General features: G+C 60.5%; 38 protein-coding genes and 1 pseudogene (1 of these 39 cut by a window edge). 22 read left to right on the forward strand and 17 right to left on the reverse strand.

What is annotated here, in order from left to right:
* A protein-coding gene (locus AC13RM_RS10580) for an ABC transporter ATP-binding protein (RefSeq protein WP_440480074.1) crosses the window boundary here: on the reverse strand, positions 1-212 show its 5' end (the start). It extends 1,642 nt beyond the left edge of the window; the window shows 212 of its 1,854 coding nt (coding positions 1-212); its start codon is at positions 210-212; its stop codon lies off the left edge, out of view.
* 393 nt (positions 213-605) lie between these two features.
* Here AC13RM_RS10580 and AC13RM_RS10585 point away from each other — a divergent pair, with 393 nt between their 5' ends.
* Positions 606-1,097, forward strand: a complete 492-nt coding sequence (locus AC13RM_RS10585) for a tRNA (cytidine(34)-2'-O)-methyltransferase (protein ID WP_440480075.1) — start codon at positions 606-608, stop codon at positions 1,095-1,097.
* Positions 1,098-1,191: 94 nt separating this feature from the next.
* Positions 1,192-2,343, forward strand: coding sequence for a hypothetical protein (locus tag AC13RM_RS10590; RefSeq protein ID WP_440480076.1), 1,152 nt, complete (start codon positions 1,192-1,194; stop codon positions 2,341-2,343).
* An 89-nt stretch (positions 2,344-2,432) separates the two neighbouring features.
* Here AC13RM_RS10590 and AC13RM_RS10595 read toward each other — a convergent pair whose 3' ends face one another.
* On the reverse strand, positions 2,433-2,693 hold the full coding sequence (locus AC13RM_RS10595; protein WP_285171540.1) for a hypothetical protein: 261 nt from the start codon (positions 2,691-2,693) through the stop codon (positions 2,433-2,435).
* Between the two features lie 171 nt (positions 2,694-2,864).
* Between AC13RM_RS10595 and hemF the strand changes: the two genes are divergently transcribed.
* The 3 genes from hemF (at position 2,865) to AC13RM_RS10610 (ending at position 4,556) form a co-directional block, all read left to right on the forward strand.
* Positions 2,865-3,776: an oxygen-dependent coproporphyrinogen oxidase gene (gene hemF / locus AC13RM_RS10600; protein WP_285171207.1), complete on the forward strand. Its 912-nt coding sequence runs from the start codon at positions 2,865-2,867 to the stop codon at positions 3,774-3,776.
* Positions 3,777-3,968: 192 nt separating this feature from the next.
* Complete coding sequence (locus AC13RM_RS10605; RefSeq protein ID WP_113230270.1) at positions 3,969-4,247, forward strand: hypothetical protein; 279 nt, start codon at positions 3,969-3,971, stop codon at positions 4,245-4,247.
* A 123-nt stretch (positions 4,248-4,370) separates the two neighbouring features.
* Entirely contained in the window at positions 4,371-4,556 is a 186-nt protein-coding gene (locus tag AC13RM_RS10610) for a DUF1059 domain-containing protein (protein WP_075851104.1), read from the forward strand.
* A gap of 39 nt (positions 4,557-4,595) precedes the next feature.
* On the opposite strand, the gene AC13RM_RS10615 is transcribed toward AC13RM_RS10610, so the two are convergent.
* Genes AC13RM_RS10615 through AC13RM_RS10625 form a run of 3 tightly spaced genes read right to left on the reverse strand, consistent with a single transcriptional unit; the run spans position 4,596 to position 7,104 of the window.
* Positions 4,596-5,852 carry a CCA tRNA nucleotidyltransferase gene (locus AC13RM_RS10615; protein WP_440480077.1) on the reverse strand — a complete coding sequence of 419 codons (1,257 nt, stop codon included), beginning with the start codon at positions 5,850-5,852 and terminating at the stop codon, positions 4,596-4,598.
* On the reverse strand, positions 5,849-6,484 hold the full coding sequence (locus AC13RM_RS10620; protein ID WP_113230268.1) for an NUDIX hydrolase: 636 nt from the start codon (positions 6,482-6,484) through the stop codon (positions 5,849-5,851). Before AC13RM_RS10620 ends, AC13RM_RS10615 begins: the two co-directional genes overlap by 4 nt.
* Positions 6,481-7,104: a DUF1285 domain-containing protein gene (locus tag AC13RM_RS10625; protein WP_112334301.1), complete on the reverse strand. Its 624-nt coding sequence runs from the start codon at positions 7,102-7,104 to the stop codon at positions 6,481-6,483. Before AC13RM_RS10625 ends, AC13RM_RS10620 begins: the two co-directional genes overlap by 4 nt.
* Positions 7,105-7,271: 167 nt before the next feature.
* Here AC13RM_RS10625 and AC13RM_RS10630 point away from each other — a divergent pair, with 167 nt between their 5' ends.
* Genes AC13RM_RS10630 through AC13RM_RS10650 form a run of 5 tightly spaced genes read left to right on the forward strand, consistent with a single transcriptional unit; the run spans position 7,272 to position 14,550 of the window.
* Complete coding sequence (locus tag AC13RM_RS10630; RefSeq protein WP_440480078.1) at positions 7,272-8,285, forward strand: AAA family ATPase; 1,014 nt, start codon at positions 7,272-7,274, stop codon at positions 8,283-8,285.
* 26 nt (positions 8,286-8,311) lie between these two features.
* Positions 8,312-9,232, forward strand: a complete 921-nt coding sequence (locus AC13RM_RS10635) for a DUF58 domain-containing protein (RefSeq protein WP_488554915.1) — start codon at positions 8,312-8,314, stop codon at positions 9,230-9,232.
* Positions 9,229-12,051: a DUF4159 domain-containing protein gene (locus tag AC13RM_RS10640; RefSeq protein ID WP_488554916.1), complete on the forward strand. Its 2,823-nt coding sequence runs from the start codon at positions 9,229-9,231 to the stop codon at positions 12,049-12,051. Before AC13RM_RS10635 ends, AC13RM_RS10640 begins: the two co-directional genes overlap by 4 nt.
* 1 nt (position 12,052) lies before the next feature.
* Complete coding sequence (locus AC13RM_RS10645; RefSeq protein WP_374815279.1) at positions 12,053-14,125, forward strand: hypothetical protein; 2,073 nt, start codon at positions 12,053-12,055, stop codon at positions 14,123-14,125.
* 2 nt (positions 14,126-14,127) lie between these two features.
* Positions 14,128-14,550: a GNAT family N-acetyltransferase gene (locus tag AC13RM_RS10650; RefSeq protein ID WP_285171198.1), complete on the forward strand. Its 423-nt coding sequence runs from the start codon at positions 14,128-14,130 to the stop codon at positions 14,548-14,550.
* A 33-nt stretch (positions 14,551-14,583) separates the two neighbouring features.
* Here the strand turns inward: AC13RM_RS10650 and AC13RM_RS10655 are convergent, their stop codons facing one another.
* Entirely contained in the window at positions 14,584-15,159 is a 576-nt protein-coding gene (locus AC13RM_RS10655) for a GNAT family N-acetyltransferase (protein ID WP_374815281.1), read from the reverse strand.
* 327 nt (positions 15,160-15,486) lie between these two features.
* Between AC13RM_RS10655 and AC13RM_RS10660 the strand changes: the two genes are divergently transcribed.
* Complete coding sequence (locus tag AC13RM_RS10660; RefSeq protein WP_374815283.1) at positions 15,487-16,476, forward strand: glutathione S-transferase family protein; 990 nt, start codon at positions 15,487-15,489, stop codon at positions 16,474-16,476.
* A 15-nt stretch (positions 16,477-16,491) separates the two neighbouring features.
* On the opposite strand, the gene AC13RM_RS10665 is transcribed toward AC13RM_RS10660, so the two are convergent.
* Positions 16,492-16,983, reverse strand: a complete 492-nt coding sequence (locus AC13RM_RS10665) for an NUDIX domain-containing protein (protein ID WP_374815285.1) — start codon at positions 16,981-16,983, stop codon at positions 16,492-16,494.
* A 50-nt stretch (positions 16,984-17,033) separates the two neighbouring features.
* Here AC13RM_RS10665 and AC13RM_RS10670 point away from each other — a divergent pair, with 50 nt between their 5' ends.
* The 5 genes from AC13RM_RS10670 (at position 17,034) to AC13RM_RS10690 (ending at position 22,149) form a co-directional block, all read left to right on the forward strand.
* Complete coding sequence (locus tag AC13RM_RS10670) at positions 17,034-17,975, forward strand: metallophosphoesterase family protein (protein WP_113230440.1); 942 nt, start codon at positions 17,034-17,036, stop codon at positions 17,973-17,975.
* 397 nt (positions 17,976-18,372) lie between these two features.
* Complete coding sequence (locus AC13RM_RS10675; protein ID WP_374815286.1) at positions 18,373-18,885, forward strand: RNA polymerase sigma factor; 513 nt, start codon at positions 18,373-18,375, stop codon at positions 18,883-18,885.
* Positions 18,886-18,888: 3 nt separating this feature from the next.
* Positions 18,889-19,728, forward strand: a complete 840-nt coding sequence (locus AC13RM_RS10680; RefSeq protein ID WP_285171193.1) for an anti-sigma factor — start codon at positions 18,889-18,891, stop codon at positions 19,726-19,728.
* 101 nt (positions 19,729-19,829) lie between these two features.
* On the forward strand, positions 19,830-20,033 hold the full coding sequence (locus AC13RM_RS10685) for a hypothetical protein (RefSeq protein ID WP_285171192.1): 204 nt from the start codon (positions 19,830-19,832) through the stop codon (positions 20,031-20,033).
* A 271-nt stretch (positions 20,034-20,304) separates the two neighbouring features.
* Positions 20,305-22,149 (forward strand): ABC transporter ATP-binding protein, encoded by a 1,845-nt coding sequence (locus AC13RM_RS10690; protein ID WP_374815289.1) that lies wholly within the window; start codon positions 20,305-20,307, stop codon positions 22,147-22,149.
* Between the two features lie 69 nt (positions 22,150-22,218).
* Here the strand turns inward: AC13RM_RS10690 and leuA are convergent, their stop codons facing one another.
* Together leuA and AC13RM_RS10700 are read right to left on the reverse strand one after the other, a co-directional pair.
* A complete protein-coding gene (leuA, locus tag AC13RM_RS10695) occupies positions 22,219-23,925 on the reverse strand; it encodes a 2-isopropylmalate synthase (RefSeq protein ID WP_374815291.1) in 1,707 nt (568 codons plus the stop codon).
* Between the two features lie 328 nt (positions 23,926-24,253).
* Entirely contained in the window at positions 24,254-25,438 is a 1,185-nt protein-coding gene (locus tag AC13RM_RS10700; RefSeq protein WP_374815292.1) for a benzoate/H(+) symporter BenE family transporter, read from the reverse strand.
* Between the two features lie 197 nt (positions 25,439-25,635).
* On the opposite strand from AC13RM_RS10700, the gene AC13RM_RS10705 reads away from it, so the two are divergent.
* Genes AC13RM_RS10705 through AC13RM_RS10715 form a run of 3 tightly spaced genes read left to right on the forward strand, consistent with a single transcriptional unit; the run spans position 25,636 to position 27,983 of the window.
* Positions 25,636-26,421 carry a DeoR/GlpR family DNA-binding transcription regulator gene (locus tag AC13RM_RS10705; RefSeq protein ID WP_374815293.1) on the forward strand — a complete coding sequence of 262 codons (786 nt, stop codon included), beginning with the start codon at positions 25,636-25,638 and terminating at the stop codon, positions 26,419-26,421.
* Between the two features lie 22 nt (positions 26,422-26,443).
* Positions 26,444-27,634, forward strand: coding sequence for an MFS transporter (locus AC13RM_RS10710; protein ID WP_374815295.1), 1,191 nt, complete (start codon positions 26,444-26,446; stop codon positions 27,632-27,634).
* A complete protein-coding gene (locus AC13RM_RS10715; RefSeq protein WP_374815297.1) occupies positions 27,600-27,983 on the forward strand; it encodes a VOC family protein in 384 nt (127 codons plus the stop codon). The genes AC13RM_RS10710 and AC13RM_RS10715 overlap by 35 nt, the downstream gene beginning before the upstream one ends.
* Before the next feature lie 198 nt (positions 27,984-28,181).
* Here AC13RM_RS10715 and AC13RM_RS10720 read toward each other — a convergent pair whose 3' ends face one another.
* Complete coding sequence (locus tag AC13RM_RS10720; protein ID WP_285171186.1) at positions 28,182-28,769, reverse strand: ATP-dependent Clp protease proteolytic subunit; 588 nt, start codon at positions 28,767-28,769, stop codon at positions 28,182-28,184.
* Positions 28,770-29,000: 231 nt separating this feature from the next.
* Here AC13RM_RS10720 and AC13RM_RS10725 point away from each other — a divergent pair, with 231 nt between their 5' ends.
* The gene (locus AC13RM_RS10725; protein ID WP_374815299.1) at positions 29,001-29,813 is read left to right on the forward strand and encodes a DUF2076 domain-containing protein; all 813 of its coding nucleotides are present in this window, start codon (positions 29,001-29,003) and stop codon (positions 29,811-29,813) included.
* A 59-nt stretch (positions 29,814-29,872) separates the two neighbouring features.
* Here the strand turns inward: AC13RM_RS10725 and queF are convergent, their stop codons facing one another.
* A complete protein-coding gene (gene queF, locus AC13RM_RS10730) occupies positions 29,873-30,337 on the reverse strand; it encodes a preQ(1) synthase (protein WP_374815301.1) in 465 nt (154 codons plus the stop codon).
* A gap of 1 nt (position 30,338) precedes the next feature.
* Positions 30,339-31,253, reverse strand: a complete 915-nt coding sequence (locus tag AC13RM_RS10735; protein WP_374815303.1) for a cation diffusion facilitator family transporter — start codon at positions 31,251-31,253, stop codon at positions 30,339-30,341.
* 404 nt (positions 31,254-31,657) lie between these two features.
* On the opposite strand from AC13RM_RS10735, the gene bluB reads away from it, so the two are divergent.
* On the forward strand, positions 31,658-32,398 hold the full coding sequence (gene bluB / locus AC13RM_RS10740; protein ID WP_374815305.1) for a 5,6-dimethylbenzimidazole synthase: 741 nt from the start codon (positions 31,658-31,660) through the stop codon (positions 32,396-32,398).
* Between the two features lie 39 nt (positions 32,399-32,437).
* Here the strand turns inward: bluB and AC13RM_RS10745 are convergent, their stop codons facing one another.
* From AC13RM_RS10745 to AC13RM_RS10765, 5 genes are all read right to left on the reverse strand, one after another.
* Positions 32,438-33,073: a glyoxalase superfamily protein gene (locus tag AC13RM_RS10745; protein WP_488554917.1), complete on the reverse strand. Its 636-nt coding sequence runs from the start codon at positions 33,071-33,073 to the stop codon at positions 32,438-32,440.
* Between the two features lie 118 nt (positions 33,074-33,191).
* On the reverse strand, positions 33,192-33,902 hold the full coding sequence (locus AC13RM_RS10750) for a TIGR02117 family protein (protein WP_488554918.1): 711 nt from the start codon (positions 33,900-33,902) through the stop codon (positions 33,192-33,194).
* 132 nt (positions 33,903-34,034) lie between these two features.
* Positions 34,035-36,224: an anthranilate synthase gene (locus AC13RM_RS10755; protein WP_488554919.1), complete on the reverse strand. Its 2,190-nt coding sequence runs from the start codon at positions 36,222-36,224 to the stop codon at positions 34,035-34,037.
* Between the two features lie 255 nt (positions 36,225-36,479).
* Positions 36,480-38,003: an ABC-F family ATP-binding cassette domain-containing protein gene (locus AC13RM_RS10760; RefSeq protein ID WP_488554920.1), complete on the reverse strand. Its 1,524-nt coding sequence runs from the start codon at positions 38,001-38,003 to the stop codon at positions 36,480-36,482.
* Positions 38,004-38,437: 434 nt separating this feature from the next.
* Positions 38,438-40,669 carry a TonB-dependent hemoglobin/transferrin/lactoferrin family receptor gene (locus tag AC13RM_RS10765; protein ID WP_374815313.1) on the reverse strand — a complete coding sequence of 744 codons (2,232 nt, stop codon included), beginning with the start codon at positions 40,667-40,669 and terminating at the stop codon, positions 38,438-38,440.
* A gap of 273 nt (positions 40,670-40,942) precedes the next feature.
* Between AC13RM_RS10765 and AC13RM_RS10770 the strand changes: the two are divergent.
* Positions 40,943-41,161 (forward strand): annotated as a pseudogene (locus tag AC13RM_RS10770) (hypothetical protein); the annotation flags it as partial.

Genomic DNA, 41,161 nt, shown 5'->3' on the forward strand with positions numbered 1-41,161 from the left:
TCCGCATGTGTCAGCCAGTCGACGATATCGCCGAGGAACTGGAACAGCGCCACCTCGCCGATCGCGATCGACATGGTGAGGATGCTCATGGCGATCAGCCACGGCAGGGCCGGCTTGGAATAATGCCAGCAGAAGGCGAAGAGGCCGCGTGGCGGCGTATCCGGCACCTCGCTCGGAAATGGATTTAGTCGGCGTTCGAACCAGCTAAACATGGACATGCTCCAAAGACTCGACCCTTCGACGACCCACTGCGCTGAAAGATCGCAGATTCATATGGTGGTCGGGTGGTAAAACGACGAGGCCATGGTGGCCGCGCAATGACTTAAAGAAGGGGGGTACTTGCGAATACGCGCCTTGTAGCGCTCGTCAAATCCGTGGGTTCACGGCACGGAGGCGCATCATCACAAACAAGATATCCATCTGAGCCTCCTTCTTTCGCAAGTTGTAGAGCGCCCGTCTTTTAGCGCGACTTTTCCTGTTTGAAAAGCGAAATATGCCTGAAAAATGGGCTGAAACCTTCAATTCTCTTTATGGGAGACATCACGGAAATGAAGAGCGCTCGAAAAACCTGAGACAAATCCGGACGATTTCGCTAGAGGCACCATATGACAAAACTGCGCATCGCCCTTTACCAACCCGACATTCCCGGCAACACCGGCACGATCCTGCGGCTTGCGGCCTGCCTCGGCCTCGGCGTCGACATCATCGAACCGGCCGGCTTCGACATATCCGACCGCAATCTGAAGCGCGCCGGCATGGATTACCTTGCCGCGGTCACCCTGATTAGGCACGTCAACTGGGAACGCTTCGAGGTATGGAGACAGGAAAGCGGACGGCGGTTGGTGCTGGCCTCGACGAAAGCGGCGCAGCGCTATACGGACTTTACTTACCACGACGACGATATTCTCCTCTTCGGCCGCGAAAGCGCCGGCGTGCCGGAGCATGTGCATGAAAAGGCCGATGGCCGCATCCTGATCCCCATGGTCGAGGGCCAGCGCTCCATCAATGTCGCGATGTCGGCGGCCATGATTTCGGGTGAAGCCTTGCGGCAAACGCAATGGCCGCCGCTTACCGCACTAGGGCCGCACCTGGCCTGAATGTCGCACCCGAATAGGCGTTGGCACGCCGGATAAAGTGTGAGAAGCTTCGCTCTGGAATGCTCTAACTCAGGCAGCCTTGGCGAGGTGACCCATGTTCCAGACGGCATTCACGCTTTCCCTTACGCAGTTTGCACGTACATTGAGCCTCCCCGAACGGCTCCAGCACTCCCCTTTGCGCAACCTCGCGCTTGAGGGCCTCCGCCAGCGCAACCTCGCTCTCGATGCGCTGTTCTACGACGTCAAGGTCATCACACCCGAGGAAGCCTTCTATATCAGTGACTCGCTCGCCGCCGAAGGCGCGATCATGCTCATTCCGCCAAGCGGTCTTGGAGCACTCACACTCTGCGAAACCATCGATGAATTCGTCCTGCGCGGCGGCCGCAATGCCCGGGCGCTCGCAGTCGCCGGCATCGGCGGTTCCGCGCTCGGGGCAGCCGCCTTTGCCCGCAACGTGGCCGATGCGATCGACGCACCAGTCGCAGTCGTCGTCTCCGGCTATGGCATAGCCGACGCCATCACCGAAGCCTTCGGCGGATCGTTTTTCTTCGGTCATTTGAGGGGGCTGCGGCCACTGCTTGAAAGCTTGGACGACCTTGCCGGTCGCCCTAGGTTCGGAGCACAGGCTGAGACGGCAGCGGCTCGCAGCAGCCTCGACACGAGAACCGTGCAGGCGCTTCTTGCCGATCCCCGCCTCTCCTTCCCTCTGCTGACGGGCCACTCCAAGGGAAACCTCGTGCTGTCTGCCGCACTGCATAACCTCTCGAAGCAGGATAAAGGACGAGTTGCTGAGCTGGCGCGGCATACTAAGATCGTGACGATCGGTGCGCGCATCGCGATGCCTCCGGTATTCAACGATGTCATCGATGTCATGGGCGAGTGGGACTGGTTCGGCGAGATCAATTCCCGCCGGTTCATCCACGCCGATCGGCGCGTCGCGCATGCATGGCATCACACGAACACCGACTTAGGCGGCCACCTGCCGGTGACCATCACGCTGATGGAAATTCTTGCGGCATCACCCATCGCCGAAGATCAGAAAGCTGGAGAACACCAAGCTGCAAAGCTCGGTGCCGCGGCCGAACGGGCGGCGATACCGGTGACAAAGTCTCCCTCACCTTCGACCGGCGGCAATGCGACTGCGATCGAGAAGGTCAAGAAAGCTTTCTCCGCGATGCCCATGCCAAGCACTCAGCCGCCCGCGTTCGGCCCGTCGGATGAGCCGCCACCGACCATGCAGCATTGAGCGCGTGACCAATCGCCAGCCCGCCTCCGAGAAACGGGAACACACTTCGAGAGCCAGCACCCGTCGACGCGGGTGCCATGTCGTTCAGTTCAGTCCGCCGATGGCAGGCGCCGCATGGTGAATTCGATGCGGTCGCCGTCGACCTGACGCCAGCTTTCGACTTCGGTCCAATAGGCCGCTTTCGGGAATTCGTTGAACCATTCACGCGCCTTTTCGCGCGCTTCCGGGCGACTGAGACAAAAGGTCTCGCGAACGAATTCGCTCTTTCCGCCGGTCGGATGGTCCTGCCGGTAACGGAATATTCTGTTTCTCAACCCATCCAGGGGCGGCGGTCCGGGTATCCTCATGATAAAACCTCGCCTTTGAGAGAGGGAACATAATACCGCATTGTGAAATTTGCGAGTCGATTCTCCTGCGACGTTGCTGCACTGGCTGCGCCGCAATCTTGCTGATATTCCAAATCACGATACATACGGTGCGAATCGCGGGCCGCCGGCTGCTCGCACCGTCGGAGAGCGTGAATGGAACGACCCAATCTTCCCAAGGGATTACCCGAGGATATTGAAGAAAAGAAAGAGGCAGCGCGACACTGGTTCGAAGGCCTGCGCGATACGATCTGCGCGGAGTTCGAGCAGCTGGAAAACGAGCTGACCGGCCCCCTTTCCGACCAGCAACCTGGCCGCTTCGTCGCCAAGGACTGGCAGAGGGACAAGGGCCAGGGCGGCGGCGGCCGCATGTCGATGATGGAGGGCCGCGTCTTCGAGAAGGTCGGCGTCCACACCTCGACGGTCTATGGCGAATTCTCTCCCGACTTTCGCAGCCAGATTCCTGGCGCCGAGGAAGATCCGCGCTTTTGGGCTTCAGGACTGTCGCTGATTGCCCATCCCGTCAACCCGAACGTGCCGACCGTGCATATGAACACCCGCATGGTAGTGACGACGAGCCAGTGGTTCGGCGGCGGCGCCGACCTGACGCCGGTGCTCGATCGACGCCGCACCCAGGAAGATCCCGACAGCGCCCTCTTCCACCGCGCCATGCAGATCGTCTGCGACCGCCACGCCGTCGCCGACTACCAGCGCTACAAGAGCTGGTGCGACGAATATTTCTTCCTGAAGCATCGCAACGAGCCGCGCGGCATTGGCGGCATCTTCTTCGATTGGCTGCATTCGCCGGAAGAATCCGGCGGCTGGAATGCCGATTTCGCCTTCACCCGCGACGTCGGCCGCGCCTTCGCAATGGTCTATCCGCGGATCGTCCGCTCCAATTTCAACGAAACATGGTCGGAAGAAGATCGCGACGAACAATTAATTCGCCGCGGACGTTATGTGGAGTTCAATTTGCTGTACGATAGGGGTACAATATTTGGACTGAAGACGGGCGGCAACGTGGAGTCGATCCTATCGTCTCTGCCGCCGGTGGTGCGCTGGCCTTAAGATACGTCGCGCAAAAGCAGGCGGCGATTTTGCGACAACGACGCAGGGTGAGCTTCGAACTTCAAGCGCAACGAATCTAAAGGATCCCGATGCGCTTGAGACGTTCAACATTAAATGATCGGACAGTGTCCTGAAATCGGCGGGAGGAGTGCCTAAGTGATCTAATGCTCGTTTCAATCGGAGGAGGTTGTAATGGCAGCAGAGAAACAAGTCGCACAAGCTTCGAAAGAACAGAAACTTTCGCGCACAGTCGATAGTCCGGAGTTTATCATCCGACTGGCCGAGGATATGCGGACCCGGAGCGGGTCCGACCTACCCCTCTCCTGTTTCATAGAGCAGGTAAGGATGCAATTGGCAGGCAAATCTCCGAGCGATATCGCCCGTTTCGCGGCCGATCGTTCGGCCAGGCAGCCGCCAATCACCCGATATCAATCGTCGGATTGCTTCAAATCCTGGGCAATGCCGGATTGATGTCCGGAAGAGCCGCCGGCAAGCGGGAGACTTGCCGGACGGCAGAAACCTTTTCTCGTTCGTTGCGTTTAGGCCTTCAGGTCGTTTTTGGGCGAGAAGCCGTTGAAAGATGAGGAGGAAGATATGCGACTGTTCGAATGTGGTACGCTCGTGCCCGGTTGCGCCTGGCACACCCGCGCCAAGGATGACGCCGAGGTGGTCCGTCGCGCCGTCGAGCACATGCGCGAAGCGCATGGCGAAACCATCATCCGCGAAAACATGGTCGACAATATCAAGGCCCGGATTCGCGACGAAGCCAACGCGGCCTGATTGGCGGACCGGGCAGTCAGCGCCAATTAGGCCTCATTATCAGGCATTGGCCAAATCCTTGAGTCGGGCGAGTAGGCTCGCCCGGTTCATCGTAAAATTCCCGTCGAGCCATTCCTGCTCAAGTTTACCAAGAAGCTCGCCCACGCGCGGTCCCGCATCGACCCCCGCAGCAAGCGCATCCGCGCCATTGAGCGGAAAAGTGGGCTTCTTCCAGTTTGCCGCCCGTTTCAGCAATTTCCCGAGCCGAGCTACGCGCGCCATCTCCTCGAAATCGCCCTCCGCCTTACTGCGGGCAACGGCTAGCGCCAGCTTCAGGCGAACCGCGATGCCGGTCGGATCATGGCGATAAAGCAGGCGATCGAAGGCCGCGTCCGAAATATCGTCCTTGACGATTGGCGCATTCGCCCAGGCTTGCAGATAAGCCCCTTCCGCTTTCGAGAGGCGCAGGCGCTCGGCAAGTTTGGCGAGCCTTGCCGCATCGGGCGGCACAATGGCCGCAAGACGAAGCAGAGGTTCCGGCGGCCAACCGAGAGCCTGTTCGGCGGCAATCAGCCCGGGAATAGCATCGATCCCCCATTTCTCGGTTTCCGGCAGCACCTCGGTCAAAATACCAATCTGGCGCATCCAGAGTAGCGCCCTGCCCGGATCCGGTGCCGCCAGCAGCTTCTTAATTTCGGACCAGACACGCTCGGCCGAGAGTGTTGAAATCTTTGATTTTGCAGCAGCACAGGCGCGCAAACCATCCGCATCAGGACGGCCGCTGCCGTAATAGGCAAAGAAACGGAAGAAGCGCAGGATGCGCAAATGATCCTCGGCAATCCGCGTCGCCGCATCGCCGATGAAGCGAATGTTGCGGCGTTCCAGATCGGCAAGCCCGCCGACGAGATCTACGACCTCGCCATCAGCGGATGCATAGAGCGCATTGATCGTCAGGTCTCGTCGCTCGGCATCGGCCTGCCAATCCCGGCTGAAGGCCACTACGGCGCGCCGCCCATCCGTTTCAACATCACGCCGCAAGGTGGTGATTTCGAACGGTTTTCCATCGATGACTAAGGTAACCGTGCCATGCGCAATGCCGGTCGGCACCGCCTTGATCCCGGCCGCCTCTGCTCTTTCCACGACCGTTTCCGGCCGGAGGGTCGTCGCTATGTCGATATCGGCAACGGGCAGCCCCATCAGACTGTTGCGGACGGCACCACCGACCACGCGCCCCTCGCCGCCATCGGCATTGAGCAGCGCCAGCACTCGCTGCAATGCCTCATCGCGAAACCAGGCCTCATCGGCAACGGACGTCATGTATAGAGCCTTTCATAAAGCGTTCGGACGATACCCGCGGTAATGCCCCAGATCATGCGCTGCCCATAGGGCATGCGGTAGAAATGGCGTTCGCTTCCCTGCCAGAGCATCGTATCGGTCACATGATGGTCAGGGTCCATCAAGAAGGAGAGCGGCACCTCGAAGGCATCTTCCACCTCCGTCGGATTGAGAGCCAGATGAAAGCCCGGCTTCACCACGGCGAGAATGGGTGTGATGCGAAAGCCGGTAGCCGCCAGATAATGCGGCAGCCGCGCCACCGGTTCGATGAAGATGTCGGCGAGCCCGATTTCCTCGCCAGCTTCACGCACCGCCGCCATTTCCGGCGACGCGTCTTCCGGATCGATGGCCCCGCCCGGAAAGGCGATCTGGCCGGAATGCTTGCGGAGCGTCGATGTCCGGAGGGTAAAAATGACCCTGGCATCGTCGCCGCTGTCGACAACAGGCACGAGCACGGCGGCATCCTTGAGCTTCAGGTCCGCAACCTGCGATATGGTCTCGGGATTGAGGAGATGATCGCCATGATCGCGCCAGGCAAGCTCCACCGGCCCACCACTCTGATGGAGGGCGCGACGGCGGAATTCATCCGCGGAATAGAGGGGAAATTCATTCATCGAGTAAGCGCATCCAGTTCGGCAACCGGCATGACGGGAAAGATAGAGCTGCCAGAACGCACGCAGAAGATCTCCCGCCCGGCAATCACGACGGGCTCACCAAGCTCGATGAGATCGTACATGACCGCACGCGTCACCAGAGCCTCGAGCCGCCCGCGGACATGCAGATAAGGCTTCAGCTCGTCGTTCTCGCCGCGTATGACGAAGCGGATCGGATGGTCCCTGCCCGCCTCGACGACATCGCCGACATTCGTGCGGAAGGTCAGCACCCGTCTGCCCTCACGCTCCGTCACGCTCATCTCGACGGCCACGAACGGCGCGTCGACGACGCGAATGCCCACCTTTTCCACAGGCGTGACGAGATAGGTCTTTCCATCCTCGTCCTTGCGCAGCACTGTGGAAAACAGCCGCACTAAAGGCGCGCGGCCGATCGGTGTGCCAAGATAGAACCAGGTGCCATCGGCGCGGATCTCCATGTCGATATCGCCGCAGAATGGCGGATTCCAGCGATCGACTGGCGGCAGGCCCTTCTTAGAGCCGCCGCTATCGCCGGCCGCGCGCGAAATCAGCGCCGCGAGGCTTGCGGCGTCGCCCGTTGTCCTGATTTCCTCGGTTGCCATTCTTCTGTCCCGGTTGGTCGTTAGTCAGGAATATGACAGTTCTCACGAGATAGTCATTTGAAACGTGCTTGTCAGCGGTCTTGCTGGCGATAAGTTGTATTGATTATGAGGCAAATGTGTAACGACTGCGAATCGCGCGCACCGTTTTTCTGCCATTGGAGACGCAAATGGGCATGATCAAATCGACCGAAACGAGCCTCGACGAGCAGGCCATCATCGCCTCAGCCGAAAAGGCACTGGGCGATATCGCCACCATTCGCCAGGAGGTATCGAAGGTCATTTTCGGCCAGGAAAGCGTCGTGGAAAACACGCTGCTGGCCGTGCTTGCCGGCGGTCATGCCCTGCTGGTCGGCGTGCCGGGTCTTGCCAAGACGAAGCTCGTGACCACGCTCGGCGCAGTCCTCGGCCTTGCCTCCAATCGCGTTCAGTTCACACCGGACCTCATGCCCTCGGATATTCTCGGTTCCGAAGTCATGGACCAGGATGAGACCGGCCGCCGCTCCTTCCGTTTCGTCAAGGGTCCGGTCTTCGCGCAATTGCTGATGGCCGACGAAATCAACCGCGCCTCGCCGCGCACGCAGTCCGCCCTTCTGCAGTCCATGCAGGAATATCACGTCACCATCGCCGGCCAGCGTTACGACCTACCTGCCCCCTTCCACGTTCTCGCCACGCAGAACCCGCTGGAGCAGGAAGGCACCTACCCGCTGCCGGAAGCCCAGCTGGACCGTTTCCTGCTGCAGGTCGATGTCGATTATCCCGAACTTGCCGACGAGCGCCGCATCCTGCTCGAAACCACGGGCTTGAGCGAGGCAACGCCGCAGGCGGTCATCGACGCCGAACGCTTGCTGGAAATCCAGCAACTCATCCGCCAGATGCCCGTCAGCGACGGCGTCGTGGATACAATCCTGTCGCTCGTGCGTTCGGCCCGCCCGGGCCAGGGCAATGCCTCCACAGACAAGCATGTCGCCTGGGGTCCAGGCCCGCGTGCCGGCCAGGCGATGATGCTCTGCGCCCGTGCCCGCGCCCTTTACGAGGGCCGGCTTGCGCCGTCGATCGACGACATTCATGCGCTCGCCGAGCCCGTGCTGGAACACCGTATGGCGCTGACTTTTGCAGCTCGCGCCGAAGGCATGTCCGTGCGCGATGTCATTTCAGGGCTGGTCAAGCAGTCGAAGTCGTGACCCGGATGTCGAGGAGAGTATAGCGCGTGGCATCCATCGGACAGACCGTCAGACCGACCTTAGGCAATGATGCCCTCTCCCGAGCCCGCAGCCGCGCCGCCCTCGTGCCGGATTGCCTTGTCGAAGCCAAGCGCATCGCCAACACGGTCATCGCCGGATGGCACGGCCGGCGCAAGCGCGGCATCGGCGAGAATTTCTGGCAGTTCCGCCCCTATACCGAAGGCGAAAGCCTTTCGCGCATCGACTGGCGGCGCTCGGCGCGCGACGATCATACCTATATCCGAGATCATGAATGGGAAGCCGCGCATACGATCTGGCTCTGGGCCGATCTGTCGCCATCGATGATGTATAAGTCGACCTATGGCCATGTGTCCAAGGAAGGCCGTGCACTTGTCATCATGCTGGCGCTGGCGGAAATCCTGTCCCGCTCCGGCGAGCGCATCGGCTGCCCGGGCATCATGGAGCCGGTTTCGACCCGCAACGCCGCCGAGCGTCTGGCTGCAGCCCTGATGCATACCCCGCTCGAAGGCGGCTTGCCGCAGACGGCGATGATTCGCGGCTGGAGCGATATCGTGCTGATCGGCGATTTTCTCGACGATGCAGATAGCGTCATGGGCAGGATCGGACCCTTGGCCCGCCGCGGCTTGCGCGGTCACGTGATCGAGATTGCCGACCCCGCCGAAGAACTATTTCCCTATAGCGGGCGCACCGAATTCAGCGATCCCGAAACGGGCTCGAAGCTGATCGCCGGCCGCGCGGAAAACTTGCGTGAAGACTATCAGCGCGCCTATCTGGCGCGACGCGAAAATCTCGGCCAGTCGCTGCGCCATCTCGGCTGGACCTTCGTCAGCCACCGCACCGACCGGCTGGCTTCCGAAGCCTTGGTCGCCGTGCATATGTATCTCTCAGGCATGCCCGCAAGGGTCGCGTCTGGAGGCCAGCCATGAGCGGTCTCTCCTTTGCATTCGCATCACCGGCCATCCTGGCTGCGCTCATTCTGCTTCCTGCGATCTGGTGGCTGCTGCGCCTGACCCCGCCGCAGCCGCGAACCGAAGTGTTCCCGCCGCTCCGCATTCTGGCGAGCATCCTCAAGCGCGAGGAAACCCCGGCCCGCAGCCCGTGGTGGCTGACGCTGCTGCGCATGCTGCTGGCCGCCCTCGTCATCCTCGCCATCGCCAATCCGATGTTCAATCCGCGCACCAACACGCTCTCTAGCAGCGGCCCGCTGGTGCTGATGATCGACAATAGCTGGGCGAGCATTTCGGATTGGGAACGCCGTGTGCGCACGGCGGACGCGCTGATCGACGATGCCGACGCCAAGAGCATTCCGGTCTCAATCGCCTTCACCGCCGAACAGGGCAATGACGCGACGCCGGGTGCCGCGACATCGGCCCGCGACAAGCTGCATGCAATAAACCCCCGACCACTGGTGCCGGATCGGCAACGCGCCGCCGAAGCAGTGAAAGCGGCGCTCAACGGCAGCAAGCCCGGCACTGTCGCCTTCCTCTCCGACGGTATAGAGAGCAAGGACAAGGACGATATCGTCAGCCGCCTCGCCGCCCTGCAGCCGAGTGAGCTAAGGCTCATCGAGGGCGATGGCCGCGATGTCGTCGCGCTCACGGGCGCAGCCAATACCGCCAGCAACATGACCGTTACGGCAACACGACTGAACGGCAGCGGCCCGATGCGCCTCGGACTGACGGCGCAGGACAATCAGGGACGGCCGATCGCCGCCGGTTCGCTCGATTTCACGGGCGGGCAAACGGTTGCGACCGGCTCCATTGCCGCGCCCTTCGAAATGCGCAATGATTTCGCCCGCATCAGCATCGACCGCCAGGCAAGCGCCGGCAGCGTCTATTTGCTGGACGACGGGTTTCGGCGCCGCCGGGTGGCGCTCCTCTCCGGACAAGCCGCCGACGAGTTCCAGCCGATTCTGTCGCCACTCTACTATATCCAGCGCGCTCTTCAGCCCTATGCCGATCTGACGCAGCCCAACAGCGCCGATCTCGCAAAGTCAATCCCCCAATTGCTCGCGGGCAATCCCTCCGTCATCATCATGGCCGATGTCGGCCGCCTGCCGCAGGAAACCTATGCGCCGCTGCAGAAGTGGATCGAGAGTGGCGGCACGCTCGTCCGCTTCGCCGGACCGCGCCTCGCCGCAGCTCCCGCCGACGATCCGTTGGTCCCGGTTACATTGCGGCAGGGCGAACGTACATTCGGTGGCGCTCTTTCCTGGGCCGAACCGCAGCCGCTTGCCGATTTTCCGTCGTTCGGTCCCTTCGCCGGCATGCCGAAGCCGAATGATGTCCTGATCAAGCGGCAGGTTCTGGCCGAGCCGACGCCGGATCTGGCCGAGCGCACCTGGGCGAGCCTTGCCGATGGCACGCCGCTCGTCACGGAAAAGCAGATGCAGGCCGGCCGCATCGTACTCTTCCATGTCAGCGCCGAGCCGCAATGGTCCGATCTGCCGATATCTGGCAATTTCGTCGAGATGCTGCGCCGTATCGTCCAGCTGTCGCGCGCCGGCGGCGTCGCGTCGAGCCAAGGGGCTGCCAAGGCAAGCGAAGCAATGCCACCCTACCGGCTTCTGACCGCCAAGGGCGTGTTGACCAGCGAGATCGGCAGCGCACGCCCGTTGGAACCAAACAACAAAGGAGCCGCAGTCGCAAGTTTCGACAACCCGCCCGGCCTCTATGGTTCCGAAGAGGGCTTCAGCGCGCTCAATACCCTTCCGAGCGGCGCAGCGCTCAAGCCGCTGGATACCTCGGCAGCGGGGGCGGTCGCACGAGAAGGCCTGATCGGCGGCGAGGCCTGGTCCGCGAAGCCGATCCTCTTCACCTTCGCCTTCCTGCTGCTGCTGGCCGACAGCATCATCGTCCTATTCATGAACGGCGCCTTCCCGCGCCTAGGCAGATCGGCCAAGACGATTGCGGGCGGCGCGGCAATGCTGCTGTTGGCCGCCTCGCTCGCCATGTTCCTTCATCCAGCAAATGCTCTGGCCGACGATTCCAAACCGGGCGACGACGCCATCTTCTCGCGGCTGGACAAGACGCATCTCGCCTTTGTCGTCACCGGCGAAACGGATGTCGATCACATTTCGGAGCGGGGGCTTGCAGGCCTCTCCGACTATCTCACCTATCGAACAACGCTCGAACCCGGCCCGCCGGTCGGTGTGGATCTTGCAAAGGATGAACTCGCCTTCTATCCGCTGATCTACTGGCCGATTTCTGCAACGGCGCCGATGCCGTCCAACGACGCCATCAATCGCATCGACGCCTATATGCGCAACGGCGGAACGGTGCTCTTCGACACGCGTGACGCCATCGACACGATGGGCGACACTTCGTCGCCAAGCCCGAACGGCCAGCGGCTGCAGCAAATTCTTGCCAATCTCGACATCCCGCCCCTGGAGCCGGTGCCCGCGGGCCATGTGCTGACCAAGTCCTTCTACCTCCTGTCGAGCTTCCCCGGCCGCTATGCCGACAGCCCGCTCTGGGTGGAAGCGCGTCAGGATGCGCGTCGCGATGCGAATGCGGTCGCCACCTCCGACGGAGTGACGCCGATCATGATCACGGGCAATGATTTTGCCGGCGCCTGGGCCGTCGGCGACAATGGCTCGCCGCTGCTGCCGACCGTCCCTCCGGACGAAACCCAGCGCGAATATGCCTACCGCACGGGCGTCAACATCATGATGTACATGCTGACCGGAAATTATAAGTCCGATCACGTCCACGTTCCTGATATCCTGCAGCGCTTGGGGCAATAAAATGAATATCGGTTTTGCCCCCTTCCTCCCCTGGCCTGTGCTTGCCGCTTTGGCGGTGCTGACGCTCGCCATCGCGGCGCTGGCGATCTACAGGCGCTTGCGGGGCGGCTGGATACGCGCCCTGGCAGGTATTGCTCTGCTCGCGGCGCTCGCCAACCCGGTGCTGATGCAGGAAGATCGCGATCAGCTGACGACGATCGTTCCTGTCGTCGTCGACCGCAGCTTGAGCCAGCAGACGCCGGAACGTACCAAAATGACGGACGAAGCTCTGGCGATGCTCAAGGATCGGCTGGCGCAATTCCCACGCATCGAGCCGCGCATTGTGGAATTCCGCGATCCGGCGGAATCGGAATCACCGTCGACACGGCTTTTCTCTGCGCTATCCTCGTCGATCGCCGACGTGCCACCGGCCCGGATCGGCGGTGCCATTTTCCTGACCGACGGCCAGATCCACGACATTCCCGGCATCAATCAGCAGCTCGGCTTCGACGCGCCCGTCCACGGGCTGATCACAGGCAAGCCGGACGAATTCGATCGCCGCATAGAGATCGTGCGCGCCCCGCGCTTCGGCATCGTCAATGATGAGCAGCAGCTGGTCTTTCGGGTCGTCGACGACGGCAAGAGCCCGGGCGGGACCGCAGCAGTCACGGTCAAGATGAATGGCGACGAGATTGCCACGCTGCAGGCAACGCCCGGCCAGGACACACCCTTCAGCTTCAAGGTGCCGCGCGCCGGCAACAATGTCCTCGAATTCGCGGTCGCCGAAGTGCCTGGCGAAGTCACCGGCATCAACAATCAGACGGTCCAGCTGATCGAAGGCATCCGCCAGAACATGCGCGTTCTCCTCGTTTCGGGTGAACCGCATGCCGGCGAGCGCGCCTGGCGCAACCTGTTGAAATCGGACGCCTCGGTCGATCTCGTGCACTTCACCATCCTGCGTCCGCCGGACAAGCAGGACGGCACACCGATCAACGAATTGTCGCTGATCGCCTTCCCGACGCGCGAGCTTTTCGTCGACAAGATCAGCTCTTTCGACCTGATCATTTTCGATCGCTATCAGGACCGTCAAAACGTCCTGCCGACGATCTATTATGATTACATGGCGCAATATGTCGAAAACGGCGGCGCCTTACTGGTCGCGGCCGGGCCCGAACATGCCGGCGGCAGTTCGATCGCGCTGACGCCGCTTGCCTCGGTGCTGCCGGCTGAGCCGACAGGTCAGATGATCGAAAAAGCCTTCTATCCGCGCCTGTCGGACCAGGGCAAGAAACACCCCGTCACGCGCGGGCTGGATGGCTCCGAAACCGAGCCGCCGCATTGGGGCCGCTGGTTCCGCAGCGTCGATGTCGAAAGGCCCCAGGGCCAGACCGTGATGGTCGGTGCTGATAATAGCCCCTTGCTGGTGCTGAACCGCGTCGGCCAGGGGCGTGTCGCCATGCTGCTCTCCGATGAGGGCTGGCTCTGGGCGCGCGGTTTCGAGGGTGGCGGCCCGCATGTGTCGCTTTACCGCCGCATTGCCCATTGGCTGCTCAAGGAGCCGGCGCTGGAAGAAGAAGCTCTGACGGCCAATGCCGCCGGGCGCACGCTGCAGGTAACGCGCCAGACGATCGGCAACGATCCCGGCCCCGCCACGATCAAAACGCCATCAGGCAAGACGGACACCCTGCCGCTGAAGCAGACGCAGCCGGGCCTTTATCAGGCGGAGAAGCATATGGGCGAGATCGGGCTCTACCAGATCGCCAGCGGCAATCTGTCGACGCTGGTCCATATCGGCGCCATCGATGCTCCGGAATTCAAGGCGATGATCTCGACTACCGAAACACTGAAACCGCTCGCACAGAAGACCAAGGGTCTCGTCACCCGCGTCGACGGTGCGAACGGCGGCGTGACGGTGCCGCAGGTCCTGCCGGTGCGCGGCGCAGTGCGCGTTGCCGACGACCAGCGCCTGACCATCCGCATGACCGACGAAACCGTCTTGAAGGGTATCAACACTCTGCCGCTCTTTGCCGGCTTTGCCGGCCTCGCCGCCCTTCTTTTTGCTTTCTCCGCCACATGGTGGCGCGAAGGACGGTGACTATGAAGATCGATGTGACCGATACACCATCGGAAAGCGAGCTCGCGGCTATCAGCGAGGGATTGACGGCGTTCAACACCGCTGATGTCGGCCCGTCCGGCCGGCAATCCCTCTCCGTTCTGATCCGCGATGATGCGGGCAAGACCATCGGTGGCATATCCGGCTACACCGCCTGGGGATGGCTGTTCACCCAATGGCTTTTCGTGCCGGAAAGCCTGCGCGGCCAGGGCATGGCCGGAAAGCTCTTGGAGGCGGCGGAAGCTGAAGCCAGCGCGCGTGGCTGTTTCGGCGCATGGATCGATACCTTTAATCCGCAGGCGCTGAAAGCCTATCAGCGGCAGGGCTACGCCATCTTCGGCGAACTGCCGGATTTCCCCGTTGGCCGCAGCCGGTTCTTTCTGCAGAAGAGACTGTCGCCCCGCTGATATTAGGCATGGCAATTTTTCGTTGATAGCGCCTTAGACAGCGATCGCGGTGAGCTGCATGACATCATCCAGATCTTCATCGTCTTCGGCTTCCATAGCCGCAGCGGAATCATCACGCCAGATGATCGAACCCTGCAGCCGCGCATGCGTATCCCCGGCAACCGGCACGACCAGCACCCGGTTGGGATCGACCGGCCCCGGGAAGGTCAGTGCATTGTAGGCGACCTTTTCGAAACCGAGTGGGCAATAATAGGGCGGATCGCCGATCAGGATGACGGCTTCCGATCCCTTGCGCTGCGCGGCCGCCACCGCGATCCGCACGAGCTCGCGGCCGATTCCCTTGTTCTTGTGCGAAGGGCGCACGGCAAGCGGGCCAAGCAGATGTCCCTTGACCGATCCTGCCAGCACCGGCGTCATCCGCACGGAGGCGATCGTCTCGCCATCATCGGTGCAGATGAAGGACAGCGACCGGTCGTGCGGCCCCTGTTCGCGAATGCGAGCAGCAGCGCGGGTAAACCGCCCCGGACCGAAAGCTTCTTCGTTGATGAGTTCGATAGCAGCGTCGTGCGACGCATCCTCAGTGAGGTAGACCAGATCGTGCTTGTACATTAGCCCAAAAAACCAGTAGACGGACGATATTGTTCCCGAAAGCGCTCATCGAGCGTTCAAGATCATCGGCGTCGTCGCAGGCTTCTGGTTACTTTCATGACAAGGGGTCCTTAAAGTGTGAAAAGCCGGATAGCAGGAAATATCCGGCGCGTCCAATGCAAAATGTATCCTGCCGTTCATTCATGCAAGATCTCGATCTCGACACCACCCGATCAGCCCGCGAGGGGCACCTATGACACAGTGTTCATCATTTGCCGTCTCGAAATCCGGAGCGCATACCGTATCTCTAGAGTTATAGTTTCGGCAGTTTTCCGGAAGGATGAAGCAATGGGTATGTTGGTTAACGGCGTCTGGCATGACGTCTGGTATGATACCAAAGAGACGAAGGGTCATTTTAAGCGCGCTGCATCGCAGTTTCGAAACTGGGTGACCGCGGATGGCAGCGCCGGCCCGACAGGCACCGGCGGCTTCAAGGCAGAGGCCGGACGCTATCATCTTTACGTGTCACTCGCCTGCCCCTGGGCGCATCGAACCCTGATCTTCCGCAAGCTGAAGAAGCTGGAGGAGCTGATCTCCGTCTCGATCGTCGACCCGCTGATGGTTGAAAACGGCTGGGAATTCAAAGGACAGGATGGCGGCACTATCGACCATCTCTTCGGCGCGACAAAACTCTGGGAGGTCTATGTCAAGGCCGATCCGCATTATTCCGGCCGAGTTACCGTTCCCGTTCTCTGGGACAAGCAGACCGGCACGATCGTCAACAACGAATCGGCCGAAATCATCCGCATGTTCAACACGGCCTTCGACGGCCTGACCGGCTCCACGGCGGCTTTCTATCCTGCTGACTTGCGGGCCGATATCGATGCATTGAACGAGCGTGTCTACGATACGGTGAACAACGGCGTCTACAAGGCCGGCTTTGCGACGACTCAGGAAGCCTATCAGGAAAACGCACTCCGCCTCTTCGAGACCCTCGACATGCTCGATGAGCGACTGGCGACGCAGCGCTATCTATTCGGAGATCGCTTGACGGAGGCTGACTGGCGGCTGTTTACGACGCTTATCCGCTTCGATGCCGTCTATGTCGGCCATTTCAAATGCAATATCCGCCGCATCGCCGATTATCCCAACCTCTCGGCCTACCTCCGGGATCTCTATCAGATCGGCGGCGTTGCCGAGACGGTGAACATCGGGCACATCAAGAACCACTATTATCGCAGTCACAAGACGATCAATCCGACAGGAATAGTGCCGATCGGGCCGGAACTCGATTTCGATCGCCCGCATGGGCGCGAGCAGCTGACAAAAGCCGCCTGACCCAGGCGTCGGAGGCTACCAATAGCTGGAGGGAGCCTCCGCTCCTTCCAATTCCTTTAGCCGGCGATAGGTTGCCTTCGTCGTGCCTGGCGGCAGCGCATCGACCGGAAAGAAGCCGCTTTCGACGATTTCGCGATCCGGCTTGCGCGGCGAGGTCTGGGTGACCTCGGCGCGATAGAAGACGACGTGGTCGCGTTTGCTGGTGTGATTGTTGAAATAGACGTGGAAGAGCTGCGGCTTGCCCGAGATCACCAGATTGCCCTCCTCGCGCAGCTCCTTCTCAAGCGCCTGCTCCACAGTCTCATGGCGTTCGACGCCGCCGCCGGGCAGATGCCACCCGGCGATATAGGAATGCCGAACCAGAAAAATCCGCCCTTCGCCATCGAAGCAGGCGGCGCGCACGCCGATCGTCATGCTGCGGGTCAGCACGAAATAGACATGCAACGCGCGGCCGAACAGACGCACAGCCAAACCCTGCCTTTCATCGCGTCGATTGTCTTCACTCATGCCTGAACCCCGGCATGGTGATCTGCAATCGGATCGAGGATGTATTTGTTTTGACAATAGAGTGGGCTATGTCTCATCCCATGTTCAAGCTCGCGCATATTTCCGATGTTCACCTTGGTCCACTGCCACGTCTTTCGATCAGAGAACTCGCCTCCAAACGCATTACCGGATTTGTGAACTGGCACCGGAACCGGCGCAAGCATCTTTTTGGCGATACGCTCGATGTCCTTCTTGACGACATCAAGGCGAAACAGGCCGATCATCTGGCCGTAACCGGCGATCTCGTCAATCTGGCAAGCGGCATGGAGATCGAGACAGCGGCTGCATGGCTGAAGACGGTTGGCGATCCCCTCCACACATCAGTCGTTCCCGGCAATCACGATGCCTACGTGCCCGGCGCCTACGAAAAGGCCATGCGCTCCTGGTATCCCTATGTCCGCGGCGATGAGGCTCCCGCCGAATGGCAGGAGGACAAACGCATTTTCCCCTATCTGCGCGTCCGAGGTCAGGTCGCCATTGTGGGATGCTCCACAGCCGTCGCCACCCCACCCTTTGCCGCAAGCGGTTTTTACTCCTCACGCCAGGCCCGCGAGACGGTGAACATCCTGCGCGCAGCCGGAGATGCCGGACTCTTTCGTGTCGTTATGATCCATCACCCGCCGATTCGCGGCGCGACCAGCTTCTACAAGCGGATGATCGGCATTCGCCGTTTTGCCGCCGTCATCTCGACCGGGGGCGCTGAACTTGTCCTGCATGGCCACACACATCTCAACACCTTGCACTGGCTGCGCGGGCACATGGGCCCGGTTCCGGTCGTTGGGATCGCCTCAGCATCGCAAGGGGTGGGCGGATTGAAGCCGCGCGCTGCCTATAATCTCTTCACCATCGCCGGCCGGCCGGGCGCCTGGGAACTGAAAGCAGAGCGTTACAGCCTCAGCGACAATGGCAGCGGCGTCGATCCCGAAGGCTACGATATTCTGGCGACATGGTGAAGCTTTCAGCATTGTCGCGCGCATCGTTTCGGTAGCGTTTTCTAAGATACGGAGCTACAATCAAAGCATTGGAATCCGGAAATATGGGACGGATTTTGAGGTCGTGACAAGGAATACCGCATGCCAGCTTTCGGAGCCTGTATCCACCGGGGTTGCTGCTTCCTGGAAGGCTCTGGCCAGCGCCGGGACAGTATCGGCCGATACATTGTGGGATCACCGCGGTAAGAACGACAGTCAAACGCGCGGGTGCTTTTGAAGACTTGCGAAACGGCAGGAAAATGGTTCATACCAGTACAGGACGATTATTCCGCTCGCATCACCTTTCTTACAGGGAAGGCCTTCGATTGCGGAAGCAAATTGCCGATCTGACAACCTCCAACGCCTTCCTGGAACGATCATGCCAACGCCGGTAGCAGCCATCGATATCAGACGCGATCTGGTCGGCCTTCTTCCGAAGCTTCGCCGCTTTGCAGTGACGCTGACCGGCGATCTCGCCGAGGCAGACGAACTTGTCCAAAACGTCTGTCAGCGCGGCATAGCCAAGTTCCATCTCTGGAACAGCGGCGGCAAGCTGGAAAGCTGGCTCTATACCATGGCCCGGCACCAATGGGTCGATGAGGCACGGCGCCACAAGCTGCGCACCGCCGGCAAGGGCAATGCCCTTGAACAGGGTGATCCGGCATCGCAAACCCATTTAAATCCGGTGGAAGCCGGTGAAGCGCACCGCCTCGTCACATCTTTGCCAGAAGGTCTTGCCAGTGTCTTCCTGCTGGTCGATGTCGAAGGACACAGCTACAAGCAGGCGGCCGATGTTCTCGGCATCCCGTTGTCGGCGGTGACATCAAGGCTCTCCAGCGCACGCCTTTACCTCGCCTCCCAGGGTCATAGCCGCTCGCCCCGAAGGTTTTAAGCATTGCAAGACATGAAGAAAACGCCGCTCGAAATCCGCTTGTCCGCCTTCATGGATGGCGAGACGAGCCGCGAAGAAAAAGAAGAGCTGGAAAAGCTCATCGCCTCAGATCCGAACGCGCGACGTATTTTCGATGAGCTGAGGCATGGCTCCGACGTCGGCCGCAAGGCTTTCGATGAGGTTCTGAAGGAGCCGGTGCCTCTGGCGCTCGTTCGCTCCATCAAGAGCACTCAGCCTCCGAAGACCCGAGAGCCATCTCCACGCATTACCAGGCATTCGCTGAAACTGGCACCGACGGGCAGGCAATCATTGGCCGCGGCCCTTATCCTGTTCGCCGTCGGCGGCGGCATCGGTTATCTTTTCGGTATGCAGCCCGCTGACGTCCCGGCGAGCGCTCCGCCGACCCCGTCACAGCTTATGACGCGCAACTGGCTGGATGATATTGCCGCCTACCACCGCATCTATGCGCGCCAGCCGCAGCATATGGTTGAGTTGCAGGCAAGCCAGTTGGACGAGATCGCCAAGTGGCTGGCGAGCACCGCCGGCGTCAAATTCAACTTTCCGGATCTCGCTGCTGATGGTCTCGTCTTCCAGGGCGCGCGTATGTCCGTCGCCGCCGGTAAACCTGTCGGCCAGCTGATCTACAAGAACCTCGATGGCGATGTCGTCGCCATCTGCTTTACCAAGACGGACGGCATCGCCGACGACGATTTTAACGAAACCATCAAGGACGATATCAGCATCGTATCCTGGCATCGCAACGGCACCACCTATGCGGTCGTCGGCCCCTCCTCGAATGCGATGCTCGATCAGATCGCCAATCGGGTATCCTCGGAGATCTGACTGATATCCCATCCGTTTTGCCGCTTGCAGCTACCAGCCGGTCGATGGATAATAAGGCGCGGTAATCGTGTGGGGTCCGATAGTCTTGCTGGAGTTTCAACATGTCCGACGTTCTGCTGACCATTCCTGAAATCGACAGGCGTATTGCGGCAATCAGGGAAAATCTTCGCGAACTGATTGAGCAGGCAACAGCCTTTTCCGGCGCCGCCGACGAAGAGCGGGCGTCCGAGCGGATAGCCGAACAGGAAGAAGAGCTCGAGCGTCTGACGAAGCGACGCGATGAACTTGCCAAAGGCCAGGCCTGAGCAAAATTCACCATTGAAACATATATATCCTCGGACGACCTCGACGCGAGCCGTGTAAAGGACGCTATTCGCTCATCTATGTCGAACGATCCCGATACAATTGCTGCTGACATCGGCACCGATACACGCTATGTAGGTTGCAGCGACCAATGAGGAGAGCACTCTGATGAAAAATCGCGGCACAGGAAGCCACCGCTGAAAAGCAGTGCCGTGAAGGGCTGCTTTATCGGCCCGACCATCAGATTGATATCTTCGCCCGTGGAGGGCACTCATGTTTCGTCGCTTCGAAGAGCTTGTCGATCCATTTCAGCATCATGACCAGCCGCAACCGGCATCCAAGGCCTGGCGCTATCTTCTAAACAACCTTCGCCCGTTTCGCACAGTCATGGCAATCAGCCTTGGCCTGACTGCCATCGGCGCCGTCATCGAGATCTGGCTCATCGGCTATTCCAGTCGGCTGGTGGATAATCTCGCCGCTGCCCGACGAGATGATTTCTGGACATCCGAAGGAGCTGGACTGCTGGCCGCCGCCGCCCTCGTCCTGATCGGCCGGCCTCTTGCCGGCTATCTTCGCGAAAGTCTGGATGATATCGCGTTCCGACCCAATGCCGAGACACTGTTCCGCTGGCGCGCCCATCGTCACGTCCTTCGGCAATCCGTCGGCTGGTTTCGCCAGGATTTTTCCGGGCGTATCGCCAGCCAGGTGCGCGACATAGGCACGGCCGCAACGGGCGCGGCCTATCAGGTCCTGCACACGCTCTCCTTTGTCACGATCTATGTGGCCGGCTCGCTCTGGCTGATGGCCTCGATCGACCCGCGCCTCATGTGGCCCCTCTTGGTCTGGCTTCTCTGCTATCTCGCACTGATGGCCTATGTCATCCCTCGCCTGCAGAAGGCCTCCGCGCAATACCAGGGAGCCTATGCCGAGCTGACGGGCATGTTGGTGGACAGCTATGCCAATATCGACCTCATCAAGCTTTTTGCCGATGCAAAGGCGGAAGACAAGGAGGCTCGCCGTCGTTTCTCTCAAGCCCGCGAAACATTTGTCCGGGTGCAGAGGCTCGAGGTGCTGGTCAATTCGAGCATGCTGTTTCTCGGCAGCTTCCTCATTGTCGCGCTCGTCGGTTATGCGGTCGTGCTGTGGCAGTCCGGCGGCGCACCGCTAGGACTGATCGCGGCATCGCTCGCCTTGAGCTTCCGTATAACCGGCATGGCCGAATGGATGCTGGATGCGGTGTCGTCGCTTTTTGCCCATCTCGGCGCCATGCGGCAATCACTGCTGACCGTCTCGCAGCCCCTTGCGATTACCGATGCGCCGGACGCCGAGCCGCTTGCCGTCACCAAGGGTGAGATTGTCTTCCGGCAAATCACGCATCACTACGGCAAGGAAGATGGCGGGCTCGACGGCGTTTCGCTTCGAATTGCGGCGGGCCAGAAGGTCGGCCTTGTCGGTCGCTCCGGCACCGGCAAATCGACGCTGGTCAATCTGCTGCTTCGTTTCTTCGATCCGGAGGGTGGCATCATCGAAATCGACGGGCAGGATATTCGGCAGGTGACGCAGGATAGTCTGCGCCGGCAGATTGCCGTGGTCGGCCAGGAGGCATCGCTCCTTCACCGCTCCATCCGCGATAACATCGCCCATGGCAATCCCCGCTTTTCGGAGGATGCGATTCTCGCTGCGGCCGACAAGGCTGCCGCCAGCGATTTCATCGCGGGCCTGCGGGATCAGGAAGGAAGAACCGGCTTCGACGCTCACGCCGGCGAACGCGGCGTCCAGCTCTCCGGCGGTCAGCGGCAGCGCGTCGCAATTGCCCGTGCTATCCTGAAGGACGCCCCGATCCTGGTGCTCGATGAAGCAACCTCCGCCCTCGATTCCGAAGTCGAAGCCGAAATCCAGGATACGCTCTACGGCATCATGGAAGACAAGACGGTAATTGCCATTGCCCATCGCCTGTCGACCATCGCGCGCATGGACCGCATTGTTGTGCTCGACCATGGCCGCATCGTCGAGGACGGCACGCATACGGAGCTGATCGCCCGGAACGGCATCTACGCAACCCTGTGGTCGCACCAATCCGGCGGCTTCATTGAAGACGACGAGCCGTCAGCCGACTAATGTACAATAAAAGCAGTCCCCTCGAAAACGAGGGGACTTCCAAATCAGAGCTGCAACCACGCCAGAGCCTTATGCCGCCTTGATGGCGAGCACGCGGTTCGCCGCCGAGACGATCGCCTCGAGGGACGCGGCGACGATATTGGTGTTGATGCCGGCACCGAAAAGCTTGCCGCCCGGATAGGAGACCTCGACATAGGAGATCGCCGCAGCATTGGAGCCGTGCTGTAACGAGTGCTCGGAGTAATCCTCGACGGACATCGGGATGCCGAGATAGATCGAGAGCGCATTGATGAAGCCGTCGATCGGGCCGTTACCCCTGCCCTCGATGCGCTTCACTTCGCCCTTGTCGGTGATCTCGGCCGCGACGATGCGCTGCCCCTTATGCTCGGGATCGGCGAAAGTGTGGTGGTCGACGAAGCGGATCCGCGCGTCCGGCTGCGTCACATAGCGCTCGATGAAATGCTCATAGATGCGCTTCGACGGCAATTCCTTGCCTTCCTCGTCGGTGATGCGCTGGATCTCCTCGCGATATTCCACCTGGAGATTGCGCGGCAGGTTCAAGCCGTAGTCCTGCTGCATAATATAAGCGATGCCGCCTTTGCCGGACTGCGAGTTGATGCGGATGATCGCCTCATAAGTGCGGCCGACATCCTGCGGATCGATCGGCAGATAGGGCACTTCCCAGACCGGGTCGTTGGCAACCTTCGCGGCCTTCATGCCCTTGTTGATCGCATCCTGATGCGAACCGGAGAAGGCCGTATAGACTAGTTCGCCGACATAAGGGTGACGCTCGCCGATTGCCATCTGGTTGGAATATTCGAAGACTTCCTTCATGCGCTCGATATTCGAGCAATCCAGCTCCGGATCGACGCCCTGCGTGAACATGTTCAATGCCATGGTGACAACGTCGACATTGCCGGTGCGCTCGCCATTGCCGAACAAGGTGCCCTCGACGCGGTCGGCGCCGGCCATCAGCGCCAGCTCGGCAGCAGCAATGCCCGTGCCACGGTCATTATGCGGGTGAAGAGAGATGATCAGGTTTTCGCGGTTATCGAGATTGCGGCACATCCATTCGATCTGGTCGGCATAGATGTTCGGCGTCGCCATTTCGACTGTCGACGGCAGGTTGATGATCAGCTTGTTATCAGCCGTCGGCTTCACGACATCGATGACAGCGTTGCAGATTTCCAGCGCCACATCGAGCTCCGTGCCAGTGAAGCTCTCCGGCGAATATTCGAAGCGATAGCCGCCACCGGCCTTGGCCGCCATGTCTGTGATCATCTTGGCCGCATCGACGGCGATCTGCTTGATGCCCTGCACGTCCTTGGCAAACACCACGCGGCGCTGCAATTCGCTGGTAGAATTGTAGAAGTGCACGATCGGCTTATTGGCGCCTTCCAGCGCCTCGAAAGTGCGCGTGATCAATTCCGGGCGGCACTGGACGAGAACCTGCAGCGACACATCGGCAGGCACGTTGCCCTGTTCGATACACCAGCGGGCAAAGTCGAAGTCGGTCTGCGAAGCCGAGGGGAAGCCGATCTCGATTTCCTTGAAGCCCATGTCCAGCAGCAGCTGAAACATGCGCGCCTTGCGGTCATGACCCATGGGATCGACGAGGGCCTGATTGCCGTCGCGCAGGTCGACCGAGCACCAGATCGGCGCCTTGGTGATGGTCTTGGACGGCCACGTCCGGTCCGGAATATTGATCTGGGGATAGGCGCGGTATTTCACCGCTGCTTCGGGCATGCCTTTGGGGGAATGGCTGTTCGCGTCCATGGTCTCGTCTCTTCCTTTCCCGTCATTTTATCCCGCGTCTTAGCCGATCGGATGCGGCTTGGCGATGACAAATGCGGACCCTTTGCGGGTAAGCTGTCGATTTTAGGGTAAGTCGCGAGGAGCGATGGCCAGCGGGCTTTTCGGCCGCCGGGCGCTCCTCAAAGGACCCGGCAACCGCGCGTAAGGCCGAGGAGGAGAAGCGAAGTAAGGGCGCGCGTATTGTCACGCAGGGCAACGCGCCCACGTGCAATCTGTTCGGAAATCTTTGCGCTATTCAGCTTCATGGCCGCGCTTATAGCCGCCGGATCAAAAAGAAGCAACCCCTCGCCTACTTCTTCAGCATCTGCACGCCGCGCGACAGGGCCAGCATCAGCCCGCCGGCGATCAGCCCCCAGAAGGCTCCGGAGATGCCGCCGAAGGAAACACCCGATGCGGTCACCAGAAACGTGATGGCGGCGGCTTCGCGCGATTCCGGCTGCTGGAAGGCGTTCAAGGTGGAATTGGAGAGCGCGCCGACCAGCGCCAGGCCGGCCACCGCCTCGATGAGAATAGGCGGCGCGAGCGCCACGAAAGCCGTAACCGCGCTCGCCAGCAATCCGAAGACGATATAGCCAAGTCCGGCAACGATAGCCGCCCAATAACGCCGCTTGGGATCGGCATGCGCATCCTGTCCGGCGCACATGGCGGCGGTAATAGCCGCCAGATTGACGGCGTGGCCGCCGAAGGGAACAGCAAGCAGCGAGAACACGCCGGTCACGGCAAACAGCGGACCCGGCTTCGGATCGTAATCATGCACCTTCAACACCGCGATGCCGGGAATGTTCTGCGACGCCATCGTGACGACGAACAGCGGCAACGCGATAGACACGATGCCGGCAAGCGTGAAGACCGGCTTCACGAATTCGGCCGTCGGCAGCAGCGAATGTTCGAGCGAGGAAAAGGCGCCATCCGGTATCTTCACGCCGAAGGCCAGCACCAGGGCAAAGGCCGCAAGCGCAGCCGGCACCGCCCATAGCCGCTTGAACGACCCGACGACGATCCAGGCAAGGATGATCGGCAGGCCGAAGGCAGGATTGAAGGCGATCGCCTTCACCGGCGCAAAGCAGAGGCCGAGCAGAACGCCGGCCAGCATGGCATTGGCAAGCGGCGCCGGGATCGAGGCAACGGCACGACCGAAAGGTCGGAACAGCCCGGCAACGACAATCAATATGCCACAAATGAAAAATGCACCAACAGCCGCCGGGAAGCCGCCCTCGATCGCTCCGGCGCTCGCCAGCAATGCGGCTCCTGGCGTCGACCAGGCAATGCTGATCGGAAGCCTTGTCGCCACGCTGAGCACGATCGCGCAGAGACCCATCGCCACGGAAAGCGCCGTCAGACCGGAGGCAGCCTGCGCATCCGTGGCGCCCACCACCTGCAGGCCGTGGAAGACCACGGCGAAGGAACTGGCAAAGCCGACGAAAGCCGTAAGGCACCCCATGAACAGGCTTTGAACGGAAAAATCTTTGACCATGGCGATGGAGACTCGAAGAGCGCAGAAGGATCGATTGAACCCGCATGGAGCATCACAAGCATCGGGCGTGCAAGTGCTGTTTTCGCGCGAAACGACAGTCTCGCTGCATAATCACTCGCGGATTATATCCTCCTCAAGGACAATCGTGTATAAACGCGCACATTGACTCTCTTGTTTATGCACGTTAATGCAAATTTATGAGCAATCCACTCCCCTTGTCCCGCCGGGACGTTATCGAAGCGCGGCTTGCAGAGGGCCGGCAGATCGTTGCCGCATCTCTGGCTTCCGAATTCAACGTGTCCGAAGATGCCGTGCGCCGCGACCTGCGGGCGCTTGCCGCTGAGGGCAAATGCCGCCGCGTCTATGGCGGCGCGCTTCCCCTGTTGACACTTTCCCAGCCCATGGCCGCCCGCGTCGGACAGGAATCCGGCCGTAAGAAAGCCTTGGCCAAAGCCGCCATTGCGATGGTCGAGCCGGGCGAATTCCTGTTTTTCGACAGCGGCAGCACCAATCTCGCGATGGTCGATCTTCTGCCGAAGGACCTGGACGTGACCATCGCGACGAATTCCATCGATATCGCCAGCGCCATCATGAAGCGCGGCGATATCCCGCTCGTCCTGATCGGCGGCGCAGTAGATCCCGTCGTCGGCGGCAGCGTCGATGCGTCGGCCGTTGCAGCCATCGAAGCCATGAACATCGATCGCTGCTTCCTGGGCGTCTGCGCCGTTTCGGCGAGAAACGGCATCAGCGTGTACGAACATGCGGACGCGATCTTCAAACGAACGCTGCTCAAGAGAAGCGCGGCACGTATCGCGTTGATCACCTCGGAGAAGTTTCACGAACGCGCGCCGCACCGCATCGGTGGCGCCGACGATATCGACTGGCTCGTTGTCGAGGATGACTTGCCTGCCGCAGACGAAAAAGCGGCCGCCGACGCCGGCTTCTCGCTCGTCAAAGCAAGCGACGTCGCCGCATCCTCCTGATCTCGAAGGACAAGAAATGACCATGCAATCCACAGATCGGCCGGAAACCCGGCTGGCGACACGACTTGCTTTTCTGGTCGGGGGCTTCGCCCTCGCCTGCTGGGCGCCCCTCGTCCCCTTCGCCAAAGCTCGCCTTGGGGTCGATGACGGCGTGCTGGGCATGCTGCTGCTGTGTCTCGGCCTCGGCTCGGTAGCGGCAATGCTTGCGACCGGCATATTGAGCGCGCGATATGGCAGCAAGCCAATCATCATCGCGGGCGGTTTCGGTCTTGCACTTCTCTTGCCGACCTTGGCCGTAGCCAGCACGCCGTTTACCCTCGGCCTTGCACTGGCGACATTCGGTGCCTGTCTCGGCTCCCTCGACGTCGCCATGAACATTCACGCCGTCGAAGTAGAGAAAGGCGCGGATCGACCCTTGATGTCAGGCTTCCATGCCCTGTTCAGCATAGGCGGCTTCATCGGCTCCCTGCTCGTCACTTTGCTCCTGTCCGTCAAGGCCGGTCCCGTCGCCGCCACGCTTCTAAGCTCGGCTGTGATGGTCATCGCCATGATCGTCGCATGGCCGCGGCTGCTTCGAACTGTCCAATCGGAGGACGCTCCCCTCTTCGTCATGCCACGTGGTTTCGTGCTGCTGCTGGCAGCTCTTGCGGCAATCACCTTTCTCGTCGAAGGCGCAATCCTCGACTGGAGCGCCCTGCTGCTGACAACGCAGGCCCGGGTCGACGCAAGCCATGGCGGCCTCGGCTACATGCTGTTTGCAATCGCGATGACGATCGGCCGCCTGGCCGGCGACGCCATCACCGCAAAGATCGGGGACAGAGCGATCATGCTGTGGGGCGGCCTGATCGCAGTCGCGGGCTTTGTCGTCCTCCTCATCAGTCCGATTTCGATCCTTGCGATGGGCGGTTTCCTGCTAATCGGCCTTGGCGCCTCCAACATCGTCCCAGTGCTGTTTCGCAAGGGTGGTTCGCAGAAGGTCATGCCCGCAGGCTTGGCCGTCGCAGCCATCACCATGACCGGATATGCGGGCGTGCTTGTCGGCCCCGCAGGCGTCGGCTTGGTCGCCGATCATGTAGGCCTGCCCGGCGCCTTCTGGATGCTCGCTCTATTGCTCTGCGTCGCACCTCTCTGCGCCAGCATCGTTACCCGCAATCACGAACAGGAACAGGGAGAGGCAAATGCAGATCGCTCATACCGCTCTATGGACGCCTAATCTCGATGCGGCCGCGGCTTTCTGGGAGACCTATTTCGGCGCGACCGTCGGCGAACCCTATCGAAGCCAGCGTCGGCCTGGCTTCATCTCCCGCTTCGTTTCCTTGCCTGGAAGCAACGACCAGATCGAATTGATGACCGGCCCCTGGCTTCCCCGCGAGCCGCAGAGTGAACGCATCGGCTGGGACCACATTGCCATATCGCTCGGCAGCAAAGCTGCCGTTGATGCGCTGGCCGAACGATGCAAGGCGGATAACTGCTTGAAATCAACGCCGCGCACCACAGGCGACGGCTTCTATGAGGCTGTCATCACCATGCCCGAGGGAACACCGGTGGAGATCACCATATAGGGGGCGCACTCCGCTTGTAACTTGCGCTTTCGAGTTCGCCGCTCCCGGAAACGTTGCAACTCCCGAGTGGCGAAGGCTGGCGGCGGAGATTTCTGCCGCCAGCTTTGGGCTTTCGATCAAAACTGCTTCATCGCAAAACGCCCCCGCCAGCCTTCCGGCAAGCGAGGGCGCTCAATTCAATCGGGAAAACCCGTCAGATCAGATTTCTGCCTGCGAGGTCACGATGCGCGAGACCAGACCGTAAGCCTTGGCTTCCTCGGCAGAGAGCCAGTAATCGCGATCCGTATCCTTGGCGATCTTTTCGATCGGCTGGCCGGTGGCTTCCGAGAAAATCTTGTTCAGGCGCTCGTTCATCTTGATGATCTCGCGTGCCTGGATCTCGATATCGGAGGCCATGCCGCGTGTGCCGCCGGACGGTTGGTGCAGCAGGAAGCGCGTGTTCGGCAGGCAAATGCGGCGCTCCTTGGGAGCGGAGACATAGATCAGTGCTCCGGCGGAGGCGACCCAGCCCGTACCGATCATCCAGACCTTCGGCTTGATGAACTTGATCATGTCGTGGATGGAATCGCCGGACTCGACGTGACCGCCGGGCGAATTCACATAAATGCGGATATCGTCGTCACTGGCGGCGGCAAGCGCCACGAGCTGGGAGCAGACCTTCTGCGCCAGTTCCTGCGTGATGCCGCCATAGATGAAGATCGAACGCGACTTGAAAAGATTCGCCTCCGCGTCCTTGCCCAAGGGCTGCTCGGTCTTCTTGTCTTCCTGTTCGTCTTCGTCGTTCATTCAACTCTCCAGCATGATGCGTCGTTCACCGCACATAGTGCGACTCAATGCGTAAAACAATGCCGGAAAAAGACAAGGCGGGAATAGCGGCTGACAACATGGTGTTATGTTTGGGGATTACCGAAATGTAACTTGAATGGCTTTGAAAAGCCGAGATTCGATCCTACGTCAGGTCAGCGCGGTTAGAAATCGCGCCCCGAATTTGCAGCACGGATAGCCAAGGAGGCCATCATGTCGCCAGAAGAACGTCAATTGCTTGCCTCTCTCTTCGATCGCGTGCGCGGTGCCGCCAGCACGCCGCGCGACGCCGATGCGGAGGCCTTCATCAACCAGTCGGTCCGCGACCAGCCCTATGCGCCCTATTTTCTGGCGCAGGCCGTCATCATGCAGGAACAGGGCTTGAAGGCTGCAGCCGATCGCATCCAGCAGCTCGAAGCCCGCGTGCACGAGCTCGAGCAGCAGGGCGCCGACAACCATCCGCAGGGCCAGAGCGGCGGTTTCCTCGGCGGGATCGGCTCGCTCTTCGGCGGCGGCCAGCAGCAGCGCGCCGCAGCTCCCCAGGGTAGCAACCCGCAGCAGCAGGGTCGGCTCTATGACGATTATGCCCGCAATGCGCCTCAGCCCGGCCCGTGGGCTGGCCAGCCGCAACCTCAGCCGTCTGGGCCTTGGAGCCAGCAGGCGGCAGCGCCTTCAGCCGGCGGCAGCTTCCTGCGAGGTGCGCTTGGCACGGCGGCTGGTGTGGCCGGCGGCGTGATGCTGGCGGAATCGCTCTCCAGCCTCTTCAGCCCGCATCTGGGCGGAACTGGCGGCGGCCTTTTTGGTGGAAATGCCGGTAGTGGCCTCTTCGGGGGCACGGCGGCCAATGCCGCCGAACAGCCGGTGCAGGAAACGATCATCAACAACAACTATTTCGGCAATGACGATAATAGCGATCAGAATGATCAGAGCGCGGCCGATTACGCCCAGGACGCCGCCCAAGACGCTCAGGACGATGATTTTGACGACTCGTCCTATGACAATGGCGACGACAACTCGTTCGCCTGAAGCGCAGCCTCATGGAATCCAGCGGAAAAGCCGTCATCTCCGGATGGCGGCTTTTTCATTCAGCCTCGGCCGCGATAGGACTGAACGCCCTGGTCCGGTAGCCAGACACCCTCCGGCGGCTTGCCGGTCTGCCAGAAGACGTCGATCGGAATGCCGCCGCGCGGATACCAGTAGGCGCCGATGCGCAGCCACTTCGGCTGCAGCAGATCCACCAGGCGTTTGGCGATATAGACCGAGCAATCCTCATGGAATGCACCGTGATTGCGGAAGGAGTGCAGGAAGAGCTTCAGCGACTTCGATTCGACAAGCCATTCGTTCGGAATGTAGTCGATGACGATATGGGCAAAATCCGGCTGTCCCGTCATCGGGCAGAGCGAGGTGAATTCGGGCGCGGTGAAGCGCACGACATAATCGGTGCCGGCATGGCCGGACGGCACCTTCTCCAGAACGGCCTCCTCCGGATTGCTGGCCGTTTCCGTCTGGTTGCCGAGCATCGACAGGCCGGACACGTCGGTCTTTGGCATCTCAGGTCTCCTTGATCACTTTGACGCGGATACCATGGGCCTTCTCGCCCTCCGGCTCCACATGAATGGTTATTTCGGCGCCCGCATGGATCGCCCGTATGGCATCTTCAAGGCGGTCGCAGATTCTGTGTGCCTCTCGCACCGGCATGGCGGCGGGTACGACCATATGAAAATCGACGAAGGTCACCGCCCCTGCCCTGCGCGTTTTCAGATCGTGCACGCCGAGCGAGCCCTCGGCATTCCCCGCGATCGCATTCTTGATAGTCTCCTCCTCTTCCGGCAGGACGGCCTTGTCCATAAGCCCATCGATCGAAGTGGAAATGACCTTCCAGCCCTGGTAGAGAATGTTGATGGCAACGAGAATGGCAAGTACGGGGTCGAAGATCGGCTGGCCGGTACCGAGCGCCAGCAACAAGCCGATGAGCACGCCGATCGAGGTATAGACATCCGACATGATATGCTGGCCGTCCGCCGTCAGTGCCGGTGAGCGGTGCGTCCTTCCGGCGCGGATCAGCGTCAGGGCCCATACACCGTTGATGACGCCAGCGATGAAGTTGATGGCGAGGCCGAGCAAAGGCGCCTGCATCGGCTGCGGATTGCCGAGGTGCCCGACCGCTTCCTGCACGATCATCAGCGCCGCAACGACGATCATCACCCCTTCGGTAACGGCGGAGAGATATTCCGCCTTGTGATGCCCGAAGGGGTGATCGTGATCGGCCGGCTTCTGCGCGTAACGGATGACGAAAAAGGCGATGAAAGCGGCAACGACATTGACCAGCGATTCAAGTCCATCGGACAAAAGCGCCACGGAGCCCGTCAGCCACCAGGCCAGCATCTTCAGTCCCATGACGCCAAGCGACAGCGGAATGCCCCAAAGGGCAAGCCGCCTGATCGTATCGTTTCCTTGACTGTTCATGCCCGTCTCCAAATACCCCCACGCCTGCTTATGCGAATGAATTGCAAAAAAGGCGCCGTTGAAATGCAAAACCGCCCGCGCGAATTTTCGCGCAGGCGGTTCATTGACGCTCCATATGACGCACGATGCGAAGTTTGTCAAAGGAGAGGGCCGCTTTCGCACGACAATTCATCCTTAACCAGGGGATCGAAACAAACGCAGTTTCCGCAGTCCATGCGCCAAACATGAGGAAGATGTTTCCCAAACCGCCGTTCCACGACAATCGAAAGCCGATAATGCGCTCGCCTGTGGAAAATCGTCCTGGTAGTTTGGCTTGCCATCCGGCACTAAGCTGTGCTTCAGCCTAGTGTGCAAGGGTCGGCGATACCGGCCGATACGCCGCCTAATGAAAATCATGGTTGAACATGCCCGCTCCTGAAAAGACTGCCGATGCCATACCGTCCATCGCCGACGCTCCCGCGGGTGTGTCGGATCATCTGGTTACAGCCGGGGCATTTTCGCAGCTGGAACGCAGCGCCGTCTATCGCGCCATCGAGACCCGGCGCGACGTACGCGATCAGTTCCGGCCCGATCCACTTCCCGACGATCTTGTCCGGCGCTTGCTCGAGGCTGCGCATTCGGCGCCGTCGGTCGGTTTCATGCAGCCGTGGAATTTCATTCTGATCCGTCAGGGCGAGACGCGCGAACGTGTGTGGCAGGCCTTCCATCAGGCCAATGAGGAGGCCTGCGCAATGTTCGAAGGCGATCGCCGCGCGCAGTATCAGCGGCTGAAGCTGGAAGGCATCCGCAAGGCGCCCCTCAGCATGTGCATCACCTGCGACACCAGGCGTGGCGGCCCGGTCGTGCTCGGCCGCACCCACAATCCGGATACCGATGTCTATTCGACGGTCTGCGCCGTGCAGAATCTCTGGCTTGCGGCCAGGGCCGAGGGCGTCGGCGTCGGCTGGGTCAGCATCTTCCACGAGGATGCTATCAAGGCGATCCTCGGTATACCCGAGCATGTGAAGATCGTCGCATGGCTCTGTGTCGGCTATGTCGACGAGCTCTACGACATGCCGGAACTCGCCGTGAAGGGATGGCGGGATCGCCTGCCGCTCGACAAGCTGGTCTTCGAGGAAGGCTGGCAGGATTGCGAGGATATGTGACGGTGGCTGCTCTGCGGCAATCCTCGACGAACCAAAGTGTTACGACCTGAACGTCACAAACGAGATCACGTTTCCGTCCGGATCGCGCACGTGAAAATCCGTGCCGCCCCATGCCTGCTTGGTGAGCGGCTGTGCAAACTCCACGCCCCTCGCCTTGAACTCCTCGAACAATCCCTGGACATTCGAAACCTCGATCGAAGCGAGGATCAACGACTTCTCCTTTGCAGCCGCCGCCGCAAAGTAAGGCTCATAGACAAGCCGCAAGTGAACCCAGATGCCATCGCGCGACACCGCGCCATAGAACGGCGGTGCTCCATGCAGGAACTCCTCAGAGAAACCCAGCCTCTCCCTGAAGAAGGCCGCACTCGCGGTGACATCCCGCACGAAAAGGATCGGAACGATGCTCTTGAAAACCGGCGGTTCCGCTGTAGCGGCCGGCATCTTCGGCGCATCCACCGCGACGGACTTCAATTCCGCCCAGCTATTATGGCCCGCTTCGACCGCAACGATCTCCTGCGCCAACGATAGGGGGAAGTTCATCGCCAGGATCTCGCGATCCGTCAGCTCCTTGAAACGATCGAGCATTCGGACTCTTCCGCCAATGGAATAGTCGCGCTCACGGTGCCAGCGCATCAAGAGCTTGGCTTGCTTGCGGTAGGTATCGAGGGTTGGCATGGGCAGACTCCTGCTGAGTGATATCAGCGGGCAGGCCTAGCCCTTTCGGCACGATGCCGATGTGCCCCACAGGAACGACGTAAAGATTAGGATACAACCTGAAGCAAGTCAAACCGCCTCAAGGCAGGACATGGCGTGCTACAAAGCGTTCATCGTCATTATGCAGCCTCATGGATATTCGCAGCATCCAGGGCAGCGATGTCCAAAGTCCGGAGGTCAATCCCGCTTGCCTCAGCCCGGCAGCCGTCCAGGTGTTGCAGCCCATCAGCGCATTGAAATAGCCCCGCGCTTCGAAGAACGCATCGTTTGACCCATAGTTGCTGCCAGGCAGGGGTATCGGATTGCTATCGGAGCGATCAAAGCTGGCGAGAACGAATTGCTTGAGCCGCTCAAGACCTTCGGCATCAATGTCGATGACCGTCACGGCAGGCGCGTCCAGCGGGATATCGCCTGCGAGCTCCGCATGAATGACGGAACGGTCGAGCGCAAAGCTCTTCAACACTGGACCCGCCTTCAAATCTGCCCAGGTCCGCGTCTCAGTATAGAAGCTCCGTCCGCCCCAGCCGAAAATGAGATAGCGCAGGTTGGGATTGTCGAGATCGAGCCCGGCCGGCTGCAGGAAGGCGAAACGGGTGAGGAGATCGCCATCGACAGGAATGGCAATGTCCGTGTGGATGGGGTTGCTGAGCATGAGGATTTGCTGGGAGCGTTCGGTGCGGACAGCCGGCCCGTCATGCCAGAGCGGCCGTGGCACGATGATGCCGAGACCGACGAAGAGCGCGACGGCAAGAACGACATAGAGAATGCCCTTGAATATCCTTGGAATCACCGACTGAAAGCTCCCGCCCGCCAACAATCAGTCTCTTCAGCGGTTTGTTGGCTCTTTCAAGGCATAAAAATAGCCCCATGCACCTTTTCCGAGTGCATGGGGTTAGAAACATCCGAGCTCTAAACGCTCGTCTCAGGCGGCCTTCGTCTTTGCCCGGCGTGCGAGATGCGCCACGACATTCTCGATCATCCGCATGCCGGCATCGCCGCCGAGCGTCATAATCGATTCCGGATGGAACTGCACGGCCGCGATCGGCTCCTTCACATGCTCTATGCCCATGATCGTGCCATCTTCGCTCTCGGCCGTGATCATGAAGTCGCGCGGCAGGCTCGACGGATCGGCAAAGATCGAGTGATAGCGGCCAACCGTCACTTCACGACCAAGACCTGAGAAGACCAGGCCGGGCTCCAGCACGCGGATGCGCGAAGGCTTGCCATGCATCGGGATCGCCAGATGGCGCAGCTCGCCCCCATAGGCTTCGGCCAGCGCCTGCAAGCCCAAGCAGACGCCGAAGATCGGCAGGTTGCGCGCCCTCGCCTTCTTGATCGTCGCCTTGCAATCGAAATCCTTTGGATTGCCAGGACCCGGCGACAGCACGACGAGATCCGGATCGAGCCGGTCGAGGACTTCTTCCGGCACCGGCGTACGCACGGTGGAAACCGTCGCGCCCGTCTGGCGGAAATAGTTGGCAAGCGTGTGGACGAAGCTGTCTTCATGGTCGACGAGCAGGATCTTCACGCCCTTGCCGACGGAAGCGACGTCCCGTTGCTGTTTGCCGGAATTGCCGGTCTTGGCGTCACGGATAGCGGAAAGCATGGCGGAGGCCTTCAGTTCGGTTTCGGCTTCTTCTTCCTCGGGGATCGAATCGTTGAGCAGCGTCGCGCCGGCCCGCACCTCGGCAATGCCGTCCTTGATGCGAACGGTGCGCAGCGTCAGGCCGGTGTTCATGTCGCCGTTGAAGCCGACCATGCCGATCGCGCCGCCATACCATGCGCGCGGGCTCTTTTCATGGCTCTCGATGAAGCGCATGGCCCAAAGCTTCGGCGCGCCGGTGACGGTGACGGCCCAGGCGTGGCTCAGGAAGCCGTCGAAGGCGTCCATATCGTCGCGCAGGCGGCCCTCGATATGGTCGACCGTGTGGATGAGGCGCGAATACATCTCGATCTGCCGGCGGCCGATGACCTTGACCGAACCCGGCTCGCAGACGCGGCTCTTGTCGTTGCGGTCGACGTCGGAGCACATGGTCAGCTCGGACTCGTCCTTCTTGGAATTCAAGAGCTTCAGGATCTGCTCGCTGTCGGCGATCGGATCGTCGCCGCGCTTGATCGTACCGGAAATCGGGCAGGTCTCGATGCGGCGGCCGGAGACGCGCACGAACATCTCAGGCGAAGCGCCGACGAGATATTCCTGATTGCCGAGATTGATGAAGAAGGAATAGGGCGACGGATTGATCGCCTTCAGGCGCTTGGAAATATCCGATGGCTTGCTCTCGCAGCGCTCCATGAACTTCTGGCCGGGCACCACTTCGAAGAGATCGCCCTTGCGGAAGCTCTCCTTCGCCTTGACCACCAGTTCGGCATATTCGCCGGGGCGATGATCGCTCTTCGGTGGAATGGCATCGGTGTGCCGGAACGGCTCGGGCGCGATCTCGCCCGACTTGCCTTCCGTCGATACGTCGCCCTTGGCGAAATCGTACCGATCGATCCAGGCCTTGGCGGAATAGTTGTCCACCACCAGGATTTCGTCCGGCAGGTAGAGCACCATGTCGCGCTGGTCGTCCGGGCGCTTGAGCTTCAGATCGATCGCATCGAACTGGAAAGCGAGATCATAGCCGAAGGCGCCGTAGAAGCCGATGCTGGCATCCGCCTGCGAGTAGAAGAGATCGGTCACGGCGCGCAGCACGGTGAAGACCGTCGGCATTTTCGAGCGCTCTTCCTCGGTGAAGACACGATCCGGCGTCTTGACCGTGAGATCGAGCCGGCGCGGCGTCGAAGCGCCGAGAACGACCTCTGAAACCGTCTTCAGCTTCTCCGCGATAAAGCCGAGGATGACTTCGCCGCGCTCGTTATAGGCTTCGATCCAGACATCGCGCCCATTGCAGGACAGGCCGAGCGGCGGATCGACGATGGCGGTATCCCAACGCGTGTAGCGGCCCGGATATTCGTAGTTCGATGAAAAGACCGCACCGCGGCGCTCGTCGAGCTTGTCGATATAGGACGAAACCGCATCCGCATAGGGCGTCGGCCGACGCTGCCGAGTGACGGTGATGCCGCCCTTCGTCTCGTAGATTTCCGCACCATCATCCCGAAGGATCGTTACCATTGTTCCTCACTCCGTTATCGGCCCGGATGACAGGCGGCCAATATAACAAAAAAGCCGCCTCGAAATCTCGGGCGGCTCACTCGTCGTCTTTGAACACGATTGGTCGAGGCCGCCTCAGCGTGCCCACCACCAAACTGCAATGTTGTTCAAGGACATATTCATGGCGGGAATTGTTAGCGTGAGATGCGGCGATGCGCAAGCCGCAATCTTGGGGAATGGGCAGAAACGATTTTTCGTCTCTGCCCACCCGCTCGTCTACTCCTGCGCTCTGGCGGCTTCGAAGAACTCTTCCGGCCCATCCACCTCGACCAGCCGCTTCCGGTCGATCATCCAGAAGCGATTGCCGATAGATCGCACGAAGCTGCGGTCGTGCGAGACGAGAAGGCAGCTTGCCTCATTTGCCGTCAGCTCACCCTCCAGCGCCTCCTGGCCGTCGATATCCAGATGGTTTGTCGGCTCGTCCAGCAGGTAAAAGTTGGGATTGGTCAGCCGCAGCACCAGCATGGCAAGCCGCGCCTTCTGCCCGCCGGACAGACGGCCGATCTCTTTGCCCTGCATATCGATATTGATCCCGATCCCGACCAGCAGCGTGCGGGCACGTTGCTCGCCGAGCTCGAACAGGCGCGTGATCATGCCGAGCGGCGTGTCCTTCTGGCCGAGATTGGAGAGCGCCTGATCGCTGTAACCGAGCACGATGGATGGCGTCGGCTTGATCGTACCGCCGACGGCCTGATCGGCAATCGCCCTGCGGATCATCTCCACAAGCCGCGTCTTGCCGGCGCCGTTCTGCCCGAGCAGCACGATGCGGTCGCCCTGGCAAATCCATTGCTGACCGGTCTTGAACAGCAGCGTACCGTCAGGTGTCGTCACCGCAGCATCCTCCAGCGTCAGCAGCACTTTGGCGTGGATGCCGCGATTGGCAAGCTTGATCGAGCCGGAAGAGCGCTCGCGGTAGCCTGGCTTTGCACTGTCCTCCAGTTTCTCGGCTCGCGCCTTCAATTGCTTCGTCTTCACCGTCAGAAGATCGCTGCCCGAATTGACGCCGAGATTGTAGAGCTTGGCCGCCTGCTTGCGCAGCTGCTGCGCCGTCTTCATCTCTTTCTGGTAACGCCGCTCATCCGAGGCATCGACCTCGTCCAGCGCCGCCCGTGCCTTGCTATACGGCAGTGCATAGGTTTGCGACTGGTCCTGGCGCAGGAACAGGGTTCGATTGCAGACGGCATCGAGGAAGGCGCGGTCGTGGCTGGCGATGATGACGGGCACGTCGCGCGGCAAGGCATTCAGCCAATCCTCCAGCAGCGCGATCTTGGCGAGATCGAGATGGTTGGTCGGCTCGTCCAGAAACAGCACGTCAGGCTCCGTCACCCATACGCGGACAAGCATGGCAAGCCGCTGCCAGCCGCCGCTGAGCTGCGCCAACGTCCTCTCCCGCATCGTATCAGGCACGTCGAGCGAATCCAGGGCGACATCGACGCGCCAGCTTTCGCTTGCGACCTGCTCCTTCGGCAAGGCTTGAAGGACTGCCTCATAGAAGGAGACCTCCAGCAGGTTCGCCGGCACATTCTGCTCGACATAGCCGACGCGCAGGCCCCGGGCGCGGGTGATCTCGCCCGTCGTCGGCTCCAGCCGGCCGGTCAGGCAATTGAGCAGCGTGGTCTTGCCGCGGCCGTTTGCGGCGACGATGCCGACGCGGTCACCGGCATCCACGGTAATGCTGAGGTTGGAAAACAGCGGCTCACTCATGGTGACGCCCAGATTGCGGAGATTAATCAGAGTCATGGTCTTTTCCGGTCTTGATCGAGCATCTCAAGACATCGCCGGCGGCTCCTTTTGCCGCGCCACGCCGATGCCGAAGGCCCAAGCGGGCCAATGCTCGAAAACATGTCATGACGCGGCCGCGCGAATGCGCGGGCTCACGTCTCCCAAAGGGCAGACCAGAAGGAATGAGTGAGAAACAGCCTCTGATCAGCCCTGCAAACGCATCTGCAGGGCACGAGTCGGACCGAACTGGCGAATATGCCAGACTATCTTGGTCATACGGTCCTCCTCTCTTTTCTCTCGACGGTTAAAGACTGCGCCGCTCGAATAACACCGAACGCTGCGATTTACAATTGCGCAAAGCGCGGGATGCCACGCTGGAGGGCAAAAAAGAGGCGATGCCGAAGCATCGCCCCAATTCGTCGCATCCAGGCTTGCTGCATCGATGTGGCGGCTCAGAACCTCTGAGTCAGCGTCAGCTTGAAGGTCCGGCCGGGCTCGGAATAATAGGAAGCGGGCTGGATCAGCGTGCCGCTATAGGACGGCGCGTTGAGCGCGTCGTAATAGGTCTTGTTGAAGATGTTGTAGACGCCGCCACGAATGCTGAGCCCCTTCACCTGCTCCGGTTCCCACCAGGCAGTCAGATCGAAGATGCCATAGGCAGGGGTTTGCAGCGTGTCGCCCGTCTTCTTCGCCTCGCGCGCCGCGGTAACGAAGGTCAGATCCGTTCCCCAGACCTCAGCCGCATAGCCAACGGTGAAGGCCGCCTTGGCCGGAGCGACGGAATCGATCCATTGTCCGGTATCGGAATCCTTGCCGTTCACATAGGCGACCGCACCCTTGATGTGGATGCCGTTGTCGAACGTCTTGTGCGCATTGACCTCGACACCGAACATGCGGACGTCGGCGCGATTGAAGTATTCAGTAATCCCAAGCGGATAGGTGCCTGTGGGATCACGATAATTCAGCGTGTCGATGAAGTTCTTGTACTTGTTATAGAACGCGCCGATATGGCCGCCGAAATCGTCATCGCCGAGGTTGGTGCCGATTTCGATACCGTTGCTCGTTTCGGGCTTCAGGTTGGGATTGCCATAGCTGACATAGCCGCCAGGGACGCCGTAGTTCACGTAGAGTTCGCTGACGTTAGGCGCACGGAATGCCATCGCCCACTGTGCATAGATCTCGACATTGTCCTGCGGCTGATAGGAGGCACGCAGCTTCGGCGAGAAGCGGCTGTCGGACTGGCCTGACGGCAGACCATTGTAGTTGGCGCTATCGCGATAGGCGGCCGTGTTCTTCGGAGAATAGTCATACCAGTCGAAGCGCAGGCCCGGCGTCAGATAGAAGTTGCTGGAACCAAGCTCGATCTTGTCATCGATGAAGACGCCGACGCGCTTGCCATCGACATCGGGCATATCCGACTGGTTGGTGTGCAGGAAGGCGCAAGTAGCGCGCCAGCGCGGGTTGCTGCAGCTATCCCTGCCAGCCGAATACTGATGCACCTTGTCGAAGGCGACATCGAGACCGAACGTGACCTGGTGATGCAGGCTGCCAGTGTCGAAAGACTTCGATGCGTTGCCGCTAAAGCCGATGCTGCGGTCTTCCATTTCGTTAAGGCGTGAATAGTCGCCGATAACGGACGTGTAGCGGTAGCCTGAGGTACCGGTTTCGCGCACCAGGTTCTGCCAGTAGAAAACGGCATTGGCCGTATCAAGCAGCGAATCGGCGCTATCGGCTTCATACTTGTAATCGAGCGAAACGCGATTGCGCTCGATATCGTCTGTCCCATTGTAATTGCCGGGCCGGAAGTTTCCCGTCGGGCTCTGCAGGGTCATCAGGTCAGTGTCTTTGTCCTTGTTGTAGTGCTCGGCCGTAATGCCGAAGGTGCCGAGGTCGGTATATTGGCGGATCTTGAACAGGCCGCTTCTCTGATTGTAGTCGGCCGGATTGGCTTCTGTACGCTTGGTCGAATAGCCGCCGACATCGCCGTTGTTCTCAAGCTCATGACCATGGGTGTAGCCGCCCTGGAAGAGAACGGCGGTGTTGTCGATGCGCTTGGCAACGGCTGCGGTGCCGCCGATGCTCCGGTCGTCGCCGTTATAACCAAACTTGAAAACACCGCCCCAGGTGGAGCCGGACGTGATCAGATCTTCCGGCTCCAGCGTGCGAAGCACGAAAGCACCGCCGAGAGCACCCGAACCGGCACGGCTGGAATCGGCACCGCGAACAATATCGACACTGGAAAGCGCGTTAAAGTCGAAGCTGTTAATGCCACCGTCGGAATCGCGCGAAGCATCGAGAAGGAACGGAATTTGGATACCGTCGACCGTCGTCAGCACACGGTCGTCGCCAAGGCCGCGAATATTGACACCGCCTGTCGTACGGTTGAAGCCGACGCCGACCTCGGTGCTGCGACCAAGATCCTCGATACGGGTGATTTGCTTATCGTCGATGTCCTTGGCCGTCGTCTCGCTTGTGGTCGGAGAGTCGGCAAGCACATCCTTGTTTGCCTTGCCCTTTCCAGTCACCACGATTGGTTTCAGGTTGGTAACGCGATCGCCCTTGGCGGCCTCGCCCGCCGCCTCTTCATTCTGAGCTGTGGTCTGCGCAAAAGATGTCGTCGCCAGCCCAAAGGCTAGAAACGCGGTGCATGCCAAGAGGACCGAGCGTGAGCGCCGGACAACCATAACCATTCCTTTCGAATTGCTTCACCGGGCTGGCTGGTTGCTGCGTCGAGTGCAGGCAAGGGGCTGGCTAGGTTATCTTGTTAACGGGCGGAAATATCCCGCCTTCTTTCTGCCGCATAAAAAACATGAGTATTATTGTCAATATATTCGGCGTGCATAATCATGAATAAATTGTCAACTTTTAAGACAAGAGATGAACGTTGCTGAATTGCAACGAAATCACAGCCTCGCGCGTTCTATCGGCATCATCATTAGAATTGGCTGAATTACTTGATGCTGTTTAGAATTATCTCATTAGTCTCCGCCGCCGCCCTTCTCATGGCCACGTCTCTCCCTCAGACCGGCCCGATACCTGAGCAAAAACCGGATCAGGAACAAGTTCGGCCGGATGGCACAGCGCCGATCCCGGCAGAAAAACCCTCGGCATCGCCGGACAGCCCTGTCGTTCCGGCGGAAAAGCCGACGGTTCAACCGGAAGAAATGCCGGCGCCA

It is taken from the genome of Martinezella sp. CNPSo 3732 (assembly GCF_057784515.1).

Excerpts from the sequence above, each read along its gene's own strand:
- AC13RM_RS10630 (WP_440480078.1), top strand. The coding sequence starts at position 7,272 with ATGGGCATGATCAAATCGACCGAAACGAGCCTCGACGAGCAGGCCATC.
- AC13RM_RS10690 (WP_374815289.1), top strand. The coding sequence starts at position 20,305 with ATGTTTCGTCGCTTCGAAGAGCTTGTCGATCCATTTCAGCATCATGAC.
- AC13RM_RS10660 (WP_374815283.1), top strand. The coding sequence starts at position 15,487 with ATGGGTATGTTGGTTAACGGCGTCTGGCATGACGTCTGGTATGATACC.
- AC13RM_RS10760 (WP_488554920.1), bottom strand. The coding sequence starts at position 38,003 with ATGACTCTGATTAATCTCCGCAATCTGGGCGTCACCATGAGTGAGCCG.
- AC13RM_RS10605 (WP_113230270.1), top strand. The coding sequence starts at position 3,969 with ATGGCAGCAGAGAAACAAGTCGCACAAGCTTCGAAAGAACAGAAACTT.
- AC13RM_RS10650 (WP_285171198.1), top strand. The coding sequence starts at position 14,128 with ATGAAGATCGATGTGACCGATACACCATCGGAAAGCGAGCTCGCGGCT.
- AC13RM_RS10765 (WP_374815313.1), bottom strand. The coding sequence starts at position 40,669 with ATGGTTGTCCGGCGCTCACGCTCGGTCCTCTTGGCATGCACCGCGTTT.
- hemF (WP_285171207.1), top strand. The coding sequence starts at position 2,865 with ATGGAACGACCCAATCTTCCCAAGGGATTACCCGAGGATATTGAAGAA.
- AC13RM_RS10745 (WP_488554917.1), bottom strand. The coding sequence starts at position 33,073 with ATGCCAACCCTCGATACCTACCGCAAGCAAGCCAAGCTCTTGATGCGC.
- AC13RM_RS10585 (WP_440480075.1), top strand. The coding sequence starts at position 606 with ATGACAAAACTGCGCATCGCCCTTTACCAACCCGACATTCCCGGCAAC.
- AC13RM_RS10710 (WP_374815295.1), top strand. The coding sequence starts at position 26,444 with ATGCAATCCACAGATCGGCCGGAAACCCGGCTGGCGACACGACTTGCT.
- AC13RM_RS10610 (WP_075851104.1), top strand. The coding sequence starts at position 4,371 with ATGCGACTGTTCGAATGTGGTACGCTCGTGCCCGGTTGCGCCTGGCAC.
- AC13RM_RS10715 (WP_374815297.1), top strand. The coding sequence starts at position 27,600 with ATGCAGATCGCTCATACCGCTCTATGGACGCCTAATCTCGATGCGGCC.
- AC13RM_RS10720 (WP_285171186.1), bottom strand. The coding sequence starts at position 28,769 with ATGAACGACGAAGACGAACAGGAAGACAAGAAGACCGAGCAGCCCTTG.
- AC13RM_RS10615 (WP_440480077.1), bottom strand. The coding sequence starts at position 5,852 with ATGACGTCCGTTGCCGATGAGGCCTGGTTTCGCGATGAGGCATTGCAG.
- AC13RM_RS10655 (WP_374815281.1), bottom strand. The coding sequence starts at position 15,159 with ATGTACAAGCACGATCTGGTCTACCTCACTGAGGATGCGTCGCACGAC.
- AC13RM_RS10725 (WP_374815299.1), top strand. The coding sequence starts at position 29,001 with ATGTCGCCAGAAGAACGTCAATTGCTTGCCTCTCTCTTCGATCGCGTG.
- AC13RM_RS10640 (WP_488554916.1), top strand. The coding sequence starts at position 9,229 with ATGAGCGGTCTCTCCTTTGCATTCGCATCACCGGCCATCCTGGCTGCG.
- leuA (WP_374815291.1), bottom strand. The coding sequence starts at position 23,925 with ATGGACGCGAACAGCCATTCCCCCAAAGGCATGCCCGAAGCAGCGGTG.
- AC13RM_RS10700 (WP_374815292.1), bottom strand. The coding sequence starts at position 25,438 with ATGGTCAAAGATTTTTCCGTTCAAAGCCTGTTCATGGGGTGCCTTACG.
- AC13RM_RS10735 (WP_374815303.1), bottom strand. The coding sequence starts at position 31,253 with ATGAACAGTCAAGGAAACGATACGATCAGGCGGCTTGCCCTTTGGGGC.
- AC13RM_RS10705 (WP_374815293.1), top strand. The coding sequence starts at position 25,636 with ATGAGCAATCCACTCCCCTTGTCCCGCCGGGACGTTATCGAAGCGCGG.
- queF (WP_374815301.1), bottom strand. The coding sequence starts at position 30,337 with ATGCCAAAGACCGACGTGTCCGGCCTGTCGATGCTCGGCAACCAGACG.
- AC13RM_RS10645 (WP_374815279.1), top strand. The coding sequence starts at position 12,053 with ATGAATATCGGTTTTGCCCCCTTCCTCCCCTGGCCTGTGCTTGCCGCT.
- AC13RM_RS10685 (WP_285171192.1), top strand. The coding sequence starts at position 19,830 with ATGTCCGACGTTCTGCTGACCATTCCTGAAATCGACAGGCGTATTGCG.
- AC13RM_RS10590 (WP_440480076.1), top strand. The coding sequence starts at position 1,192 with ATGTTCCAGACGGCATTCACGCTTTCCCTTACGCAGTTTGCACGTACA.
- AC13RM_RS10665 (WP_374815285.1), bottom strand. The coding sequence starts at position 16,983 with ATGAGTGAAGACAATCGACGCGATGAAAGGCAGGGTTTGGCTGTGCGT.
- AC13RM_RS10620 (WP_113230268.1), bottom strand. The coding sequence starts at position 6,484 with ATGAATGAATTTCCCCTCTATTCCGCGGATGAATTCCGCCGTCGCGCC.
- AC13RM_RS10675 (WP_374815286.1), top strand. The coding sequence starts at position 18,373 with ATGCCAACGCCGGTAGCAGCCATCGATATCAGACGCGATCTGGTCGGC.
- bluB (WP_374815305.1), top strand. The coding sequence starts at position 31,658 with ATGCCCGCTCCTGAAAAGACTGCCGATGCCATACCGTCCATCGCCGAC.
- AC13RM_RS10755 (WP_488554919.1), bottom strand. The coding sequence starts at position 36,224 with ATGGTAACGATCCTTCGGGATGATGGTGCGGAAATCTACGAGACGAAG.
- AC13RM_RS10625 (WP_112334301.1), bottom strand. The coding sequence starts at position 7,104 with ATGGCAACCGAGGAAATCAGGACAACGGGCGACGCCGCAAGCCTCGCG.